Genomic DNA, 55,583 nt, shown 5'->3' with positions numbered 1-55,583 from the left:
GCACCAGGAACATCACGACCTCGGCGATGGTGAGCAGCAGCAGGCCGGCGACGGTCAGCAGCCGCCACTCCCGCGGGTTCGGCCCCGCCGCGTCCAGGACCCGCTTCGAGCCGACCAGCCGCTTCCCGAGCGGGATCGCCAGCAGCAGCGCGAAGAAGTGCACGAGGTCGGCCAGCGTGCCGACGTAGACGATCGCGACCCCGGCGTACACGCAGAGCCCGGCCCGCAGCCGCAGCGCCCACGGCGGCCGCAGCGTCGCGCTGGCGACCGCGACCGCGGCGAGCGCACCGCCGGAGAACCCGACGTCCAGACTGCCCGCCATGCGCTCCGCCCACAGCCAGCCGGAGTTGCGGCACAGCGCGAGGAACTGCGTCGCGACGAGCACCGAGACGAACTGGCCGCCGATGGTCACGGCCATCGCGCGCCGCGTCCCGAGCTGCCACTCGGCGAAGCCGGCGAAGAGCACGAAGCTGCCGACCATCGGGAGGTAGTACCAGGGGATGACGGCGAAGAACGGGCCGGTGAGCATGGTCCACCACCGGCCCGTCTCCAGCGACGGCAACCCGTAGGCGATGAACGGGAAGGCCGCGCGGTCTTCGGCGGCGTTCCAGAGCGCCCCGGTCGCGACGGCCAGCACGAGCATCGCGAGCGTGACGCCGCTGGTGAACGGCAGCCGTTGCCTCAACACCGCGACCGTGTTCCGGATGCGGCCCCCTCCGGCGGGCTCGGCCGCCGCCCCTGCGTCAGTCATGGGGATGAGTCTGTCGAGTTCCCGCCACCGCGGACATCGGGCATGGGAACGAGATTTCCCCTAGGGGAGTCGTCCTTTCGGCTGAGGGATGTCCCCCTCCGAGGAGGACGTCAGCCGAGGACGGCGCGCCGGACCGCGTCGGTGTCGGTCAGGTCGGGCAGCACGGTGTGCGCGCCCTCGGCCAGCAGTTCCTCGGCGGAGAAGTGCCCGGTGGCCACGGCGACGGAGATCGCGCCGTTGTCCACAGCGGCCCGGACGTCGTTCGGCGTGTCGCCGATGACGACCACCGCGCCGTCGCCGAACTCGGTGCCGTGCTTGGCCGCCGCCAGCGCCACCGCGTGCGGGACCAGGTCCGGGCGGTGCACCGAGAGCGTGCCGTAGCCGCCGATCTCGAGGTCGAGGTGCTCGTCCAGGCCGAACGGGACGAGCTTGTGCCGCGAGATCTCCGGCAGGTTGCCGGTGACGAGCGTCTGCACGACGTCACCGCCGGCGGCGAACGCGGTCAGCGCCTCGGCCGCGCCCGGCAGCGCGCGAGCCGTCTCCGCGAAGGTGTGCCGGTGGCGTTCCGACTCCGCCACCAGGGCCTTGAACAGCGCCTGGATCGTCTCCTCGGCGGCCTCGAAGCCGTTCGCGGTGAGCAGGTCGGTCGTCGTCGCCCGTTCCGTGCGGCCGCCGAACACCGGGTGCACGCGCAGGGTCGCCCCGGTCGCGGCGGTGAACGCGGTCCCGTACCAGGCCGCGCCCAGCTCGGAGAAGTCCACGAGCGTGTGGTCGATGTCCCAGAGCACCAGCCGCTTCTTCGTCACGAGTTCGAGGTTACCGGCGGCACTATTCAACGCGCGTTGACTTCCGGGGGACGGCGTCGTACCTTGGGCACTAATTCAGCAAGCGATGAATAACTGGAGGTCGTCATGACCAGTCCTGTCCGGCGCCCCGCCGGGGCGCTCGCCCTGGTCGCCGCCGTGGCCGGTGCGCTGGTGGCCGTGGTGCTCGGGTTCCTCACCTTCGGCGCGCAGGCCACCGTCGCGCCGGACCACGTCCCGGTCGCCGTCGCCGCACCCCCGGAGATCGCGCAGCGCATCGCCGCGCACGGCGGCGGCCAGCTCGCGTGGACCGTCACCGACGCCGCCGGCGCGCGGAAGCTCCTGGAGGACAAGAAGGTCTACGGCGTGCTCGAACTCGCGCCGGGCCCGGCCGCGACCGTCGTGACGTCGGGGGCGGTCAACCCGGCCGGCACCCAGGTCGCCCAGCAGGCCCTGACCGGCGCGGCGACCGCGCTGGCGGGCGCACCGAAGCAGGAGGTGCTGCACCCGGTGAGCGTCGCCGGCCGGACCGCGCCCCTGGCCGCGAGCGCGCTGGCCTGGATCGGCGCGCTCGTCGCGGGGCTCGCGCTGACGCAGCTGGCCCGCCGCACCGGCCGCACGGTCGGCGCCGGCGCCCGGTTCCTGCAGGTCGTCGGGGCCGGGGTGCTGGTCACGGCGGCCGTCGCCGGGTTCTTCGCGCTGTGGGACTCCGCGCTGCCGCTGACCGCCGGCGTCCTCGGCTTCGTCTTCCTCGCGGCGACGGCGTTCGCGGCGGTCCAGGCGGGCCTGCTGCGGCTGCTGGGCCTGCGCGCGATGGCCGTGCTCGGCCCGCTGTACCTGGTCGCGCCCGCGGTCGCCGGGCAGGTGCCGGAGCTGCTGAACCCGGCCTACCGGACGCTGCTGTGGTCGTGGACGCCGTTCCGGTTCTCCGCGGAAGGCCTGCGCAGCCTCCTGCAGGGCGTGCCGGGCGCGCCCGACGTCGCGACCGGGGTCTGGGTGCTCGGCGCCCTGCTGGCCGCGGGCCTGCTGGTCGTGCTGTGGCCGGGCCGGTCAGCCCGCGAGGAGGCTGAACCGCACCTTGCGGACCGGGTTGTCGAGGTTGGTGTCCACTAGGCAGATCGACTGCCAGGTGCCCAGCGCCAGGACGCCGCCGAGCACCGGGATCGTCGCGTACGGCGGCACCAGCGCCGGGAGCACGTGGTCACGGCCGTGACCCGGGCTCCCGTGCCGGTGCCGCCAGCGGCCGTCACGGGGGAGCAGCTCGTCGAGCGCGGTCAGCAGGTCCTCGTCGCTGCCGGCCCCGGTCTCCAGGATCGCCAGCCCGGCGGTGGCGTGCGGGACCCAGACGTGCAGCAGGCCGTCGGCCGCGTCGGCGTCGCGCAGGAACGCCTCGGCCTCGTGGGTGAGGTCGTGGACGACGGCTTCGGAGCCGGTGCGGACCTCGATCTCGGTGGAGTACATGCGTCCCAGCCTAGGGAGCCGCGGGCTCCTTCGCGGGTTCGCCGGTCATGGTGAACGCGAACGCGGCCAGGGCCACGAGGAGCACCGCGCCGGCGAGGTAGGGGACGACGGGAGCGATCTCGTACAGGCCGGTGCCCAGCAACGGCCCGCCCATGAACGCCAGCGCGCTGCCCGACCCCATGAGCCCGGCGACGGCGCCCTGTTCCTCCCGGGTGGCGAGCAGCGTCGGCGCGGACATGAAGCCCGGCGTCGCGAACCCCATCCCCGCGCCGAGGACGGCCACCCCGGCACCGAGCAGGAACCCGTCGGAGCCGACGGCCACCGCGAGCATCCCGCCGGTCATGACGACCGCGCCCACCCGGACCAGCCGCAGCGGCGTCCAGTCCAGCCGCGGGACGGCGACGACCTGGACGAGGATGATCATCCCGGCGCCGGCCAGCATGACCAGGCTGGTGACGCGGCCGGTGTCCTGGGCGGTCAGGTGCAGCCGGTCCTGCACGAGGAAGCCGATGGTCATGAGGACGATCGCCAAGGCGAGGTACAGGCCGAAACCGATGGTCAGGAACGGCCACAGACGCTTGTCGAACGGGCTGACCCGCACCGTCGCCGGCCGGGCCGCGCGCTTCGGGGGCTTCGGCAGCGCGAACGTGATCACGACGGCGATCCCGGCCAGGACGACCGGGGCGGCGTAGACCGGGACGAGCAGGTTCCCGGTCAGGCTCAGCACGCCGCCCAGCGCGGGGCCGACGGCGAGCGCGAGGCCCTGCGCCGCGCCGAACACCGCCATGCCCCGCACCCGCTCGGCGGGGCCGTCGGTCACGTCGGCGATGTAGGACTGCGCGGTCACGGGCGTCGCGGCCCAGGCGAGGCCGAAGAGGACGCCGCGGGTGAGCAGGACCGCGGCGAACAACACCGGCACGGCCAGAGCCTTCGCCAGGCCGAGCTGGGCGACGAAGGCGAACCCGAGCAGGCTCGTCATGGCGCCGAGCAGCGAGACCAGCAGCACCGGCCGGTGTCCCCGGTGCGCGGCCCGGCGGCCCCAGAACGGGCTGGCCAGCACGACACCCGCGCCGCCGACGGCCCACACGGCCCCCAGCGCGAACTCGCTGAACCCGAACTCCCGGGCCAGCGGCGGCAGGATCGGGTTGAGCATCTGCTGGCCGGCCATCAGGCCGAAGACCGCCAGGCACACCACCAGGATGGGCCGTCTTCCCGTGTTCATGATCCGTCCCCAGTTCTGTCCGTCGACTTTTCGAACATGTTCCGAAAGTAGCACGGCGGGCATGATGGGGGAATGCCACGACCCGCCGGCCGCATGGGACGGCCGCCGACGACGTCCCGCGCGCGGATCCTCGACGCCGCCCGGGTGATCCTCGACCGCGACGGCTGGGAGAAGCTGACGGTCCGGCGGCTGGCCGCGGAGCTCGGCGTCGGCGCGACGACGCTGTACCACCACGTGCGCGACAAGGACGACCTGCTGGTCCAGCTGCTGGAGCACTACGCCGACGGGCTGCCGCGGCCGGAGCTGCCGGCGGACCCGCGGGACCGCATCGTCGCCGCGGCGACCGTGATGCACGACTCGCTGGCCGCCTGGCCGCAGGCCGTGGAGGTCCTGACGGCCGACGACCTGCTCGGCGAGTCGGCGCTGTGGATGGTCGAAGCCATCGTCGGCGGCGCGCTCGCGTGCGGCTGCACGCCGGAGCGGGCCGTCGAGCTGTACCGGAACGTCTGGTACTACACGGTGGGCGAGATCCTCGTCCGCGCCCGTGCCGGCCGGCGCGCTTCGGAGGACCGGCCCCGGTACCGCGACTCCGTTTTCGCGGCCCTGGACGAGTCCCGGTTCCCCAGCCTGGCCGCGGTCGGCGACCGCTGGCCGGAGCTGGCCGCCCGCGACACCTACCGGGCGGGGCTACGCGCCTTCGTCGACGGGCTCCTGGCTCAGGAGTCGAGGTAGCGCAGCACCGCGAGCACGCGGCGATTGTCCCCTTCGGACGGTGGCAGGCCCAGCTTGCCGAAGATCGACGTCACGTACTTTTCGACGGATCCCGCCGACAGGAACAGTTTCGCCGCGATCGCGGAGTTCGACCGGCCCTCCGCCATCAGGCCGAGGACTTCCCGCTCCCGCGGGGTCAGCCCGCTGAGCGCGTCGGTCTGGCGCGTCGCCGAGAACAGCTGGCTGACGACTTCCGGGTCGAGCACCGTTTCGCCGTCCGAGACCCGGCGCAGCGCGTCCAGGAAGTCCGACACCTCGGCGACGCGGTCCTTCAGCAGGTAGCCGACGCCGCCCGCGCGGTCGGCCAGGAGCTGGGCCGCGTACTTCGTCTCGACGTACTGGGAGAACAGCAGGATCGCGCAGCCCGGGACCTCGCGCCGCAGCGCGATCGCCGCGCGCAGGCCCTCGTCGGTGTGCGTCGGCGGCATCCGGATGTCCACAATGGACACGTCGGGGGTGTGGCTCCCGACGGCGGCTCGCAGCGCTTCGGCGTCCTTGACCGCGGCGACGACCTCGTGGCCGCGGAAGGTCAGCAGCTCGACGAGACCCTGGCGCAGGATGGTGGAGTCCTCCGCGATGACGATCCGCATGCCGCGACCCTAGCGGGGCAGCGGCACCCGCGCGGTGACTTCGGTCGGACCGCCCCGCGGGCTCACGACGGTCAGCTCGCCGTCGACCGTCCGCAGCCGTTCGGCGACCCCGGCCAGGCCGCCGCCCGGCACGACCCGGGCCCCGCCCCGGCCGTCGTCGCGCACCCGCAGCAGCAGGACGTCGCTCTCTTCGGCGACATCGACCAGCGTCGTCCCGCCGTGTTTCGCGGCGTTCGTGAGCAGCTCGGCGGCGCTGAAGTAGACGATCGTCTCCAGCGGCGGCCGCGGGCGGCGCGGCAGGTCGACGGTGACCCGCGCGTCGATCCCGGACGTCGCGACCAGGGTGGCGAGGGCGACGTCGAGGCCCGCGTCCAGGGCGGCCGGGTGGATGCCGCGGGCGAGGTCGCGCAGCTCGGTCAGCGCCTGCTTCGCGTTGGCGTGGGCCGCGGTGACCAGCTCCTTGATCTGGGGCAGGTCGTGCTCCGCCAGCTCGTCCTTGGCCAGCCCGAGCTTCATCGCCAGGGCGACGAGCTGGGCCTGGGCGCCGTCGTGGAGGTCGCGCTCGATGCGCCGGAGCCGGAGGGCGGCGTCCTCGACCGCCGTCGCGCGGCTCGCCTCCAGGTCGCGGACGCGTTCGGACAGCACGCGCTCGCCGAGCAGCCCGACGACCAGCAGCCGGTCGAGCGCGACGAAGGCGTGGGTCACCCACGGGAGCGCCACCAGCACCAGCAACCCGGACGCCGACCAGGCCAGCGCGCCGAACCAGTGCGCGGCCTGGATGTCGAAGACGGGCAGGCGCTGCTCGCCGAGCGGGAACCAGAAGACGGCGAAGGGGGTCGCGGCCAGGGCGAAGAGCGTCGCGACGACGATGGTGAACAGGCCGGCGAAGGTCAGCGGGAGCCGCAGCAGCAGGTAGCCGGCGGTCCGCCAGCCCGCCGGATCGCCGACGCGGGCCTTCACCCAGCTCCACAGCCCGGGCTTCAGCTCGGGACGGCGCGGGGTGGGCACGCTCACGCCGAGCAGCGCCTTGGCGAGACCGCGGTGGGCGGCGCCGAGGCCGCGGGCGTAGAGCAGGGCGCCGGCGAGCACGAGGAACCCGAGCAGCACGGGCGTCAGCCAGATGCCGACCACGAGGACGACGAGGAAGCTCGCCAGGGAGAACAGGCTCAGCGGGCCGGAGAGCACCAGCCAGGCGTACTCGGCCCGGAAGTCCCGGGCGGCGAGCGGGCCGAAGACCCGGCGCAGCAGGTGGGGGCGGGGGAGGTCGAGGCTGGTCACGCTGCCAGTGTCGCGGGTGAGGGGAGGACTGCCCATCCGGTTTTCCCCCGGCTGTTACCCCGGAAACCACACCCGGCGCTCGGGGGCGCCCCCGTTTTCCACGCTACCGGACGGCACCGACAGTTCCGGGGCGCGAAAGCCGTGAAGGCCACCTCGGGAGTGCTCCGAGGTGGCCTTCACGGACCGTGCTGTGGGAGTTCGGCGAGGCGGGGTTCGCGAGCCGCGAGGGGCCGGCGAGGTGGGGTTCACGAGCCCGCTTCGGGAGTCTCGTGAGTGGCGTTCGCGAACCGCGCCGCGGGAGTCCCGCGAGGTGAGGGTCACGAACCGCGCCGCGTCCGCGAGCGCGCCGCGGGAGCCGCGCGAGGTGGTGTTCACGAGCCCGCGCCGCGGGAGCCCCGCGAGGTGGGTTCACGAACCTGCGCGCCGAGGGTTCCGCGCGGTGGCGTTCACGAACCCGCCGCGAGGTGACCCGCACAAACCCTGCCTCAGGGCGCGTCCGGGTCGTCCTCCCGGGCCCGCTGCGCGGCTTCCCGCATCTCGACGACGTCCGTGAGCCAGTCACCCGTCTCGCGGGCGATGTCGCGGATCGCCCCGGTGATGATGCTCGCGATGTTGCCGACGTGCGTCGCGGCTGATTCGGTGATCACCTGCAGGGTGTCCTTCTCCCGTTCGAACTGACCCACCATGTCACCCTCACGCTGCTCGGAGCTGCCGGTCGGGTTCCACGGTAGCCGTCGACGGCGAACCCTGCGGGAGGGCCAGCTTCACGATCTTCTTCGCCACCGACCAGAGCTGCTTGCGCAGCGGTCCCGTGTGGTACGGCAGCCCGTACTTCTCGCAGATCGCGCGCACCTCGCCGGCGATCTCCGGGTACCGCCGCGCCGGGATGTCCGGGAACAGGTGGTGCTCGATCTGGTGCGAAAGGTTGCCGCTCAGGATGTGGAACAGCGGGCCGCCGCTGATGTTCGCCGAACCCAGGATCTGCCGCAGGTACCACTGGCCGCGCGACTCCGAAGCGGTCTCCTCCTCGGTGAAGCTCTCGACTTCCGCCGGGAAGTGGCCGCAGAAGATGATCGCGAACGCCCACAGGTTGCGGGTCAGGTTCGCCGTCGCGTTGCCGAGGAACGTCAGCGGCGCCAGCGGGCCGGTCAGCAGCGGGAACAGGAGGTAGTCCTTGCCCACCTGCCGCGAAGCCTTCCGCACGATCTTCTTCAGCACCGGCACGTTGTCGGCCCACGACCGCTCGCCCTTGACGACGTTCTCCACCTCGAGGTCGTGCAGCATCACGCCCCACTGGAAGAAGATCGCCAGCAGCGTCGCGTACACCGGGTTGCCCAGGTAGTAGGGATGCCACTTCTGGGCGGTGTCCATCCGCAGGATCCCGTAGCCGACGTCGCGGTCCTTGTCGACGATGTTCGTGTACGTGTGGTGGATGTAGTTGTGCGAGTGCCGCCAGTTCTCCGCCGGCGCCACGGTGTCCCACTCGAACCGCTGCGAGCTCAGCGCCGGGTCGCGCGTCCAGTCGTACTGGCCGTGCATGACGTTGTGGCCGATCTCCATGTTGTCGAGGATCTTGGCCAGCGACAGCGCGCCGACGCCGGCGAGCCACGCGGGCGGGAAGAACCCGGCGAACAGCAGCGCCCGCCCGGCGACCTCCAGCCCGCGCTGCGTCTTGATGATGTTGTGGATGTAGTCGACGTCCTCCTGGCCCAGGCTGTCGACGATCCGCTGGCGCAGCCCGTCGAGCTCGCGGCCGAACTCCTCGACCTGTTCCGGGGTCAGGCGGTCCTGCAGACCGGTCATGGCAGTCTCCTTAAGCGTCGATCTCGACGTCCCCGACGGGGACGGAGATGCAGAGCTGGATTTCTTCGTCTTCGTCGCCGGAAACCTCGCCGGTGCGCGCGTTGCGGACGCGCCCGGCGGTCTTGAGCTGGGTGCACGAGAAGCAGATGCCCATCCGGCAGCCGTGCTCCGGCGACAGCCCGGCCTCCTCGGCCTGCTCCAGCAACGGCTTCCCGGAGTTCGCGCATTCACGCCCGCTGCGCTTGAAGCGCACCTGGCCCTCGGCGTTCCCCGTGTCGAAGGTCAACGCCGGCGGCGTGAACTCTTCGGTGTGCACTCGTTCACCCAACTGCTCACGTACCGCGTCCATCAGCGGCTTCGGGCCGCAGACGAACGCCTCCGCGTCGCGGAACCAAGGCGCGACGCGCTCGAGGTGCTCCGGCGAGAAGAACCCGTTCAGGTCGCCGCCCCGGGAATGGGTGTACGCGTGCACCACCCGCAGCCCGGGGTGCCGGGCGGCGAGCTCGGCCAGTTCGGTGCGGTAGAGCGCGTCGGCCGGGCCGTTCGAGTACTGGACGAACACGATCTCGCCGGCGTGGCCTTCGTCGACCAGGGTGCGCGCCATGGCGAGCACCGGCGTGATGCCGCTGCCGCCGGCGATCAGCAGCACGCGGTCCGGCCGGGTGGCCGGGAGCGTGAACGTGCCGTCCGGAGTGGACAGACCGACCACCGCCCCGACGCCGAGCGCGCGGTTCAGGTGCCCGGAAACGAGGCCCTGCTCCTTGACCGTGAACTCCAGTTCGCCGTCGTACTGCGAACCGCACGGCGAATAGCAGCGCGTGCGCCGGACGCCGTCGATCTCCACCTGCAGGCGGACGTACTGGCCGGCGCTGAAGCCGGGCCACGCGCGGCTGGGCTTCACGGTGAGGGTGACGCTGTCCGGCGTCTGCTTGCGCACCGCCGTGACCAGCCCGCGGATCTCGCGGCGGACCAGCATCGGGTCGACGAGCTCCAGGTAGCGGTCCATCCCGTGCGGCGTCAGCAGCGCCTCGGCCAGCGAGGCGAGGCCGCGCACGCGCCGGGGGATGAGCGCTGTCATCTCCGAACCTCCTCGGTTACAGTGAACGACTGTACACTGAACAGTGCACTGCAGGAGTGGACCGCCTGTCAACGCGAGACGCGGAGGATGTGACGTGAGCAACGCGGTGGACGCTGTGTACAGCGGGGCTCCGCCCCGGCCCCCGGCAGGGGGCAGGCCCCCCGCACCCCCAAAAGATGTCCGTACGCTGGAGGCCGTGTCCGAACCACTGACGCCGGTGAGCCGCCAGGAGCGCAAACTGCGCACCCGCCAGGCGTTGCTGGACACCGCACTGGACCTCCTGGCCGACCGCCCGTTCGCGAGCCTGTCGCTGCGCGAAGTCGCGAAAGGCGCCGGCCTGGTGCCGACGGCGTTCTACCGGCACTTCGCCTCGATGGAGGAACTCGGCGTCGCGCTCGTCGAAGAGGCGACGCGCACGCTGCGCGGCATGATGCGGTCGGCGCGCACCGACCCGGACACCTACCAGGGGATGATCAGCGCCTCGGTGGCCACGGTGCACCAATTCGTCCGGGCGAACGAGGACCATTTCCGGTTCCTGACGCGCGAGCGCTACGGCGGCGGGCCGCTCGCCCGCGCCATCGGCGTCGAGCTGCGCATGTTCTCCGGCGACCTCGCGATCGACCTCGCACGGTTCGCGCCGCTGCGGTCGTGGAGCACCGAAGACCTGCACATGCTCGCCGACTTGATCGTTTCCGTGATGCTGACGACCATTGTCGAACTGCTGGAAGCCCGCCCTGGTGAAGACCCGAAAATCACCGGAACGGCGGAAAAACGGCTGCGCCTGATCCTGCTCGGCGTCCCGCACTGGAAAACCCGCTGAACGTTTCCTTTCCGGCACTCGTATCTTCTGGCACAAACCCGGAGACTTGCGACTCACGTCACTGGGGACTGTCGGTCCGGCGTGGTACAACCCTCGGATCGTGCCTCGCCGATGAGGAGGTCGTGTGGCGGACAGCGAACAGCTTCAGCAGCTCACCGTGGGTGTGGTGACCGAGTCACGCCCCGGGGAGCGCCGGGTGGCCATGGTGCCCAAACTGGTCGGCAGGCTCGTGCAGCGCGGGCTGCGCGTCGTCGTCGAACCGGGCGCCGGGGCCAAGGCCCACCTGAGCGACGACGCGTACACCCAGGCGGGCGCCGAACTCGGCGACGCGTGGGGCGCACCGATCGTCGTGAAGGTGAACCCGCCCGCGCCCGGGGAGGTCGCGAAACTGAGCCGGGGCGCCGTGCTCATCGGCTTCCTCGACCCGCGGGGCAACCCGGAAGGACTCGCGAAGCTCGAAGAAGCGGGCCTGCGCGCGTTCGCGATGGAGGCGGTCCCGCGGATCTCCCGGGCCCAGGCGATGGACGCGCTGTCGTCGCAGGCCAGCATCGGCGGCTACCGCGCCGTGCTGCTCGCGGCGCAGAAGCTCCCGCGGTTCTTCCCGATGCTCACCACCGCGGCCGGCACCGTCCCGCCGGCCAAGGTGCTGGTGCTCGGCGCCGGCGTCGCCGGGCTGCAGGCGCTGGCCACCGCGAAACGGCTCGGCGCGCAGACCACCGGCTACGACGTCCGGCCCGAGGTCGGCGAGCAGGTCAAGTCACTCGGCGCGCAGTTCCTGGACCTCGGCATCGAGGCGGTCGGCGAAGGCGGGTACGCCCGCGAGCTGACCGCCGAGGAGCGCGAAGAGCAGCAGCGCCGGCTCACCGAAGCCATCACGAAGTTCGACGTCGTGATCACCACGGCCCTGGTGCCGGGCCGCAAGGCGCCGACGCTGGTCACCGCGGACGCCGTCAAGGGCATGCCCGCCGGGTCGGTTGTCGTCGACCTCGCCGGCGAGACCGGCGGCAACTGCGAGCTGACCAAGCCGGGCGAGGACGTCGTGGAGCACGACGTCACCATCTCCGCCCCGCTCAACCTGCCCGCCGAAATGCCTTCGCACGCCAGCGAGCTCTACGCCCGCAACGTCACCGAGCTGCTGGAGCTGCTGGTGACGAAGGAGGGCGAGCTGAAGCTGGACTTCGAAGACGAGATCGTCGCCGGTGCCTGCGTGGCCGGGCGCGAAGGGAGTGCGTCGTGAGTCCGCTCGTGCAGAACCTGGCGGTGCTCGTGCTCGCCGGGTTCGTCGGCTTCGCCGTCATCTCCAAGGTGCCCAACACCCTGCACACGCCGCTGATGTCCGGCACCAACGCGATCCACGGCATCGTGCTGCTGGGCGGGCTGGTCGTGCTCGGCCTCGGCGTCGACGGCGTCTTCAACAAGATCCTGCTGGTGATCGCGATCGCCTTCGGCACGATCAACGTCGTCGGCGGCTTCCTGGTCACCGACCGGATGCTGTCGATGTTCAAGGCCAAGAAACCCGTCGCCGGTGAGGAGGACGAGAAGTGACCGACTTCATCGCGATCCTCTACATCATCGCGTTCGCCCTCTTCATCTACGGCCTGATGGGCCTGACCGGCCCGCGCACCGCAGTCCGCGGCAACTGGATCGCCGCGGTCGGCATGGGCATCGCCGTCGTCGCGACCCTGCTCACCCCGGGCATGGGCAACTGGCTGCTGATCGTCCTCGGCGTCGGGATCGGCGTGCTCGTCGGCGTCCCGTCGGCGCGCAAGGTCAAGATGACCGCGATGCCGCAGATGGTGGCCCTGTTCAACGGCGTCGGCGGCGGCGCGGTCGCGCTGATCGCCTGGGTCGAGTTCCGCTCCACCGCCGGCTACGCGCACGAGCCGGTGTACATCGCGATCGCCTCGCTCTTCGCGGCGATCATCGGGTCGATCTCGTTCTGGGGCTCGAACGTCGCGTTCGGCAAGCTCCAGGAACTGATCAGCGGCCGCCCGATCACCATGGGCAAGCTGCAGCAGCCGGTGAACGCGCTGCTCCTGCTGGTCGCGCTCGCCTGTGCCGTGATCATCGTCGCCGGCGGCGACAACGGGTGGCTGATGATCGGGCTGCTCGTCGCGGCGGGCGTCCTCGGCCTCACCGTGGTCCTGCCGATCGGCGGCGCGGACATGCCGGTGGTGATTTCGCTGCTCAACGCGTTCACCGGGCTGTCGGCCGCGGCGATGGGCCTGGCGCTGGACAACACGGCGCTGATCGTGGCCGGCATGATCGTCGGCGCTTCCGGCTCGATCCTGACCAACCTGATGGCCAAGGCGATGAACCGGTCCATCCCGGCGATCGTCGCGGGCGGCTTCGGCGGCGGCCCGGCGATTTCGGCCGGCAGCGGGACGAAGGAAGCCCGTCCGGTGCGCTCCACCAGCGCGGCCGACACCGCGATCCAGATGGCGTACGCCAGCAAGGTTGTCGTCGTGCCGGGGTACGGCATGGCCGTGGCGCAGGCCCAGCACACCGTCCGGGAGATGGCGAAGCTGCTGGAGAAGAAGGGGATCACGGTTGCCTACGCGATCCACCCGGTGGCCGGCCGGATGCCCGGGCACATGAACGTCCTGCTCGCCGAGGCCGACGTGCCGTACGAGCAGCTGAAGGAGATGGACGAGATCAACTCCGAGTTCGCCCAGACCGACGTCGCGCTGGTGATCGGCGCGAACGACGTCACGAACCCGGCCGCGCAGACCGACCCGAGCTCGCCGATCTACGGGATGCCGATCCTCAAGGTCAACGAGAGCCGGTCCGTGATCGTCTTGAAACGCGGGATGGCCTCCGGCTTCGCCGGGATCGACAACGACCTGTTCTACGATCCGAAGACCAGCATGCTCTTCGGGGACGCCAAGTCGTCGGTGGGCGAGATCGTGGAGGAACTCAAGGCGTTATGACGAGCGGGTCGGATGTGCGTGCGGCGTTCACGGACCCGGCCGAAAACCTCGCGTTCGACGAAGCGCTCCTCCGGGTTGCGCCCGAGTCACCGGTGCTGTGGCTCTGGCGCAACCCGGTTTGCGTTGTGGTCGGGCGCGGTCAGCGGATCGCGCGCGAAGTGCGCGTTTCGGAATGCGAGCGCGACGGCGTCCCGGTGCTGCGGCGGGCCAGCGGCGGCGGCACGGTGTTCCACGACCCGGGCAACCTGAACGTGACGTTGGTCCTGCCCGGCCCGGCCGACCGGCCCCTGGAGGCGCTCGGCCAGGTGATGAGCGCCGCTGTCGACCAGCTCGGGCTGGTGCCGCGGATCGGCGACCGCGGCCTGTTCGTCGGCGACGCGAAGCTCTGCGGGTTCGCCGTGTTCCGCACCAAGACCGGGCTGCTGGCGCACTCGACGCTGCTGGTCGAGACGTCCGCCGGGCTCGTCGGCCGCTACCTGACGAGCGCACCGGCGGACCCGCGCCCGCTCGACTCCCACCGCAGCCCGGTGGCGTCCCTGGCCGAGCACGGCCTCCGGCCCGGCTTCCCGGCGGTCGAGGCGGCGGTGCGGGCGGCGGCGTCGCAGCTGCTCGGAACGCTCGTGCCGCGCCCGCCGTCCGCGGCCGAACTGGCGCGGCAGCGGACGCTGCTGCACACCCGCTACCACTATCCGTCCTGGCACGCGGACGGCGCTCAGCGGGCGGCGTAGGCCGGCCAGGAGGACGGCAGCCACGGGCGCCTGCCCGCCGGTTGGCGGCCACCGGCTGTGTCGCTTGTGGACGGTCAGCCGGTGGCCGGGCCGGTCGTCGGCCAGGGCTACGGCCTCCCGGAGGCCCGGATGATCGCGAGCATCTCAGCCGCCGAGCTGATCGGCCGGCGGGATCAGGCCTGCGCCGCCGAGAAGGTGACCGTGGGCACCTGGCGGGCGGGCGTCTTCGGCTCCGCCGCCTTCCGGGCACGGGTGGTCTTCGCGGGCTCGGCCTTGGCCGTGGTGGCCTTGGCGGGCGCCTTCGCGCGCGTGGCGGTGGTCTTCGCCGCGGCCTTCGGCGCGGCGGCCTTCGTGGCGGCGGCCTTGGGCGCTGCCTTGGTGGCGGCGGTCTTGGGTGTCGCCTTGGTGGCGGCAGTCTCGGAGGCGGCGGCCTTGGCCGGTGCGCCCTTGGTGGCCGCCTTGGTGGCGACGGTCTTGGCCAGTGCGCCCTTGCTGGCGGCAGGCTGGGTGGCGGTCTTGGCCGGTGCGGCCTTGGTGGCGGCAGCCTTGGTGGCGGTCTTGGCCGGTGCGGCCTTGGTGGCCGTGGCCTTGGCGGTTGCTGCCTTCGCCGGTGCTGCTTTGGCCGGGGCTGCCTTGGCGGCGGTGGCCGTGCGGCGGCCCGCAACCGCCGTCTTCGGCGTGGCCTTCGCCCGTGGCTTCTTCGCTCCGGGGACGATCCGCGGCCGCTGCTTGCGGCCGCCGGTGCGGCGTCCGGCGTCGGCGTACCGCTGCAGGAGCTCGCGCAGCGCCTCGGCGTTGGCGAAGGAGAGGTCGATGTCGTAGTCGATGCCGTCCAGCGCGAACCCGACGGTTTCCGCGGCGGGCTCCCCGGTCAGATCATCCAGCAACCGCACAGCCGTGTTTCTGGCCACGACAGACCTCCCGTGCTCGAACGTGTGATTCTCGCGTGCACCGGGTCCGGCGACACCCCGGTGCCGCCGACAACTTGCAGCTTCTCCGCACGAGGATAGCCGTTGGCTTGCGCGATCCCGCGCGGTGGTGTGCGCTGAACCCATGGCTGGACAGACTTTTGACGTAGTGGTGATCGGTGCGGGTCCGGTGGGGGAGGTGGCCGCCGAACGGGCGGCTCGCGGAGGCCTCAAGGTCGCCCTCGTCGAGCACGAACGCTTCGGCGGCGAGTGCTCCTACTGGGCCTGCATCCCGAGCAAGGCGTTGCTGCGGCCGGGAAACGTCCTCGCCGCGGCGAAGCGCGTGCCCGGGGTGCCGGTCGGCGACCGGCTCGACCCCGCCGCGGTGTTCGCCCGCCGTGACTGGTTCACCGGCAAGGGCGACGATTCGGGACAGGTCGACTGGGCCCGTGGCGCGGGCATCGAACCGGTCCGCGGGCACGGGGTGATCACCGGTGAGCGGGAGGTGACCGTCGGCGGCGACCGCGTGCTGACCGCGCGGCACGCGGTGATCGTCTGCACCGGGAGCGTGCCGAGCAAGCCGCCGATCCCGGGGCTCGACACGATCCGGCCGTGGGGTTCGCGGGAAGCGACGTCGGCCTCGGCGGTGCCGGCCCGGCTCGGCGTCCTCGGTGGCGGCGTCGTCGGCGTCGAGATGGCGCAGGCGTGGGCGCGGCTCGGCTCGGAGGTCCACCTGGTGATCACCGGCGAGCGCCCGCTGCCGCGCAACGCGGCGTTCGCCGGCGACCTGGTGCTGGCGGGGCTGCGGGAGGACGGGGTGACCGTGCACACGGGGTCCGGCGTCGAGCGGGTTGCCGCGGGAGCGGACGGCACCGAGCTGACGCTGAAGGACGGCTCGACGCTCGTCGTCGACGAATTCCTGGTGGCGACCGGGCGCCGGCCCGCGACCGCCGGGCTGGGCCTGGAGACCCTGGGCCTGGACACCGGCGCCGCGCTGACCGTCGACGACACCGGCCGGGTGTCCGCAGTGGACGGTGGCTGGCTGTTCGCGGCCGGCGACGTCACCGGCCGGGCCCCGCTGACCCACCAGGGCAAGTACGGCGCCCGCGCGGCGGGTGACACGGTGGCCGCGCTGGCGGCGGGTTCGCCGGTGACGACTGAGCCCTGGAGCCGGTTCACGGCCACGGCCGACCACCACGCGGTGCCGCAGGTGGTGTTCACCGACCCGGAGGTCGCGGCCGTCGGCCTGGCGGACGCGCGTCCGGGTTCGGCGGACCGGGTTGTCGACATCGACATCGCGGTGGCGGGCTCGTCGCTGCACGCGGACGGCTACACCGGCAAGGCGCGGATGGTCGTCGACACCGAGCGGAACGTGCTGCTCGGGGTGACGTTCGTCGGCCAGGACGTCTCGGAGCTGGTGCACTCGGCGACGGTCGCGATCGTCGGGGAGGTGCCGCTCGACCGGCTGTGGCACGCGGTGCCGTCGTTCCCGACGATCAGCGAGGTGTGGCTGCGGCTGCTCGAGGCCTACGGGCTCTGAGTCACTGGGCGGGCAGGTCCAGGGCTGCTTTCGCGGCCCTGGCGAGGCCGGGATCGTCCGCAGTGGACGGTCCCGGCGCCCACACCGCCTGCACCAGCCGCACCGAGGAGCTCTCGAGCTTGGAGGCGTAGGCGGCGTTCTCGAACCGCGGCGGCGGGGTGGCGCCCCACTTGCCGGTCTCGGCGGCGAGGTCGAGGATGCCCCCGCCGCCCGGGGTGTCGACGACGGCCTTGAAGGCGGCCGCCTGCGCGGTGTCGGGGAACGCGACGATGCCGATGGTGACGGCCGCCGAGCGCCCGTCGACGGTGGCGGCGTAGCTGGCCCGCCGCACGCCTGAGCAGCTGGTCTGCTGCAGGCTGGCCTGGGCGTCCCCGAAGGCGTGGGAGGCGCAGCGCTGATCGCCGTCCGCGGCGCGCAGGGCGAACTGCAGGCTCTCGACCGGAGCGGCGGCGCTGGAGCTGACGGGCGGCGGCTGGGTCGCCGGAGTGGGCGGCCCGCTGGGCGCGGCGGCGGTGTCGTCCCCGGTGGTGGCCACGGCAATGGCGGCCACGACGAGGGCGACGAGCAACCCGATGGCCCCGAGCGGAAGCCACCGAACGGTCCGCGAAGCCGGACGGCTCGGAGTCTTCGGCTGGGAGGACGGCGGCGGGGGAGGGACTCGGGCGGTGAGCCGGTCGGGTGTGGTGGGCGGGACAGCGGGCCGCCCGGCCGGGGCGGAGGGGAAGGCGGGGTGCCCGGAGGCGGCGGGCTGGGGGTTGGCGGGTCCGGTTTCGGCGGGCGCCGCGGTGGGGTTGCCGGAGTTGGTGGGCTGCGGGTTGGCCGGTCCGGGTTCGGCGGGCGCCGCGGTGGGGCTGCCGGAGCTGGCAGGCTGCGAGTCGGCTTGCCCGGGCTCGGCGGGCGGCGCGGTGGTGGGGTGGCCGGGGCTGGCCGGCCCCGGGTTGGCGGGCTGCGGTTTCGCCGGCCCGTCTTCGGTCGGGAAGCCGAAATTCTCGGTGCGCTCGGTGTCCGGCGCGGGAAAGGCGAGGGTTTCGGTCCGCTCGGTGTCCGCGACCGGAGGTTCGGCGCCGGGGAACAGCGGCAGCACCACGGCTTCGGCGGGGCGTTCCGGCTCGGTCTCCTCCGGGACGGGAGCCGGGAGAACTTCGGTACTTTCGGCTTCCGCGACCGCGGGAAGGTCCGCTTCCGGCTCGGGTTCGGTGACGGGTTCCGTGCTCTCGGCGACACTCGGCTCGGCGGGCAGTGGTGTTTCGGTTCGCCAACCAGCCTCGGTCGCCGCCGCAGCGGAGGCCGCCGAAGTCGCGTCGGCCGTACCCCCGCCTGCCGTCTGCGGCGGGAGCTCCGGTGCCGCGTCCCAAAGGGACTCCGGGGGCGCGTCATCCGTGAAACGGCTGAAGCCTTCGCCCAGCAGGACCTCGTCCGAAAACTCCGGGGCCTCCGGGGCCAGCCCCCGGATCAACGCCCGGACCTGGTCCACCGATCGCGGACGGTGGGCCGTGGCCAGGGAGACCGTGGCCGCCAGCATCGTTGTCGGGGTGGGGTGGAGCACGCGGACCGGGCCCGCCAGGTCGCCCGCCGGCTGGTCGACCGTCTCCACGTACGGTCCTACCGCGACGATCGTCCCCACCGGGCTCGTGCCCGGGACCAGGGACGCGATCCGCTGCTCGCACGCCTGGGAGATGTCCAGGGCTTCGGTGGCCGGGTTGATCGCGTCGTCGTCGGCGACCAGGGGCCAGCCGTCGGCTTTCCACGGTGCTCCCAGCGGGGCTTCCAGCCGCAGCGCCGGGTCGGGGAGGTCGACGCCGATGACGATGATCACGCCGTGCGGCAGCAGGACCACCGCTTCGATCGGGCGCTCGGTGACCGAACCGACCCCGACCAGGGCGATGCCGCCGATGACGGTGCTGCCGCGGCCCAGGGACGCCAGTGCCGCCCGGACGTCGTCGGCGACCCGGGACTGCTGCCGCTCCAGGCGCACCAGTCGCACCGAAAACCCCTCCCTGCTCGTCGTTCCGGGTCATCACGCTAGCGCGCCCGGCCCAGCGAACCGTGCGACACGGGGAAGACGCGGCCGCGTGCCCTCCGAAAGTGGTGCCGCGGGTGACTTGTGGTGTTCATGTGGCCAAACAGCACGGTTGGGGTGCAGAATGTGCTACAACGCATCGGAGGCGGCATTCGGGAGCCGCACTGAGGCCGCGCTGCAGCTCGGAGTAGGGCGTAGGGGAAGACGTCCCTCGTCGAGCAACAAGCGGAGGTAGCAGTGAGCACCCGTGGCAGCACCCGAGGTGTGGTGTACGTCCACTCGTCGCCGTCTGCGGTGTGTCCGCACGTCGAGTGGGCCATTTCGGGCACCCTGGGTGCCCGCGTTGACCTGAAGTGGACGGCGCAGCCGGCCAGTCCGGGTCAGCTTCGCGCCGAGTGCGGCTGGCGCGCGCCCGCGGGCACCGGCGCCAGACTGGCGTCCGCCCTCAAGGCGTGGCCGATGATTCGGTTCGAGGTCACCGAAGAGCCCAGCGCGGGCGTCGACGGCGAACGGTTCTGCTTCGCGCCCGGCCTCGGCCTCTGGCACGGGCGGACCAGCGCCAACGGCGACATCGTGGTGGGCGAAGACCAGCTGCGCGCCCTCGTGGCCATGACCCGCGGGGGTGAGTCCCTCGCGCACAAGCTCGACGAACTCCTCGCCGCGAGCTGGGACGAGGCGCTCGAGCCCTACCGCCACGCCGGCGACGGCGCTCCGGTGACCTGGCTGCACCAGGTGGGCTGACCACCCGGACGGCCGGCCCGCGCGAAGCGGACCGGCCGGACCCGGCTGCACCCGGGCCGTGTGCCGGGGCCGGTACGCTCTCCGGCGTGACCGCCCCCGCCCCCAGCTCCCGCCAGCGCTGGCTGGTGCCCGTCGTGGTCGTGGTGCTCTCCGTGACCGTGGGCGGCGGCCTGCTCGCGCGCGAGCTCTACCGCCGTCCCGACCAGCCCGCCGACGACACCTCCGTCTCGGTGTCGACGCCGTCCTCGGCCACCGGCGGTGAGCCGGGCGCGGCGGACGCCGTCCGGATGACCGACGACGCGCGGGCGCACCCGCAGGCCGATGCCGTCCGCAAGGTCCTGCAGACGTACTTCGCGGCCATCAACAACAAGCAGTACCAGCAGTGGACGACCGTCGTCACGGCGGAGCGGGTGGCGGCCCAGCCGCTCCCCGACTGGCGGAAGGGCGTCCGGACCACAGTGGACAGTGACGCCCTCGTCTACCGGATCGAGCGCGCCTCCGGGACGTCCCTGCGGGTCCTGGTGGGGTTCACGAGCAAGCAGGAGATCGAGGACGCCCCGCCGTACTTCCGGGAGCCCTGCATCAAGTGGCGGCTCGTCCTGCCGATGGTCGTCGAGAAGACCACCTTGAAGATCGCCGCCATCGACGGCGGGCCACTGCCCGAACACGAGAAGTGCTGAACGCGGGAAGGGCCCGGCCGGAGCCGGGCCCTTCTCACGTTTGAAACCTTGCTCAGGCGACCGTGAACAGCAGCGCGGTGTTGTGCCCGCCGAAGCCGAACGAGTTGCTGATCGCCGCGGTCAGCTGCTCGACCTTGCGCGGCTCGCCCGAGACGACGTCCAGCTGCACCCGCGGGTCCAGGTCGGTCAGGTTCCGGGTGGCCGGCACGATGCCGTGGTAGAGCGACAGGATCGTGATGATCCCCTCGACCGCGCCGGCGCCGCCGACGAGGTGGCCGAGCGAACCCTTCGGCGCCGTCACGACCGGGTGTTCCCCGACCGCGTTGCGGATCGCCGCCGCCTCGCCGATGTCACCGACCACAGTGGACGTCGCGTGGGCGTTCACGTGCCCGATGTCCGCGGCGGTGACGCCGGCCATCTTCATCGCCGCGCGCATCGCGGCGATCTGGCCGATGCCCTCGGGGTGGTTGCCCGTGATGTGGTAGGCGTCCGAGGTGATGCCGTGCCCGGCGAGCGTCGCGTAGATGCGCGCCCCGCGGGCCTTCGCCAGGTCCGCGCGCTCCAGGATGACCACGCCGGCGCCCTCGCCGAGGACGAAGCCGTCACGGCTCGCGTCGAACGGCCGCGACGCGCTCGCCGGGTCGTCGTTGCGCGTGGACACGGTGCGGGCCTGGGCGAACCCGGCCAGCGTGATCGGGTGGATGCACGCTTCGGCGCCCCCCGCGATCACGACGTCCGCGCGGCCGGAGCGGATCATCTCCACCCCGCTGGCGATGCCCTCGGCACCGGAAGCGCAGGCCGAGGCCGGGGAGTGCACCCCGGCCCGCGCCTTCAGGTCGATGCCCACGTGCGCGGCCGGGCCGTTCGGCATCAGCATCGGCACGGTCAGCGGCGACACCTTGCGGAGACCCTGCTGGTGCAACAGGTCGTTCTGGGTGAGCAGGGTGACCGGGCCGCCGATGCCGGTGCCGATCGAAACCCCGAGGCGATCGGGGTCCACGTCGGTGTGCTCGTCGGTCGGCTCGGTGTACCCGGCGTCGGCCCACGCCTGGCGGGCGGCGATCAGCGCGACCTGCTCGCAGCGGTCCATCCGGCGGGCCTGCACCCGCGGCAGGACCTCGGTCGGCTCGACGGCCAGCTGACCGCCGATCTTGACCGGCAGCTGCAGCTCCTCGACCCAGTCCGCCTCGATCGCGCGGACCCCGCTCGCCCCGGCCAGCAGACCGTCCCAGGTGGACGTCACGTCCCCGCCGAGCGGTGTGGTGGCGCCGAGACCGGTGATCACGACGTCGATGTTGCTCATGGGAGTCTCCTCAAGGAGGGAAGAGGACTTACTTCGAGTTGGCCGACACGTAGTTCACGGCGTCGCCCACGGTCTTGAGGTTGGCGAGCTCGTCGTCCGGGATCTTGACGCCGAACTTGTCCTCGGCCTGCACGGCGATCTCGACCATCGACAGCGAGTCGATGTCCAGGTCGTCCACGAACGACTTCTCGGCGGTGACGTCGTCCTGAGCCACACCGGCCACCTCTTCGACGATCTCGGCGAGGCCGGCGAGGATCTCAGCGTTGTCAGCCATGGGGTAGTTCCCTTCTCGGTGTTTCCTGGGTCTCTGGTCCGCGGGCGAATCGCCCGCGGGGAGCGTAACGGTGATCAGGGGCAGACGAACGCCTGCCCGGCGTAGGACAGGCCCGCGCCGAACCCGACCGCCAGCACCACGTCGCCGGGCTTCGCCGTCCCGGCCTTGCGCATGTGGTCCAGCGCGAGGGGGATGGACGCCGACGAGGTGTTGCCGGAGTACTTGATGTCGTCGGCGACGACCATGTCGTCGCGGGCGCCGTTGGCCCGCAGCTTCTTCGCGATCGCTTCGACGATGCGCAGGTTCGCCTGGTGCGGGATCAGCACGTCCACATCGGACGGCTTGAGCCCGGCGGCCTCCAGCGCCTGCATCGCGATCGGCGCGATCTTCGTCGTCGCCCACCGGAAGACCGATTGGCCCTCCTGGTAGATGTACTTGTCGTCGCGCATGTAGATCAGGTCGACCAGGTCGCCCGCGCTGCCCCAGGTGACCGGCCCGATGCCCGGTTCGTCGGACGCGCCGACCACCGCGGCGCCCGCGCCGTCGGCGAAGATGATCGCGTTGGCCCGGTCGACCGGGTCGACCGAGTCGGTGAGCTTCTCCGCGCCGATGACCAGGACCTTCTTCGCCGAGCCGGCCCGGACCAGGTCGGAGGCGAGGCCGAGGCCGTAGCAGAACCCGGCGCACGCGGCGTTGAGGTCGAACGCGCCGGGGCTGGGGATGCCGATCCGCGCCGCGACCTGGGCGGCGGCGTTCGGGATCAGCGTCGGCATGGTGCAGTTCGGCAGGATCACCGTGTCCACTTCGGACGGGTCGACGCCGGCGTCGGCCAGCGCGGCGGTGCCGGCGGCGACGGCCATGTCGGTGAGCAGCTCGTCCTTCTCGGCGAACCGGCGCTCGACGATCCCGACGCGCGTCTGGATCCACTCGTCGTTGGTGTCCATGACCTGCGACAGGTCGTCGTTGGTGACGATCTTCGCGGGCTGGTAGCTGCCGACGCCCAGCACACGGCTGCCGCGGGACCCCGGGTTGAGGCTCAGGGCGGGTCGGTCGGTCACGAGGCGTCCTCCTGGCGCAGCGCCGCCAGTTCGGCCGGCGTCTTCAGCGCGGTGGTAGTGGTGACGACGCCCTTGAGCTGCCGCTTGACCAGGCCGGTCAGGGTGCCCGCGGGCGCGAGTTCGACGGTGCGGGTGACGCCGAGCGAGACCAGGCCGTCCATCGTCAGGTCCCAGCGGACCGACCGGGTGACCTGGGCGACCAGCCGCTCCAGGTACTCGGCCCCGCTGGTGACGACGGCGCCGTCCGCGTTCGACAGCAGCGGGCGGGTGGGGTCGGCCGGGGTCAGGTCGGCGGCGTGGGCGCGCAACGCCTCTTCGGCGGGCGCCATGTACTGCGTGTGGAACGCGCCGGCGACCTTGAGGGCACGGATCTTCGTGCCTTCCAGGGGTTCGGCGACGATCTTCGCGATGGCGTCGGCCGCCCCGGAGGCGACGATCTGCCCCGCTCCGTTGCGGTTCGCCGCGGTCAGGCCGTGTTCGCCCAGCCACGCGACGACCTGCTCGGGATCGCCGAGCATCACCGCGGCCATCGACGTCGGTTCGATGGCGCAGGCCTTCGCCATCTCGGCGCCGCGGACGGCGGCGAGCGCGACGGCGTCTTCGGGCTTCAGCACCCCGGCGATCGCGGCGGCGGCGAGCTCGCCGACGGAGTGCCCGGCGACGGGCGCGTCCGCGGGCACCGGCGCGGTGGCCTGGAGGTGCTCGAAGGTGAGCAGCGACAGCGCGACGATCAGCGGCTGCGCGATCGCGGTGTCCTGGATCTCGTCGGCGTCCGCCTCGGTCCCGAGGTGGAGCAGATCGAGCCCGGCGCGCTCGGACCACTGGGCCACGCGCTCGCGCGCGCCGTCGAGGTCGAGCCAGGGCGTGAACATACCGGGGGCCTGGGCCCCCTGACCGGGAGCGAGCACTGCTGCTGTCACCCTTCAAGACAACACGGGAAGGGGTGTTGCCCGGGATGCCGACGCTGACAGTGTCTGCGCGGCGTCTTTGTCGGAACCCTCCAAAGATGCGCCGGAGAAGCTCGCGCGTAACCCGGATGCCTTGTCGGGTTCAATCACCTTTCGCTGTTAAGTCCATCACGTGACCGGGGTTACCAGAGGCCGCGGGAGCGGGCCAGCCTGCCCACCGTCAGCGCGATCCGCAGGACCAGCGCGTCCCGGGGATCGGTCGCCTGGCAGCCCGTCAGGTCCGCGGCCTTCCGCAGCCGGTAGCGGACCGTGTTCGGGTGGACGAACAGCGTCTTCGCGCACGTCTCCAGCACCCCGCCCGTCTCGAGGTAGGCCTCCACCGTGCGCTGCAGCGTCGGGCCCGCCTCCTCCAGCGGCCGGGCGATCGTGTCCACCAGCAGGCGTTCCGCCTCGGCGTCCCCCGACAGCGCGCGCTCGGGCAGCAGGTCCGTCGAGCGGACCGGCCGGGGCGCGCCCGGCCAGCCGACCACCGCGCGCAGCCCGGACAACGCCTCCGTCGCGCTGTGGTGCGCCTCGGCCAGCGTCGGCACCGTCGGGCCGGCGACGACCGGGCCCTCGGCGAACGCCACCGACATGCGGGTGAGGATTTCGCGCTCCTTGGCCCCGCCGTCGGTCGGGCCGCCGACCACGACGACCAGCCGGGAGCCCTGGACCGACAGCAGCACCGGGCGGCCGACGCGGGCCGCGCGGCTGCGGACCTCGAACACCACCGTCGGCGGGTCCTCCGACGGCGGGTTGCCGACCAGTACGGTCGCCGCCGCGGTCGGGTCCCAGCCCAGCGCTGTCGCGCGCGACAGCACCGACTCCTCGGCGTCGCCGCGGACGATGCCGTCGACGACCAGCGCCTCCAGCCGGGCGTCCCACGCCCCGCGCGCCTCCGCCGCGGCCGCGTACGAGTTCGCCGCCGCGAACGCGATTTCCCGGCCGTAGCGCAGGATTCCCTCGATCAGCGCCGCCCGCTCGGCTTCGTTCGCCGCGAACTCGGGCAGCTGCTCCTCGAACACCTCGATGGCGAGCCGCACCATGCCGACCGCCTGGCGCAGGCTGACCCAGCGGGACAGCTCGGCCGGCGCGTCGCGGAACGCCTCGGTCGTCAGCTTCAAGGCTTCCTTCGAATCCCGCAGCCAGCCGACGAAGCCCGCGGCCCCCGCCTGGGTGATCAGCAGCACGCTCGCGCGCTGGTCGGCGGGCAGCCGGGCGAACCACGGCAGCCGCCGCTCCATCACCGCGATGCTCGCGCTCGCCAGGCTGCCGGACGCGCGCTCCAGCCGCCGGAGCGTCTTCGCGGACAGTCCGTGGTGCTTCGGCACCGGGCGCGGGGTGGTCGTCTCAGCCATGGCGACGCGATCCTACGTGCCCGCAACTTTCGTAGCCCCCGGCGGCAACGCCCGGCGGTAGGCCGCGCGTGTACGTACTGCCTACGATCGGGGAACACGGAATGGGGGAACCGGAATGACCGGTTTAGAGATCGACGCGGTCTCCAAACGCTACGGCGACGTGGTCGCGTTGCGCGAAATGACGTTCGACGTCCGGCCGGGCGAGCTGTTCGGGTTCGTCGGCAGCAACGGCGCCGGCAAGACCACGACCATGCGGATCGCGCTCGGCGTCCTGTCCGCCGACGCCGGTGAAGTGCGCTACGCCGGCGAGCCGGTGACGCACGAAACGCGCCGCCACATCGGGTACATGCCCGAGGAACGCGGCCTGTACCCGAAGATGAAGGTGGCCGAGCAGCTGACCTACCTCGCCCGGCTGCACGGCATGTCGGCGGCCGACGCGCGGACGTCGGCGGAGAAGTGGACCGAACGGCTCGGCGTCGCCGGCCGCCGCGACGACGAGGTGCAGAAGCTCAGCCTCGGCAACCAGCAGCGCGTCCAGCTGGCCGCCGCGCTGGTGCACGAGCCGCGGATCCTGGTGCTCGACGAGCCGTTCTCCGGCCTCGACCCGGTCGCGGTCGACGTGATGAGCCAGGTGCTCCGGGAGAAGGCCGCCGAGGGCGTGCCGGTCGTGTTCTCCAGCCACCAGCTCGACCTGGTCGAGCGGCTCTGCGACCGGGTCGGGATCGTCCGGAGTGGACAGATGGTGGTCGTCGGCAAGGTCGGCGAGCTGCGGGCGGGCGGGGCCGTGCGGCTGCGGGTCGACGTGCCCGAAGCCGCCGACGGGTGGGCCGACGGCCTGCCCGGGGTGAAGGTGGTCGGCCGGACGGGCTCGGTGACCGAGCTCGAGCTCGGCGAGGGCGCCGACGACCAGGCGGTGCTCAAAGCCGCGCTCGCCACCGGGCCCGTGCGCGAGTTCGCGCGCGACCAGCCGTCCCTGACCGAGCTGTTCCGGTCCGTCGTCACGACCGAGGAGGTTCCCGCATGAGTGAGCCTGCGAACGGATCATTCACCACTGCGCCGGCCGCTCAGGCCGCATCGGGCGTCGGCGAGGTGTGCGCATGAGCACCCCGGTCCCGGACGTCCGGATGAGCCCGGCGGCGGCGGTGGGCCTGGTCGCCTCCCGCGAAATCGGCACCCGGGTGAAGTCGAAGGCCTTCCGCGTCAGCACCGTCGTCATGCTGCTGCTGATCATCGTCGGCATCGTGGTGATCAAGCTGGTTTCGGGCGGGAGCGGCGCCGACTCGACCGTCGGCTACACCCCGGCGACCGCGGGGCTCGCCGCGCCGCTGAAGGCCGGCGGGCAGGCGGTCGACGAGACCATCGACGTCACCCAGGTCGCCGACGAGGCCGCCGGGCGCGCGAAGCTGGCCGACGGCTCGATCGACGCGCTGCTCACCGGTGACGGCAAGAGCGTGCACGTCCAGGTGAAGAAGGACCTCGACGGCAATCTCGCGAACGTCCTGCAGCTGCTGGCCCGCCAGGTCGCGATCGACCAGCAGATCACCGCGCTGGGCGGGGACCCGGCCCGGTTCCAGGCCGCCGTCGCGAGCGCGAAGTTCGCCGAGGACCCGCCGCTGGAGGAGCCGTACGACTACAACGGCCAGCAGCTCGTGCTCGGCATCATCGCCGGCGTGCTCATCTACCTCTCGCTGATGATCAACGGCCAGAGCGTCGCGCAGGGCGTCGTCGAGGAGAAGACCTCGCGGGTGGTCGAACTGCTGCTGTCGACGATCAAGCCGTGGCAGCTGATGGCCGGGAAGGTGCTCGGCATCGGCGTGGTCGGGCTGATCCAGATGGTCGTGATCGGCGTCGGCGGCGTGGTCGCCGGGCTGGCCACGGACGTGCTCACCATTTCCGTTTCGGCGGCCGTGGGCACGGTCGTCTGGCTGATCGTGTGGTACCTGCTCGGGTTCTTCCTGTACTCGATCGTGTTCGCCGCGCTCGGGGCGCTGGTTTCGCGCCAGGAAGACGTCGGCGGCGCGACGATGCCCGCGTTGATGTTCGTGATCGCCGGGTACGTGATCGGCATTTCCGTGCTGCCGTCGGATCCGGGCAACACGTTCGTCGAAGTGCTTTCGGTGATTCCGGTGTTTTCGCCGACGCTGATGCCGATGCGGCTCGCGATGGGCGGCGTGCCCGTTTGGGAAGCGGTGGTGTCGGTGGGGCTGGTGGTGCTGTTGATTCCGGGGTTGATCTGGCTGGCCGCGCGGATCTACCGGAATGCGGTCATGCGCACCGGCGCGAAGGTGAAACTGCGCGACGCGCTGCGTGCCGCCTGAAGTTCGCCGATCGTTCACCGGCCCTCGGACACCGCGTGTCCGGGGGCCGGTTTCGTCGTGCCCGGTAAATGCTCGAGGCCGCCCGGCGCTCGCGGTTTACGCTGCGCCGGACGGCCTCGTCTCCCCGGTCCCCACCGGTAGAACCAGTATGGCCGCGGGTGATCTTCGCGCGCCAGTCGTCTCACTCGATCGTGGGGCGCACGAGTTGCCGCCGCTGGGTACCTGATCAACGATCCGGTGCACGACAGCGGCACCACCCCGAATCGGCGGGTGGCGATTCGGGCGCAAAAACCCGTGGAGGGAGTCGGTATGGGCCAGCAACTGAAGGACGGGCTCGGGCAGGCGTGGACCATGGTGGCCACGTTCGTCCCGAAACTCGTCGGATTCCTGATCATCCTGCTGATCGGCTGGCTGATCGCGAAAGCCGTCTCGAAAGCGCTGGGGCTCGTCCTCGCGAAAGTCGGGTTCGGCAAACTCGTCGAGAAGACCGGCCTGAGCGGAAAGATCGGCCAGCAGAAGATCGACGCGACCGGAATCCTGGTGAAACTGGTCTACTACTTCATCCTGCTGATCGCGCTGCAGCTGGCGTTCGGCGTGTTCGGGCCGACCAACCCGGTGAGCCAGCTGCTCAACGACATCATCGCGTTCCTGCCGCGGATCGTGGTGGCGCTGGTGCTCGTCGTGGTCGCCGCGGCCATCGCGAAGGTGGTGCGCGACGTCGTTTCGTCCGCGATGTCCGGCCGCCCGGCCGCCCGCCCGCTGTCCCTCGGGGCCTACTGGCTGATCATGGCGTTCGGCATCATCGCGGCGCTCGGCCAGATCAACGTCGCGACGATGATCACCGGCCCGGTGCTGATCGCCGTCCTCGCGACCATCGGCGGGGTGATCGTGGTCGGCTTCGGCGGCGGCCTGATCAAGCCGGCGCAGGACCGCTGGCGCGGCTGGATCGCGAACATGGAGCACCAGCTGGAGACGCCGAAGCAGCGGACCGGCGAGATGGGCACGAGCGCGCCCCCGCGGGCCTCGGTGGGAGCGGACAGCACGCCGACCCCGCCGGTCGGCACCCCGCGCCCGCAGGTCTGAGCGACCCGGGGCGGGTCCGGCGGACGAGGAAGCCGCCGGACCCGCCCCGTCCCACGTCCCGGGATGTTCCGCCGCTCACAGTCTCTGGGGAATGCGCCCTTCCCGGAGCATGTTGGGAGCGGTAGGACGAAAGGGGCGTCACGTGGACTTCCTGCTGCACCACGGAATCACGGTGCTCGGTCAGTGGATCTCGATCGCGGAGCTCGCCGGGCAGGTGTTCGCGCTGGCCGTCGTGTTCCTGGCGCAGCGTCGCACCCTGTGGACGTGGCCCGTGCAGGTCGGGGCCACCGTGCTGCTCTTCGCCGTCTACGTCTCCGCGCACCTCGGCGGCCTCGCCGCCCGGCAGGTCGCCATCCTCGCCATCTCCGTCTACGGCTGGTGGGCCTGGACGCGCCGCCAGGACCCGGTGTTCGGCGTCGTCGTGCGCCAGGGCCGGCTCGCCGAACGGCTGGCCATGCTCGGCGCGTTCGTCGTCGGCACCACCGTGATGGCGTTGGTCCTGGACGCGCTCCACGCGTCCTGGGCGCCCTGGCCGGACGCCGCGATCTTCGTCGGGACCCTCGTCGCCTTCGGGGCGCAGGGGGCCGGGCTCGTCGAGTTCTGGCTGGTCTGGCTGGTCGTCGACGCGATCGGCGTGCCGCTGCAGATCTCGTCCGGCCTGTACTTCTCGGCCGCTGTCTACATCGTGTTCGCCGGCCTCGTCGTGCACGGCTGGTGGAGCTGGAACCGGTCGGCCAAGCGCGTCGCGGACCGCGGGGTCATGGCAGCATCCAGCTGAGCACCGGCGTGCTCTGACCCCACACGATCAGGCACATCACGAGCAGCAGCCCGATGCTCCACGGGAGCACCTTCCGCAGCAGCTTCCCCTCTTCGCCGGGCAGGTTGGCCGCCACGCAGGCGATCGTGAGGTTCTGCGGCGAAACCATCTTGCCGAGGACGCCACCGGAGCTGTTGGCCGCGGCGAGCAGGTCCGCCGGCAGGCCGGTCTTGTTCGCCGCCGTCACCTGCAGCGCGCCGAACAGGGCGTTGGCCGAGGTGTCGGACCCCGAGACGGCGACGCCGAACCAGCCCAGCACCGGCGACAGGAACGCCAGGCCGGCGCCGGCGGCCGCGATGAACGTGCCGATCGTGCTCGTCTGGCCGGACAGGTTCATCACGTAGGCCAGCGCGAGCACCCCGGTGACGGTGAGGATCGCGAACCTCAGTTCCTTGACCGTGGCCAGCCACTCGCTCGCGGCCCCGCTCGCCGAGATGGCCAGCAGCGCCGCCGTCAGGACGCCGGCCAGCAGCACCAGCGTGCCGCCGGTGTTGAGGAACGGCAGCGAAAACGTGTTGCCCGACACCGGTTTCCCGTTCGGCGCGGCGACGTTCAGCCCCGGCCAGTGGAACTTCCAGGTCGCCTTGTCCAGCAGCCTCTTGACCGGCGGCAGCACGGCGACGGAGAAGATCACGATGATCAGCGCGTACGGCAGGTAGGCCTTCACGACGTCGTTGCGCGAGTCCTCCGGCGGCGCTTCGGCGGTCGCCGTCCCGCCGCTGCCGATCCGGACGCCTTCCGGCACCGGGCGGCGGGTCTGGGGGAGCGCCACCAGCGCGGCCGCGCCGGCGAGCGCGGCGCCGATGTCGGCCAGCTGCGGTGACACGAAGTTCGACGCGAGGAACTGCACGAGCCCGAACGCGACGCCGCAGACCAGCGCGGGCAGCCAGGTGTCCTTGAGGCCGCGCTTGCCGTCGACGATGATCACCAGCAGCAGCGGCACGACGAGGGCGAGCAGCGGCGTCTGGCGCCCGACGATCGAGGACACCTCCTGCAGCGGCAGCCCGGTGACCTGGGCGAGGGTGACGACCGGGGTGCCCATCGCGCCGAACGCCACCGGCGCGGTGTTGGCGACCAGCGCGACGATCGCGGCCTTCACCGGGTGGAAGCCGACGGCCACCAGCATCACGGCGCTGATCGCGACGGGCGCGCCGAAGCCGGCCAGCGCCTCCATCAGCGCCCCGAAGCAGAACGCGATGATCAGGGCCTGGATCCGCGGGTTGTCGGAGATCCGGCCGAACGAGCGGCGCAGGACGTCGAAGTGGCCGGTCCGCACGGTGAGCCGGTAGATCCACAGCGCGTTGACGACGATCCACATGATCGGCCACAGCCCGAACGCGGCACCCTGCAGCGCCCCGGAGACGGCCTGGACGACCGGCATCCCGAACGCGGCGATCCCGACGACCAGCGCGACGAGCAGCCCGAGCAGCGCGGCGTGGTGCGCCCGCATCCGGACGGCCCCGAGCAGCACGAGCACGGTGGCCAGCGGCAGCACGGCGACGAGCGCGGACAGGCCCAGGGAGCCGAGGGGAGTCAGATCCTGCACGAACACGGGCGACCTCCGTTTTCCACGATGCGAAAACGGCCTTTCGGCGAGTGCCCGAGATCTTCGTCACAAACCCGTCGGTTCGTCAAGAACTTGAGACCGGTTGGCCCAACGGGTCAGGACTTGACCGCCCGCGGCAGCACGGCGAGCGCGGTTTCGGCGATCGCGCGGAGTTCGTCCGGCTCGACGCCGCCCTTGCCCAGTGCTTCGAGGCCGCGCAGGACCGCCAGCACCAGCCCGGCGAGGTGGGCGGGGTCCGCGCCGGCGTCGATGTCGCCCGCGCGCTGGGCGCCCGCGATGCACGTCGTCAGGTGCTCCTGCAGGTCGCGGAACAGCTGCCGGCTGCGGGCCGCGACCGCCTCGTCGTGCTCCGCGCATTCGGCCGTGCTCTTCGCGATCAGGCACCCCCGCCGCGCCCGGTCGGCGGCGACCGACTCGGCGATCGCCCGCACGTGCTCGCCGAGCCGCTGGTACGCCGTGTCGTCGGGGCCTTCGAGCTGGTGCCGCAGGCCCTTGGTGGCTTCGGTGCAGTAGTGGTCGAAGACGCGCAGGAAAAGCGCGTGCTTGTCGCCGAAGGCGCCGTAGAGGCTGCCCTTGCCGAGGCCGGTCGCGGCGGCGATGTCGTCGACCTTCGTGCCCGCGTAACCGGTCTCCCAGAACCGGTCCCTGGCCGCGCGCAGGACCGCTGCCTCGTCGAAGCCCCGGGGTCTCGCCATGGCTCCAGCGTACCCGTTCTTGACTATCCGGTCCAGAACGACGTACGTTCTGGACGAAGCAGTCAAGAACTGGAGGAGCAGCGTGAACCTGGAGAACAAGACCGCCGTCGTGACCGGTGGCAGCACCGGCATCGGGCTGGCCATCGCGAAGCGCTTCGCGGCCGAAGGCGCGCACGTGTTCATCACGGGCCGTCGCAAGGAGGCCCTCGACGACGCGGTCGCCGAGATCGGCGCCGGGGTGACGGCGGTCCGGGCGGATTCGGCGAACCTGGCCGACCTCGACGAGCTCTACCGCGCGGTGGCCGAGCGCGGCCGCGGGCTGGACGTCGTCGTGGCCAACTCCGGCGGCGGGAGCTTCGCCCCGCTCGGCGAAATCACCGAGGAGCAGTTCGACGCGACGTTCGGCACCAACGTCAAGGGCGTGCTCTTCGCCGTGCAGAAGGCACTCCCGCTGCTGAACGCGAACGCGTCGATCATCCTCACGGGCTCGACGACGTCGACGCGGGTCGGCCCGGCCTTCAGCGTCTACGCGGCGACGAAGGCGGCGGTCCGCAACTTCGCCCGCAGCTGGGCGCTCGACCTGAAGGGGACGGGCACGCGGGTCAACGTCCTGAGCCCGGGACCGACGCGCACCCCGGGTCTGCTGGGCCTGGTGCCCGACGACGCGCAGCAGGGCCTGGTCGACGGCCTCGTGGCGGAGGTCCCGCTGGGCCGCCTCGGCGACCCCTCGGAGATCGCGGCCGCGGCGCTGTTCCTGGCCTCCGAGGAGGCGAGCTTCGTCAACGGCGTCGAATTCTTCGTCGACGGCGGCCAGGCGCAGGTCTAACGCGGGTCTAGCGCAGGGTGGCGTGGCTCGGCGTCAGGTCCTTCAGCGTCCGGACGCCGAGCAGCTGCATCGTGCGGACCATCTCCGTGCGGAGGATGTCCACGCAGCGCTGGACGCCGCGCTCGCCGCCGGCCATCAGGCCGTACAGGAACGCGCGGCCGATCAGCACCGCGTCCGCGCCGCGGGCGATCGCCGCCACGATGTCGCCGCCCGAGAGGATGCCCGTGTCGATCCAGACCTCGGCGCCGCCCTGGAGCTCGTCCAGCACCGCGGGCAGCAGCTCCAGCGGCGTCGGGGCGCGGTCGAGCTGGCGGCCGCCGTGGTTGGACAGCAGGACCGCGTCGGCGCCGTGCTTGACGACGTCGCGCGCGTCCTCGACGTTCTGCACGCCCTTGACCACGAGCTTGCCCGGCCAGGTGCGGCGGACCCAGTCGAGGTCGTCGTAGTTCAGCGTCGGGTCGAACAGCTTGTTCAGCAGCTCGGCGACGGTGCCGTCGAAGTGGTTGAGCGACGCGAACGTCAGCGGCTCGGTGGTGAGCAGGTTGAACCACCACGCCGGGTGCAGCGCGCCGTCGAGGAACGTCTTGAGCGTCAGCGCCGGCGGGATGGTCAGCCCGTTGCGGACGTCCCGCAGGCGCGCGCCGCCGACCGGGGTGTCCACGGTCAGCATGAGCGTGTCGTAGCCGTGCTCCCACGCACGATTCATCAGATCTTCGCCCGCGCCGTGGTCGCGCCAGACGTAGAGCTGGAACCACTTGCGCGCCTCGGGCGCCGCCGCGGCGAGGTCCTCGATCGACGTCGTCGCCATCGTGGACAGGCCCATCGGGATGCCGTTGCGCTGGGCCACCCGGCCGACGGCGGCCTCGCCCTCGTGGTTCATCATCCGGGTGAACCCGGTGGGGGCGAAGGCGAACGGCAGCGCCGACGTCTTGCCGAGGATCTCGCGGGTGGTGTCCACATCGGACACCCCGCGCAGCACGTTCGGGTGGAACTCGATGCGCCGGTAGGCCTGCCGGGCGCGACGCAGGCTGTCTTCGAGCTCGGCTGCGCCGTCGGTGTAGTCGAACGCCGCCCGCGGGGTCCGCTTGCGCGCGATCATCCGCAGGTCGGCGATGGTGTGCGCGTTCGCCAGCCGCCGGTCGGTGGGGTTGAGCACGATCGGCTTCGGCCGGAGGATCTGCTTCAGCTCGTCCGGCTTCGGCAGGCGGCGCTTCGTCACCTTCATCAACTCCCTGAACGGACTGGACGGCCAGCGGGACCCGGCAGACATCGGATGTCTGCCGGGTCCCTTTCTAGCACCAGGTCACGCGTTGCCGGCATCCGACGTCTGCGGCCCGGCGGCCGAGATGTCGTCGAGCCGGTACTTCGTGGCCGCCTCGAGGACCTTCGCGTGGTCGACCTCGCCGCGCTTGGCCAGGATCGACAGCGCGCCGACCGTGATCGACTCGGCGTCGACCAGGAACTTCCGCCGCGCCGCCGGGCGGGTGTCGGAGAAGCCGAACCCGTCCGTGCCGAGGGTCAGCATGTCTGTCGGCACGTACGGGCGGATCAGGTCCGGCACCGCGCGCATCCAGTCCGACACCGCCACGACCGGCCCGTTGCTGCCGGAAAGCGCCTCGGTGACGTACGGCACGCGCGGCTCGCTGCCCGGGTAGAGCAGGTTGTCGTGGTCGATCTCGACGGCTTCGCGCCGCAGCTCGGTCCACGACGTCGCCGACCACACGGCCGCCCGGACGCCCCAGTCCTCGGCCAGCATCTTCTGCGCCTTGAGCGCGTCCGGCATCGTGACGCCCGAGACGAGGATCTGCACCTCCGGGCCGTCGCCCTCAGGGGCGTCGGCGTACTTGTACAGACCCTTGAGCAGGCCGTCGACGTCGAGGTTCTCCGGCTCGGCGGGCTGCTGGTACGGCTCGTTGTAGATCGTCATGTAGTAGAAGACGTTCTCGCCGTTGCCGTCCGGGCCGGTCTCGCCGTACATCCGGCGCAGGCCGTCCTTGACGATGTGCGCGATCTCGAACGACCACGCCGGGTCGTAGGCCACCGCGGCCGGGTTCGTCGCCGCCAGCAGCAGCGAGTGCCCGTCCGCGTGCTGCAGGCCCTCACCCGTCAGGGTGGTGCGGCCGGCGGTGGCGCCGAGGACGAACCCGCGGGCCATCTGGTCGGCGGCGGCGTACAGGCCGTCACCGGTCCGCTGGAACCCGAACATCGAATAGAAGATGTAGATCGGGATCATCGGCTCGCCGTGCGTGGCGTACGAGGTGCCGACGGCGGTGAACGACGCGGTCGAGCCCGCCTCGTTGATGCCCTCGTGCAGCAGCTGGCCCTTCTCGGACTCCTTGTAGGCCAGCATCAGGCTCGCGTCGACCGACGTGTACGTCTGGCCGTGCGGGTTGTAGATCTTGGCCGTCGGGAACATCGAGTCGAGGCCGAAGGTGCGGGCCTCGTCCGGGATGATCGGGACGACGCGCTTGCCGATCTCGGAGTCCTTCGCCAGCTCGCGGACCAGCCGGACGAACGCCATCGTCGTGGCGACCTCCTGCTTGCCGGAGCCCTTCCGGATGCCCTCGTAGACCTTGTCGCCCGGCAGGACCAGCGCCTTCGCGGCCTTCGGGCGCCGTTCCGGCAGGAAGCCGCCGAGCGCCTTGCGGCGGCCGATCATGTACTCGATCTCGGGCGAGTTCGCGCCCGGGTGGTAGTACGGCGGCAGCTTCGGGTCGCGCTCGAGCTCCTCGTCGCTGATCGGGATCCGCTGCGAGTCGCGGAACAGCTTCAGGTCGTCGAGGGTGAGCTTCTTCATCTGATGCGTGGCGTTGCGGCCCTCGAACGCCGGGCCCAGGCCGTAGCCCTTGATGGTGTGGGCCAGGATCACCGTCGGCTGGCCGTGGTGCTCCAGCGCCGACTTGTACGCCGCGTACACCTTGCGGTAGTCGTGGCCGCCGCGCTTGAGGTTCCAGATGTCGGCGTCGGAGAGGTCCTTGACCAGGTCCTTCGTCCGCGGGTCGCGGCCGAAGAAGTGCTCCCGGACGAAGGCGCCGTCGTTGGCCTTGTACGTCTGGTAGTCACCGTCCGGGGTGACGTTCATCAGGTTGACCAGGGCGCCGTCGCGGTCGGCGTGCAGCAGCGAGTCCCACTCGCGGCCCCAGATGACCTTGATGACGTTCCAGCCGGCGCCGCGGAAGTACGACTCCAGCTCCTGGATGATCTTGCCGTTGCCGCGCACCGGGCCGTCGAGCCGCTGCAGGTTGCAGTTGATCACGAAGGTCAGGTTGTCGAGGCCTTCGCCGGCCGCGACGTGGATCAGGCCGCGCGACTCCGCCTCGTCCATCTCGCCGTCGCCGAGGAACGCCCAGACGTGCTGGTCGTCGGTGTTCTTGATGCCGCGGTCGCGCAGGTAGCGGTTGAACCGCGCCTGGTAGATGGCGTTCATCGGGCCGAGGCCCATCGACACCGTCGGGTTCTCCCAGAAGTCCGGCATCAGCCGCGGGTGCGGGTACGACGGCAGGCCGCCGCCCTCACCCGCGTGGCTGTACTCCTGGCGGAAGCCGTCGAGCTGCGACTCGCTCAGCCGGCCTTCGAGGAAGGCGCGGGCGTAGATGCCGGGGGAGGCGTGACCCTGGATGTAGATCTGGTCGCCCCCGCCGGAGTGGTCCTTGCCGCGGAAGAAGTGGTTGAAGCCCACCTCGTACAGCGCGGCCGAGGAGGCGTAGGTCGAGATGTGCCCGCCGACGCCGACGCCGGGGCGCTGCGCCCGGTGCACCATGATCGCCGCGTTCCAGCGGATCCAGGCGCGGTAGCGGCGCTCGATGTCCTCGTCGCCGGGGAACCAGGGCTCGTTCTCGGTGGGGATGGTGTTGACGTAGTCCGTCGAGGTCAGGGCGGGGACGCCGACGTTCCGCTCCCGGGCCCGCTCGAGGATGCGCAGCATCAGGTAACGGGCCCGCTGCTGACCGCCCCTCGCGAGAGCTTCGTCGAAGGAGTCCAGCCACTCGGCGGTCTCCTCCGGGTCGATGTCGGGCAGGTGCGCCGCCAATCCGTCACGGATGACGCGTACGCGTGCCGGGGTCTCCTTGCCGGAGGCGCCGTCGTTCTGCGGGGCCAAGGGGTCTCCTTGCGAAAAGTTGTAGCCGGTGGTGCTCGTGCGCGGGGGTGTACGACTCTCCATCGTCGTCCTCCGTCCCGGCTTCCGCACCGCTACTTGGCGGTAACATCGGCCGACCCGGTCGAGTCACTCCCGGCGCGCGGTGTATCGCGCGCGCGGTTTCTTCCTCCCCACCCTAGGGGACGCCCCCCGACCGGGTGGCAGAGCGGTCTCGCGAGGTACCCGAAACGCCGTCGCGGGAGGTCCCCCGCGGGCCGTATCCTGCGACACGAGTTGTCACAGATCCGGTGTGGACGGTTGCGCGCAGAGCCGCACCAGTGTTCGCTATCGGCAACCGGGTAGCCGAGTGTGGCGAAGCCGTACCCTCGAGAAGGGTGTGGAACGCCACGCTCCGTCGTAGTTGGAGGAGTGAAAACAGTGGTCGCCGCGGGAGACGCTGATCAGACCAGCGTCGCCGAGAGGCTCGGCATCAAGCCCGAGATGGTGGTCCAGGAGATCGGCTGGGACGAGGACGTCGACGACGACGTCCGCGCGGCGATCGAGGAGCAGATCGGCGGGGACATCCTCGACGAGGACGCCGACGAGGTCATCGACGTGGTGCTGCTCTGGTGGCGCGAGGACGACGGCGACCTGGGCGACGCGCTCATCGACGCCAGGGGCCCCCTGGAGGAGACCGGCGTCATCTGGGTGCTCACCCCGAAGAACGGGCAGCCCGGGCACGTCGAGCCGAGCGAGATCGCCGAAGCCGTGCCGGCCGTGGGCCTGGCCCAGACCGCCAACATGAGCGTCGGGGCCAACTGGATCGGCACGAGGCTGGTGTCCCCGAAGTCGAAGTCGAAGCAGCGCTGAGCCGGTCTCGCCGGGCGGACACGATAGGGTTGTCGTCGCAGGCACGTGTCCGTTCGGGAGAGGAAACGCGGTATGACCGTCGAGGTCGGTTCTGAGGCCCCTGACTTCACGCTCAACGACTACAACAAGCAGCCGGTCCAGCTGTCGTCGTTCCGGGGTGACAAGCCGGTTCTGCTGGTCTTCTACCCGTTCGCGTTCAGCGGCATCTGCACCGGCGAGCTGTGCCAGCTCCGCGACGAGTTCGCGGACTACGACAACAAGGGTGTCCAGGTCCTGGGCGTCTCGGTCGACACGCCGTTTTCGCTGAAGGCGTGGGCCGAGAAGGAGGGCTACCAGTTCCCGCTGCTGTCCGACTTCTGGCCGCACGGCGAGGTGGCGCGCGCGTACGGCGTGTTCAACGAGCAGGCGGGCCTGGCGGTCCGCGGCACGTTCCTGATCGACACGTCCGGCGTGGTCAGGTTCGCCGAGGTCAACGCCCCGGGCGAGGCCCGCGACCAGCAGGGCTGGAAGAAGGCCGTGGCCGAACTGGCTTGAGTTTCCCTCGCGACGGCTCCAGCGCGGAGCCGTCGCGACCGGGCGCATAGCTCAGCGGAAGAGCACTCGGTTTACACCCGAGCGGTCGCAGGTTCGAACCCTGCTGCGCCCACCACGCTTCCCGGTGAATCATCGCCGGTCCTTCGCCCTTCAGGATGTCCCTGGCGTCTCCGGATGCTTTTGCCCGTCGAAGTCGGTCGGGCGGCCTCTGCGCCCGTGTCGGCGGCTGGGTGTCGGCGACGTTCACGCGCGTGAGCCGTTGAGCGGGACCGTCGACCCGTCCGTCACCGGAGGCGCCGCTCAGTGGCAGCCATAGCGGACTGGTCGCTCCGGATTTCCCGGGTTAAGCCGTTCGGGTGAGTTACCTCACCTCTCGGTTTCCGCCGGATCGAGCGGCCAGGGTGCATCCTCGATGACCGAGCTGGTCCGAACGAGTGCTTGCCTCGGAGTGCCGTAACAGCTCGGCCATGTCTGCAGACCCTGCGTTTCGCAACCCCGTTGGCAGGGACTGGAGGAGCGCGAGTGTCGTACTTCGAAGAGGAGCTGGACAAAGCGGTCCGGGATCGGGCGATGGCAGCTGACGCAGCTGCGGAAGGTCTGGCGGCCGGCGAATACGTTTTCCGCAAGAACGCTGATGCGCGGGTCGAGGCGGAAAGACGATTGAAGCGACTCGGCGGCTACGCTCGTGACTTCCTGGTGAAGAACGACATTCAGCCCGTCCAGCTGTTGGCTGGAGTCGAGTCAAGTACCGGATCAAACCCGGGGAGATTTATGCCGGCAGATTCGACGACCCGGCGAGCGCCGTCCGCGCTTACCTGCCCGGCGTCGGCGGTGCGATGTTCGTCGACTCGGCTCAGTTGCCGGGGTTCCGTTCGGTAGCCGAATTCAATCGGTTTTACTACGGCCACTTGTACCGGCCGCTGGCGGATCTGCCGACTGTGCACGAGGCGCTGTTCCTGCCCAGCGACGAATCAATGCTGTACCTTGCCTGCTTGGACACGGTGGACCGCTACTACGGTGTGACCGCGATCCACGCGCAACTGCAAGCAGACGTGTTGACCCTGCTCGACCGAAGATGACGGACTCGGTCGGTCTCGCTCCAGCTCCGCATGCCCGGGCTCGCCGAACTGAACGCTTGAACCCCGGCTCGGGTCCATTGGCCCTGGTGCGCGATCCTCTCCTCCTCTCACCCTGGTTACCTGGGAACGTACGCAACGCAAAGGGCGGAGGAGACATGAGCGGGATCAGCCTGGGCGCCATGGCCGTCGATCGTGACACGACACCGGGCGGTGAGCCGGTCACCTCGGCCGGGAAAGCCCTCGTCGCAGCGATACCCAGCGAGGCTCTGACCGTGTACACCGCCTTCGTCGGTGTCCTGGTCGCCGCGAATGTCGACCGCCAGTACGGCCCGCTGCGCTGGGGCAGCTACGCGGTCTTCGTGATCCTGGCGATCGCCATCCCCCTGGTGACCTACCGGCAGGCGAAAGTCGAGATGAGCACCTCGCGCTCCACCGGCGTTCCGTTGCTCGAATGCTTCACCGCGGCGGTCGCCGCCGCAGCGTGGGGATTGGTCATGCCCGGGACTCCCCTCGGCATCGGGCTCGCCGGGAACTCCCTGATCTTCGCCACCACGGCGATCACCCTCGGCTCGTCGGCCCTGCTCTTCCTCCTGGCCGGTTCGCTTCGGACGGCCAACGACCTCCAGCCGAAAGCCGCCCCCGACGAGCCGCCGGGGGCAGCGGGTAAGGACGCCATCGTCCTGGCCGCCGCCCCGGAGCCGAGGACGGACACCGAGGACACACAGCCCCTGACTACGCCAAAGTCCTGACGACCGGGCTCGTCACTCGGCCATCGCCGGCTGCGCGGCAGCCCCGGTGCGGCGCATCGTCGTCACCAGCAGAGCCAAGCCCGCGAACAGCGCCGCCGCGATCAGGCCTGTCACGTTCAACGCTGCCGTGAACGCTTCCTTCGCCTGGTTTGCCGCCTCTGGGTGGGTGACGTCAGCCGCCAGGGTGGTGCCTGCCGGGAACATCCCGTGGTAGATCGCTGCCGCTGTCAGGCCGATCAGGGCCATGCCGAGGGAGCCGCCGAGGTAGTTGCCCGTGTCCGCCATTGCCGCGGCCGAGCCGGCGCGCTCCGGGGGCACCGATCCGACCACCAGGCCGATGCCGAGCGCGAACAGCGGGCCCGTCCCCAGCGTCAGCACCGCGATGCCCACCATGACCGGCGCGAGGCCGTCGGTGAAGGCCAGGAGCAGGCCTCCCGCCGCGGAGACTGCCAGGCCGCTCGCGATCGCCGTCGCCGGGGACGTCCAGCGGGTCAGCGACGGCGCCAACATCGTGCCCGCCGCGACGCCCAGGCCCATCGGCGCGAACAGCACCGCCGAGGCGAGCGGCGAGTAGCCGAGGACGCTCTGCAGGTACTGCGTGACGAGCAGGCCCACCCCGGCCATCGCGACCCCGGCGAACACCAGCGCGACCAGCACCGCCGTGAACGGACGGTTCCGGAACAGTCGCAGATCCAGCAGCGGCGACGACGTCGTCAGCTGACGGCGGGCGAAGACGAGGCCCAGCACCGTCCCGGCCGCGATCGCCCCGAGCGGCACCACCAGCTCGCCGGCGGCCAGCTGCTTGAGGCCGAACACGACCAGCAGCACGGCGGACAGGGAGAGCGCGACACCGGCGAAGTCCAGCCGCCCGGACGCGGGGGCGCGGAACTCGGGCAGCAGGAACGGGCCGGCGACGAGCAGCACGCCCATCGCCGGCACGGCGACCAGGAACACCGAGCCCCACGGGAAGTGCTGGAGCAGGAACCCGGCGAGCACCGGGCCGGCCGCGCCACCCGCGAACTGGCAGGTCGCCCAGATCGAAATCGCCTTCCCGCGCTGCCGTCCGTCGGCGAACATGTTCGTGATCAGCGCGAGCGTCGACGGCATCAGCGTCGCTCCGGCGACGCCGAGTCCTCCGCGGGCCACGATCAGCATCTCGGGGCTGGTCGAGAACGCGGCGACGACGGAGAGCGCCGCGAAGGCGCCCCCGCCGGTGAGCAGCAGCCGCCGTCGCCCGATCCGGTCGCCGAGGGTGCCCATGGTGATGACGAACCCGGCGACGACGAAGCCGTAGCTGTCGGTGATCCACAGCTGGTCGGTGGCGCTCGCCCCCAGGTCGGCGCTGAGCTGCGGCAGCGCGAGGAACAGCGAGGTCATGTCCATCGCGACGAGCAGGGTGGGCAGCACGAGCACCGTCAGCCCCAGCCACTCCCGCCGTCCGGCCGGCTTGTCCATTTCGACTCCTTCTCAGTGGTGCGATCACCGAGGGGTCGGAGCCGTGGGGGAGGACCGGACACGGGGTCGGAAACATTTCCGCGCCGGTCACGGCCGTCCCGGCGAACCCGCCGGGACGGCCGTGACAGTGGTCAGCCGCAGTGCCAGCGCACCGGCGCCTTGGTGCGCTCCGGCATGTACACCGTGGCGCTGCCGAGCACGTCGCCGCTCTCGGTGACGTCGCTCACCTGGACGTCCTGGCCGCCCAGGACGACGACCTGCGTGGGACCGCCGTCGGCGGGAGCGAGCACCGTCTCCCCGTAGGGCCCGGAACCGACGACGTCACCGGCGGCGTTCATCGCGTCCGGGGACCGCAGACCGGGCAGCGCCCGCTCGACCGAACCGTCGCGCCGCCACAGGTACGCGGCCCCGCCATCACCGGCGTACCCGGCGACGTGGTCGGCGTTGACGGCCGTCGGAACGACGTCGCCGGCGGAAACCGGCGACGTGAGGCTGACGGGATCGCCGGTCTCCGGCAGCAGGTAGCCGGCCAGGCCGCCGCCGGTGGACCAGAAGGCGAAGGCCGCCGCGATGGTGCCCTCGTCGTCGATGTCCCCCGCGACCTCGTACTCCTGGCTCGGCACCGGCACCAGTTCCACCGTGCCCGGCGCCGCCGCGGGCCACCGGACCAGCCGGTGCACCCCGTTGGCCGCGGTTTCGCCCACGAAGCCCACGACGTCGCCGCGGGCGTTGACCCGCCACGCCATGCTGTTGGTGTAGCCCGGCGGTTCGGGCAGCCGCTCGAAGCGACCGCCGGTATACCGCACGGCGTGGTTCAGGGGGAATTCCCCGAACTCCCGCGGATCCATGTAAGAGCCGACGGCCACCCCGGCCGCGTTCACGTCGACCAGTTCGGTGTCCAGGCCGAACGCCGTGCCGAGCACCTGGACGCCGTCCGCCCGCCACACCGCGCCCACGCGCGGCTCGCCGTGCGTGGTCGGCCACAAGGTGCCGGCGACCGCACCCGCTCCGTCTCCCTTTTCGAGGCGGTCCAGTCTGTAGCCGTCCGGCACCGGCAAGGTGGCCTGCCGCCACTGGCAGCCCTCCGCCGCTGCCGCCGTGGCCGGCGCCCCGGCCAGTACCGCCCCCGCGAGCACCGCCACCGCGATGTACGTCCCCCTGTTGCGCAAACGTCCTCCTCGGACCTCGGACCAACCCCCGACCGAACACCCCTGATTCTACCGGCGGGCACCGACAAAAACCGGCTTCCTGTTGTGGTGCAAGGGTTTTCGGTCCGAGAAGAATCCGGTTGCCGGAGCCGCTAGCGTCGAAGGCATGAAGATCATCGTCCTCGGCGCCACCGGGCTCGTCGGCCGTGCCGTCGTCACCGCACTCCGCCCCCGCCACGAAGTCGTGCCGGTTTCGCGGACCTCGCCGGTGAAGGCGGACCTGACGGAGCCCGCGTCCCTCGACGCGCTGTTCGCAAGAGGAGCCGACGCCGTCGTCTGCTGCGCCGCCAACGTCCCGCTCCGGCCCCTGGCAGAGCTGACCGACGCTCAGGTCCTCGACGACCTGCGCGGCAAGCTGCTCGGCCAGGTCGCCCTCGCCCACCGCGCCGCGCGGCACCTGACCGACGGCGGCTCGATCACGCTCACCGGCGGGACGTTCGACGATCCCGTCCCCGGTAGCGGCCTCGGCGCGCTCGTCAACGCCGGGCTCGAAGGGTTCGTCCGGTCCGCCGCCGCCGAGTTGCCGCGCGGGCTGCGGATCAACGTCGTCAGCCCGGGCTGGATCAGCGAAACCCTGGCGGCGATGGGAAAGGACGGCGGGACGCCGGTGGCCGTGGTCGCCGGCGCCTACCGCGCCCTGGTCGAAGGCGACGCCACCGGCACCACCGTCGTTCCGGGTAACTCTGGTGGAATCTAGTTCCGGCCCTTCACGGTACTGGCGGACCGGTGACATTCGGCAATGCCGTCCGATCGCCTTTGTGGGCCGATCGGGTGAGATTGTTCCGAACTGTCCAGGATTTGTCCGGTCATGCCGTTGGCACGGCCCGATCAATGTTCGAGCGGAACCCGATTACGGCCGTTGCCGCGAGTTACAGTGGCGGAGATTGGAGCTATGCACCGCCAGGGAGGGCCGCCGAGTGATCGAAAAGCTGATCGGTGTGCTCGACGGTTACGTCGCAGAGCACGGTTACGCTCGTTTGGGTGGGGCTGTGATGACTGTCCTGGGCGTAGGTGGTGTGCTCAGCACTCTCTTCGGCACCACCTGGTTTCGTCTGGTCAGCGTGACCGTGGTCGCTGTCGCAGCGCTCTTGGTGCTGCTGCTGGGAATCGCCGAACGCAGGCGGCTCTACGCCCGGATCGAGCGCGACGCGAACATGATCAACCGGTACGTGAACCTCGTGTCCTTCGAAAACCCCTTCCATGTGAAGAAGTGGCGCCAGACGGTCGAAATCTCGGCCAATGGCGACTGTGTGATCCGCATCGAGCAGACGATCTCTCCGGTCGACGATGCGGAGCCGCACTTCGTCAAGCTGAATTCGATCTACTACGGGTCGATGCCGCTCACTGAACGCGCGAAACGCCGCGTCAAGCAGTACGCCTATTTTCGGAACGGCGGCGGCAAGAGCCGGGATGTTCGGGCATATTCGACCTACTCGTGGGTGCAGTCCACCGATGGGAAGCCCAAGCACAACGTCGTCGTCCACTTGACGAGCCGGGTGCAGAGCGGCGACGTGGTCACAGTCGAGTGGCGGTGGCCGAAATTCTCGGCGGACTTGCGGAGCGCGCGTTCGGCCGAGTTGTTCGATGTGCTCTTCACCAATCAGGTGATCGACTTCCGCTACGAGATCCGGCTCAAAGACGTCGGCGGTGTGCAGCCCGCGATCACTCGGCGCCGCTTGCGTGCGATCGACGAGCGCTGGGACGGTGATGACTACCTGGTCGCGTTTTCTGCCAGGAACCCGGCTCCCGGTACGCGGATCGGGGTCGAGCTCGACATGCAGCCGCGCACAAAAAAGCAGGCTGTCTAGCTCCCGCCAAACAGCCTGCTCGAAGAGCAACTACTTTCAGGGTTGAAAGAGGCGGAAACCGCCTCCACCCTCCGTTCCGCCTGTCATGTGATCTCCATTGTTTATGGCGCGTAAGCGCTTCTTCTTGCCGAGTCGGTCAGCAGGGTTGCGACGTTACACCGGAGCGCTTTGCTCGACAACAGGGTGTCGCCGGACGGTGTGGACTTCCGGATATCACCCGTGCGAGTCGCGGGTGCGCGTCCGTGGACTGGTTATGATCCAAGGTTTCCCTGACGGGTGAATGGAGTGTTGCTCAAGGTCTTGATTCTTGCGGCGACTTCATGGCCGAGATTTTCACACCGACGCCGACGATGCGTGCCAGGCGTGGTCGGCGAAGGCGTCGTCCAGCGGGGCCCGGACCAGCCGGTTCGCGTACGTCGACAGCGTGTACGTCCCGATGCCCAGCACCACCTCCAAGGCGTTCCGCGGGGTGTAGCCGGCGCCGACGAAGGTCTGCAGATCCTCCGGCGGGACCTCGCCCGTCGTGTCCATCACCGTGTGCACGAACGTGCGCAACGCCTCCAGCCGCGGGGAGGGCAGTGCTGACTGCGCCCGCAGGGCCGAAACCAGTTCCGGCGAAGCGGACAGGCGTTCCAGGGTCGCCGTGTGCATCGCGACGCAGATGTGGCAGCCGTTGCGGGCGGCCACCGTCATCACCAGCACCTCGCGGTCCAGGGCGGGCAGGGTCGTCGCGTCGAAGATCGCCGTCAGCTTCAGGAAGCCGTTCAGCAGTTCGGGTGATGTGGCCAGGCGGGCGACGGCGGCCGGGACGTGGCCGCCGAACTTCTTGGCGGTGGCCGCCATCGTCGGGCGGGCGGCCGGGGGTGCAGACTCCGGGGTGTGATCGGGGAACAAGACGTCTCCAGACGTAGGATCGACAACGTGGTTGTCGAAACAGTAAACCTGGTTGTCGAGTTTGGCAAGAGCTCATGACCGACACCCCCGGCTACGAGCTGCCCTTCCTGCTCTTCGGCGGCTTCCGCACGCTCATCGACCGCCTGCACGCCGAGCTCGCGGACCGCGGCCACCCCCACGTGCGGCCTTCGTACGGCTTCGCGATGCAGGCCATCGGCGTCCAGGGCGCGACGGCGTCGGAGATCGGCCGGCGCCTCGGCGTCTCCAAGCAGGCGGCGGGCAAGACCGTCGAGCGGCTCGAAGCGCTCGGGTACGCCGAGCGCGCCGACGACCCGGACGACGCGCGCCGCAAGATCGTGCGGCTCACCGCGCACGGCGTCGACGCGCTGGCGAAATCCGCGGAGATCTTCGACGACCTGCGAAGAGACTGGGCCCGCGTGGTCGGTGCCGAACGGATCAGCGCGCTCGAGGCCGACCTGCGCAAGGTCGTCGGCCCCGCGGCCTACCGGCTGGACGCCGCGGGGTGGTTCTCCGGCTAGAAGCCGCAGCCCGGGTCCGGCGCGTCCTCCGACAGCGGGCTGCCCGCCGGGAGCACGTACAGGACCTCCAGCACGAGCGGCGTCGACCCGAGGTTGCGGCCGATGTGCACCTGGTCGGGCTGCTCGGTGAACGCGCGCCCGGTGCCGAAGACGCCGTCGACGCTGCAGTCGGCCAGGTTGTGCGTGAGCGTCCCGGCTTTCACGTACGCGTAGAGGGTGCCGTCGTGGAAGTGCCAGCCGGTGTAGCCGCCGGGCTGGACGGTGATCTCCCGCAGCGTGTAGTCGGTGTGCCCGATGGTCTTCTGGGCCAGGATCGTGCCGGTGACGCCGCTGCCGGGCGTCGCGGACGCGGTCGAGGGCACCGCCAGGATCGCGGCGGAAGCGGCCAGGACGGCGATGAGCGGTCTGCGCATCGGCCCAAGCTACCGCGTCCGGCCGTGCCCGTGGGGGCAGCGATCCGGGTAGCGTGCCCGCATGGACGCGGAGCTTTTCGGGCAGGTTCTCGGCGCGGTGCGGGAGTTCGTGCGCAAGGAGGTCGTGCCGCGCGAGGCGGAGATCGACGAGCGCGACGAGATCCCCGCCGAGATCCGCGAGAAGGCCGCCGAGCTGGGGCTGTTCGGCTGGGCGCTGCCGGAGGAGTACGGCGGGCTCGGCCTCGGCATGGCCGAGGACGTCCGGCTCGCCATCGAGCTCGGCCACACCACGCCCGCGTTCCGCTCCCTGTTCGGCACCAACAACGGCATCGCCGGCCAGGCGATCGTGCACTACGGGACGCCGGACCAGCGCACCCGCTGGCTGCCGCGGCTGGCGGCCGGGCAGGCGATCGCGTCGTTCGCCCTGACCGAGGCCGAGGCCGGTTCGGACCCGGGCGGGCTGACCAGCCGCGCGGTCCGCGACGGCGACCGCTACCGCCTGTCGGGTACCAAGCGGTTCATCACGAACGCCCCGCTCGCCGAGGTCTTCGTCGCGTTCGCGCGCACCGACCTCGACAGCACCGGCAGCCGCGGCATCTCCGCGTTCCTGGTGCCCGCCGGGGCGGAAGGCGTCACCGTCGGCCCGCACGACGCCAAGATGGGCCAGGCCGGCGCGTGGACGTCGGAGGTGGTCTTCGACGACGTCGAGCTGTCCGCCGACGCGCTGGTCGGCGAGGAGGGCAAGGGCTTCGGCATCGCGATGGCGTCGCTGGCGCGCGGCCGGCTGCACATCGCGGCGCTGTGCGTCGGCATGGCGGAACGCGCGCTCGCCGAAGCCGTCGAGTACGCGCGGACGGCGCGCCAGGGCGGCCGGGTGATCGGGGAGTACCAGCTCGTGCAGGCGCTGCTCGCGGAGTCGCACGCCGAGCTCGCGGCCGGCCGCGCGATGGTCCACGAAGCCGCCGCGAAGTACGACTCGGGCGAGGACCGCAAGCTCGGGCCGTCGTCGGCGAAGCTGTTCTGCACCGAGATGCTCGGCCGGGTCGCCGATCGCGCGGTGCAGGTGCACGGCGGCATGGGGTACGTCCGCGGCGTCACGGTCGAGCGGATCTACCGCGACGCCCGGCTGTTCCGGATCTACGAGGGCACCAGCGAGATCCAGAAGCTCGTGATCGCGCGGCAGCTGCTCAAGGACTGAACTTGCGCTGGAGTCCGCTCCAGGACATAGCGTCGGGAGATGACCACCGCACAGCACAAGATCGGCTCGGGCTTCGGGTCCGGGACCACCGCGGCCGAGGTCGTCGCCGGCCTCGACCTGACCGGCAAGCTCGCCGTCGTCACCGGCGGCTACTCGGGCATCGGCCTGGAGACGACGCGGGCGCTGACCGCCGCGGGCGCGCACGTCGTCGTCCCGGCCCGCCGCCGCGCCACGGCCGAAGAAGCGTTGCAGGGATTCGAAAACGTCGAGGTCGACGAGCTCGACCTGGCCGACCTCGACAGCGTCCGCGCCTTCGCCGAGCGGTTCCTCGCCACCGGGCGCGGGATCGACGTCTTCATCGGCAGCGCCGGGATCATGGCGCTGCCGGAGACCCGCGTCGGACCGGGCTGGGAGGCGCAGTTCGCGACCAACCACCTCGGCCACTTCGCCCTGCTGAACCGGCTCTGGCCCGCGTTCAACGCCGGTTCCCGCGTGGTTTCGGTGTCCTCGCGCGGCCACCACTACGGCCCGGTCCGCTTCGACGACCTCGAATTCCGGCAGGGCTACGACAAGTGGCTCGCCTACGGCCAGGCGAAGACGGCGAACGTCCTCTTCGCCGTCCACCTCGACCGGCTGGCACGCGCCCACGGCGTCCGCGCCTTCGCGCTGCACCCGGGCCGGATCCTCACCGACCTCGTGCGCTACCTCGACCGCCAGGAACTCGTCGACGCCGGCATGGTCGACGCGGAAGGTCAGGTCACCGGCGGCGCGAAGACGCCGGAGCAGGGCGCCGCGACTCAGGTCTGGGCCGCGACCTCGCCGCAGCTGGACGGCCTCGGCGGCGTCTACCTGGAGGACTGCGACATCGCCGAGCCCGCGCCGGCGGACGGGACGCGCACCGGCGTCAAGGACTACGCGATCGACCCGGTACTGGCCGAACGCCTCTGGACGGTGTCGGCGGAGCTCACCGGTGTGAACGCCTTCTAAACGCTTTGGGGGTCCGGGTGGCGGAGCCCCCGGCCCGGGGCGAAGCCCCGGATGTCACAGCTTGCGCACCAGCAGATCGATCTCGTCCTCGGTGTTGTAGTAGTGCACCGACGCCCGGACCATGTCCGGCAGACCGCGCGCGGTGAAGTCGAACTGGGCCGAGGTGCGCGTCGACAGGGACGTGTTGATGTTCGCCTCGGCGAGCCGCGCCTTGACCTCCGCGGCCGGGGTGCCGTCGAGGCTGAAGGTGACGATGCCGCACTTGCGGGCGCCGACGTCGTGCACCCGCGCCCCGGCTTCGGCGAGCCGTTCGCGCAGCGTCGCGGCCAGCGAGGCGACGCGCTCCTCGATGGCCGGCAACCCCCAGTCGAGCGCGTAGTCGATGGCGGCGCCGAGGCCGGCCACCGCGGCGAAGTCCCGCTCCCACACCTCGAAGCGCTTGGCGGTCGGGTCGACGACGTACTCGTCCGGGGCCTCCCAGCTCGCCGAGTGCAGGTCGAGCATCGCCGGCTCCAGCCGCTCCCGCAGCCGCGGGTGCACGTAGAGGAACCCGGTGCCGCGCGGGCCGCGCAGGTACTTGCGGCCCGTCGCCGAAAGCGCGTCGCACTTCAGGCGCGTGACGTCGAGGTCGACCTGGCCCGCCGACTGGCAGGCGTCGAGCAGGAACGGGATCCCGGCCGCCTGGGCGACCGCGCCGATCTCCTCGGCCGGGTTGACCAGCCCGCCCTGGGTGGGCACGTGGCTGACGGCGATCAGCTTGACGTCGCCGTCTACGCGCCGCCGCAGCTCCTCGACGTCCAGCTGCCCCGACTCGTCGTCGCCGATGACCTCGACAACCGCGCCGGTGCGCTTGGCGACCTGCAGGAACGCGATGGCGTTGCTGGCGTATTCGGCGCGGGAGGTGAAGATCCGGTCCCCGGCGCGGAACGGCAGTGCGTAGAACACCGCCTGCCAGGACCGCGTCGCGTTGTCGGTGAGCGCGATGTCGTCGGGTTCGGCGCCGAGCAGCCGCGCCGCGGACGCGTACACCGCGGCCATCCGGTCCGCCGCTTCCGCGGCCGCTTCGTACCCGCCGACCAGCGCCTCGTGGCGCAGGTACTCGACGACGGTGTCGGTCACGACGGCCGGGGGCAGCGCGGCGCCCGCGTTGTTGAAGTGGACCACCTCGGCGCAGCCGGGGGTTTCACGGCGGGCGCGTTCGACGTCGAAGGTCATACGAACTGAATACAGTAGGTCGGTACTGTATGCAATACTGCGGCCATGGCCCGGACCCCGCTGCGCAGCGACCTCATCGAGGAGATCACCACCCGCGTGCTGGACGGGCGGCTCGCCGCCGGCGCCCGCGTCAACGAGGTGCACCTGGCCCGCGAGCTGGGCGTCAGCCGGACGCCGCTGCGGGAGGCGCTGATCGGGCTCGCCGACCGCGGCCTGCTCGTCTCCGCCCCCGGCCGCGGGTTCCTGGTCCCGCCGTTCGACCCGGACGAGGCGCGCCGGCTCTACCCGCTGGTGGCCGAGCTCGAGGCCCTCGCCCTGCGCTGGACGTCGCCGCTGGAGCTGGCCGGGCTGCCGGACGCGCTCGACGCCGTCGCCGACGAGATGACCGCGGCGCTCGCGGACGGCGCCGACCTGTCCGAAGTGGACGACCGGTGGCACGCGCTGCTGCTGTCCCGCTGCCCGAACCCGCACCTGCTGCGGCTGATCGGGCAGACCAAACCGCTGCTCAAGCGGTACGAATCGTGCTACTTCGGCGGGGCGGGACGCGCCGGGGAGAGCATCGGCGAGCACCGCCGCATCGCCGCGGCCCTGCGCGACGGCGACCTGGCCACCGCGTCCGCGGTGCTCGTCCGCAACTGGGTGAAAGCGCTGGCCTACCTGGGGAAGGACGAAAGATGATCATCGCGCACCTCAGCGACCTGCACCTCGACGGCGAACCGCGGGCCGAAGACCGCGTCGCGGCCGTGATGGCCTACCTCGGTGGCCTGGCGAAGCCGATCGACGCCGTCGTCGTCACCGGCGACATCGCCGACCACGGCCTGGCCGAAGAGTACGAGCGCGCCGCCGAACTGCTGAAACACCCGGCGCCGGTGCTGGTCTGCCCGGGCAACCACGACGTCCGCGCCGCCTTCCGCGCCGGGCTGCTCGGCCTGCCCGGCTCCGACGACCCGGTCAACGTCGCCACCGAGGTCGGCGGCGTGCTGTTCGCGATGGGCGACTCGACGATCCCCGGCCGTGGCGCGGGTTTCCTCGCCGACGAAACGCTCGAGTGGCTCGACGGCGTCCTCGCCGATGGCGACGGGCCGGCGTTCGTCGCGTTCCACCACCCGCCGGTCGAGGTCGGCGTCCCGCTCGTCGACGCGATCCGCCAGACGGGGGAGGAGCGGCTGGCGGCGGTGCTGGCCCGTCACCCGCGCGTGGTCGCGCTCCTGGCCGGGCACGTGCACACCGGCGCGTCGACGACGTTCGCCGGCGTGCCGCTGCGCATCGCACCCGGCGTCGTCTCGCAGTCCCTGCTGCCGGTCGAGCCCGGTGCGGACCGCGGCTGGGACGACGGCGGGCCGCTGGACCACGAGCGGCCGCCGTCGCTGCTGCTGCACGTCCTGCACGACGACGGCCGGGTGACCAGCCACCACCGGGTGGTCAGCGGCTGAAGACCGGCAGCGTGATCCGGGACGGCCGGGCCGCGTCGTGGAAGACCTCGAACCGGTTCGGCTTCCCCTCCACCGCTTCGGTGATCGGCTGGCCCGTACCGTGGTTGCGGGCGAAGCGGGGGAACGCGCCGCCGGCCACCTGGACCCGCAGCCGGTGGCCGCGGCGGAAGCGGTAGGCCGTCGGGTCGAGGGTGACCTCCGCGGTGACGACGCCGTCCGCGTCGGCCGCCGGGAAGCCCGGCCGCAGCCGCAGGATCCCGTCGGTGACGTTGCGGGAAACCCCGCCGGAGTCGACGTCGCAGAGCCGGACGTAGACGTCGGCGTGCCCGAGCTCGGTGCGCACGTGCACGGTCGCCGACACCTCGCCGATGACGTCGAGGTCCGACGGCAGCGGCTCGCCGGTGAACACGAGCACGTCCGGCCGCGCCTCGACCTCCTGGTTGTCGCGCTGCTTCCACTCGCCGGTCAGCAGCGGCCCGCCGACCGCGGGAGTCGGGTCCGCCGGGTCGTAGGTGAACGTCGTCGGCCGCGCCTCCTGGCCGGCGACCTCGCCGAGCCCGCCGATCGGCCGCAGGTGGGACGCGGTCGCGGTCGACGGCGGCGGCCAGGACTCGAAGTCCAGCCAGGTGCCGGCGCCCTGGAGGAAGAGCCGGACCGGCGCCCGCTGCAGGAACGTGCGGTCGCCGAGCAGGTGCGCGCGCAGGAACCCGAGCTGGTCCCGGATCATCGGGCCCATGCTCGCCGGTTCGCCGTGCGCCCACGGCCCGATCGTGATCCGCGGCGCCTTGCCCGCTTCGGCGAGGATCCGGAAGTCGCGCAGCTGGGAGCCGATGAACAGGTCGTACCAGCCGGTCACCATCGAGACCGGGACGTCGAGCTTCGCGACTTCCGCGCTGTGGTCGGACATCGCCCAGTAGTCGTCTTCGGGGACGAAGTGCTCGGTGATGTCCTGGAGGAACTGCACCGGCTTCCCGATCGCGGCGACGTCGGCGCGGCTCAGCGGCAGGAACGACATCGCCTTCCGCGTCCTGCGCTTCTGCAGCGGGTTCGGCAGCGCGGCGAACCGCTCTTCCTGACGGCCGATCATCGCCGACCACGACACCATGTTGTCCGCCGCGAGCACGCCGCCCGGGTAGAACGTCGAGGTGAACTCCGACGCCGTGACCCCGAGGCACATCGCGGCCAGCGGCGGGTCGAGGTACGGGCCGACCGCCCACTGCGTGTGCCCGAGGTAGCTGGCGCCCGCCATGGCGACGGCGCCGTCGCACCACGGCTGGTCGCGCAGCCACCCGGCGGTCGCGACGCCGTCTTCGCGTTCGAGGTGGAAGGGCCGGAACTCGCCGCCGGAGCCGAACGAGCCGCGGGTGCTCTGGATGACCGTCTGCAGCCCGTGCCGGGCGAACGTGTCCCCGAACAGCTTCGAAAGCAGGCCCGTGCGCCCGTACGGCGTGCGGATCAGCACCACGGGCGCCGACGTCGTCCCGGCCGGGGCGTACCGGTCGGCCAGCAGCGTGACGCCGTCGGGCATCGGCACGGCGAGGTCGCGCGTCACGACCGGCTTGGGGCCTTCGGCACGGGGGAGTCCGAGCAACTTGTCGACAAGTCGGTCCAGCACGGGTGCCCGCCTTCCGAAGTGGAGTAGATCCTTCCGGATCCGACGGTACCTCAGTTAGCCCGCGCGAGGGTCTCCGGTCGCAGCAGCTTCGCCAGCTCCTCGGCCGGGATGAGGCCCTTTTCGACGACGAGCTCGGCCACGCCCCGGCCGGTTTCGAGGGCCTCCTTGGCGATCTCCGTCGCGGCCGCGTAGCCGATGCTCGGGTTCAGCGCCGTCACCAGGCCGATCGAGTTCTCGACGTAGGAGCGCAGCACGTCGACGTTCGCGGTGATCCCTTCGACGCACTTCGTCGCCAGCGTCCGGCAGGCGGCGCCGAGGTGGGTGATGCTCTCCGAAAGCGAGTGCAGGATGATCGGCTCGAACGCGTTGAGCTGCAGCTGCCCGGCCTCGGCGGCCATCGTCACGGTGACGTCGTTGCCGATCACCTCGAACGCGACCTGGTTGACCACCTCCGGGATCACCGGGTTGATCTTGCCGGGCATGATCGACGAGCCGGCCTGCACCGGCGGCAGGTTGATCTCGTTCAGCCCGGCGCGCGGCCCGGACGACAGCAGGCGCAGGTCGTTGCAGCTCTTCGAGAGCTTGACCGCGATCCGCTTGAGCACGCCGGAAAGGTGCACGAAGGCACCGCAGTCCTGGGTCGCCTCGACGAGGTCGGCGGCGGTCTGCACGGGCAGCCCGGTGATCTCGCGCAGGTGGCGGCACGCGGCTTCGGCGTAGCCCGGCGCGGCGTTGAGCCCGGTGCCGATCGCGGTCGCGCCGAGGTTGATCTCGTGCAGCAGCGCCGCCGCCTCGGTCAGCCGCAGCCGGTCCTCGCCGAGCATCACCGCGTACGTGCCGAACTCCTGGCCGAGCGTCATCGGCACCGCGTCCTGCAGCTGCGTGCGGCCCATCTTCAGGACGTCGTGGAACTCGACGGCCTTGGCCGCGAAGGCCTTTTCGAGCACGACCATCGCTTCGGACAGCTCGTGGACGGCGAGGATCGTCGCGACGTTCACCGCCGTCGGGTACGCGTCGTTGGTCGACTGCCCGAGGTTGACGTGCTCGTTGGGGTGGACGACGTGGTAGTCGCCCTTGGCGTGCCCGAGCAGCTCGAGGGCGCGGTTGGCGATGACCTCGTTGGCGTTCATGTTGGTCGAGGTCCCGGCGCCGCCCTGGATGACGTCGACGGCGAACTCGCCGTGCAGCGCGCCTTCGCGGATCTCCCGGCAGGCGGCGCAGATGGCGTCGGCGATCCCGGGGTCGAGCAGGCCCAGTTCGGCGTTGGCGCGCGCCGCGGCCTCCTTCACCGCGGCCAGCGCCTCGATCAGGTGCGGGTAGACGGCGATCGTGGTGCCGGTGATGGGGAAGTTCTCCCGGGCCCGCGCGGTGTGCACGCCCCAGTACGCGTCGGCGGGGACGTCCTTGTCGCCCAGCAGGTCGTGTTCGCGGCGGGTGGTCATACGGTGCTCCCCACAGACAGATTTCCGGCGAAACGCAGGTTTTCCGGGCCGGGCGGGACGGCCACCCCGCACAGGTCCAGCAGCGCGGCCAGCACCGGGTACCGCGCCCGGTCGCCGCCGTCGGCGATCTTGAACGCGATCGCCGTGCCGTCCGGCAGGGCGGCGACCTGGACGGCCTCGAAGCCGTCCTTCGCGATCAGCCCCGGCACCGCGCGCATGACGGCGGTGACGTCGCGGCGGCTGCCGCCGACCAGCTCCGGGTGCCGCCGGATCCCGGCGGCGACCAGGTGGTCCGGCGTGCCGGGCGCGGCGGTGGCGATCTTCGACACGGCCGTCGCGAGCCCGCGCAGCGTCGTCGCGAAGAGCGGCGCGCCGCAGCCGTCCACCGCCACCCTCGCGATGGCCTGGCCGGTCAGGTCCTCGACGGTCGCGGCGATCGCGCGCTGCAGCGGGTGGGCCGGATCGAGGTAGCCGTCGGTGCTCCAGCCGTTCAGGTCGCACGTCGCGAGCATCGCCGCGTGCTTGCCGGAGCAGTTGTGCGCCAGCCGGCTCGGGGGCCGGCCGTCGGCGAGCCAGCGGTCCCGCTCGACCGGGTCGAACGGGAAGTCCGCCGGGTTGCCGAGCGCGTCGGGGGAGCGCCCGTCGAGGACGTCGAGAGCGGCGTCGAGGTGCCCCGGCTCGCCGGAGTGGCTGGCCGCCGCGATCGCGAACCCGGCGGGGGACAGGCGCAGCCCGAGCCGGGCCATCGCCGTGGCCTGCAGCGGCTTCGCCGTCGACCGCGGGTACATCGCGGCGTCGGGGTCGCCGGCGGCGAAGAGCGTCGAGCCGTCCGGGGCGAGCACCACGAGCGAACCGTGGTGGACGCCCTCGACCATCCCGTCGCGGACCAGCTCGGCCAGGGGTTCGTGGTTCACACGCCCTCCTCGTCGAACTCGCGCATGTCGATCCGCTTGCGCACCGCGAACCAGCCCACGACCAGCGCGACGACGATCGCGGGCAGGGCCAGCAGGGTGATCCGGCCGGTCTCGTCGAAGCCCATCAGCACGACGACGGCGGCGAGGAACACCAGTGTCGCGATCTCCGTGTACGGCGAGAACGGCAGCCGGAACGCCGGCCGCTCGAGGCCGTCGCGCCGGGCCCGGCGGACGAACAACAGGTGGCAGAGCACGATGATGGCCCAGGTGGCGAGGATGCCGATCGCGGCGAAGTTCAGCACGATGTCGAAGGCGTCCTTCGGCACCAGGTAGTTGAGCCCGACGCCGAGCACGCAGACGGCCGCGGTGAGCAGGATCCCGCCGTAGGGCACGTGGTTGCGGTTCATCACGCCGGTGAACTTCGGCGCCGACCCGGCCATCGCCATCGAGCGCAGGATGCGGCCGGTGGAGTACAGCCCGGAGTTCAGGCTGGACAGCGCCGCGGTGAGCACGACCAGGTTCATCACGCTGTCCGCGGCGGGCACGCCCAGGTGGGCGAGCACGGTGACGAACGGGCTCTGCTCCTTCGCGTAGGAGCTCCACGGCAGGAGCATCGCCAGCAGCACCACCGAGCCGACGTAGAACACCGCGATGCGCCACATGATGGAGTTGATCGCCTTCGGCATGATCTTTTCCGGGTTCTCCGTCTCGCCGGCGGCGACGCCGACCAGCTCGACCGAGGCGTAGGCGAACACGACGCCCTGCACGATGAGGACCATCGG

55 protein-coding genes and 1 tRNA gene (2 of these 56 only partly in view) are annotated in these 55,583 nt (G+C 71.4%); 27 read left to right on the top strand and 29 right to left on the bottom strand.

What is annotated here, in order from left to right; genetic code table 11:
• Both ACH54P_RS18465 and ACH54P_RS18460 read right to left on the bottom strand, forming a co-directional pair.
• Positions 1-688: the start of a bifunctional lysylphosphatidylglycerol flippase/synthetase MprF gene (locus ACH54P_RS18465; protein WP_489916504.1), read on the bottom strand. Its footprint begins 1,376 nt before the window's first position; the window shows 688 of its 2,064 coding nt (coding positions 1-688); the start codon lies at positions 686-688; the stop codon falls past the left edge of the window.
• A 173-nt stretch (positions 689-861) separates the two neighbouring features.
• The gene (locus ACH54P_RS18460; protein WP_489914340.1) at positions 862-1,557 is read right to left on the bottom strand and encodes an HAD family hydrolase; all 696 of its coding nucleotides are present in this window, start codon (positions 1,555-1,557) and stop codon (positions 862-864) included.
• Positions 1,558-1,662: 105 nt separating this feature from the next.
• On the opposite strand from ACH54P_RS18460, the gene ACH54P_RS18455 reads away from it, so the two are divergent.
• Positions 1,663-2,667, top strand: a complete 1,005-nt coding sequence (locus tag ACH54P_RS18455; protein WP_489914338.1) for a YhgE/Pip domain-containing protein — start codon at positions 1,663-1,665, stop codon at positions 2,665-2,667.
• Here the strand turns inward: ACH54P_RS18455 and ACH54P_RS18450 are convergent.
• Both ACH54P_RS18450 and ACH54P_RS18445 read right to left on the bottom strand, forming a co-directional pair.
• The gene (locus tag ACH54P_RS18450; protein ID WP_072480861.1) at positions 2,605-3,015 is read right to left on the bottom strand and encodes a secondary thiamine-phosphate synthase enzyme YjbQ; all 411 of its coding nucleotides are present in this window, start codon (positions 3,013-3,015) and stop codon (positions 2,605-2,607) included. The two genes, ACH54P_RS18455 and ACH54P_RS18450, sit on opposite strands and share 63 nt — an antisense overlap.
• A 10-nt stretch (positions 3,016-3,025) precedes the next feature.
• Positions 3,026-4,237, bottom strand: coding sequence for an MFS transporter (locus tag ACH54P_RS18445; protein ID WP_489914336.1), 1,212 nt, complete (start codon positions 4,235-4,237; stop codon positions 3,026-3,028).
• Between the two features lie 72 nt (positions 4,238-4,309).
• Between ACH54P_RS18445 and ACH54P_RS18440 the strand changes: the two genes are divergently transcribed.
• The gene (locus tag ACH54P_RS18440) at positions 4,310-4,969 is read left to right on the top strand and encodes a TetR family transcriptional regulator (RefSeq protein ID WP_489914334.1); all 660 of its coding nucleotides are present in this window, start codon (positions 4,310-4,312) and stop codon (positions 4,967-4,969) included.
• Here the strand turns inward: ACH54P_RS18440 and ACH54P_RS18435 are convergent.
• From ACH54P_RS18435 to ACH54P_RS18415, 5 genes are all read right to left on the bottom strand, one after another.
• Positions 4,954-5,598 carry a response regulator gene (locus tag ACH54P_RS18435; protein ID WP_489914332.1) on the bottom strand — a complete coding sequence of 215 codons (645 nt, stop codon included), beginning with the start codon at positions 5,596-5,598 and terminating at the stop codon, positions 4,954-4,956. The genes ACH54P_RS18440 and ACH54P_RS18435 overlap by 16 nt on opposite strands.
• A gap of 9 nt (positions 5,599-5,607) precedes the next feature.
• Positions 5,608-6,912 carry a sensor histidine kinase gene (locus ACH54P_RS18430; RefSeq protein ID WP_489914330.1) on the bottom strand — a complete coding sequence of 435 codons (1,305 nt, stop codon included), beginning with the start codon at positions 6,910-6,912 and terminating at the stop codon, positions 5,608-5,610.
• A gap of 449 nt (positions 6,913-7,361) precedes the next feature.
• Positions 7,362-7,562: a hypothetical protein gene (locus tag ACH54P_RS18425; protein ID WP_489914328.1), complete on the bottom strand. Its 201-nt coding sequence runs from the start codon at positions 7,560-7,562 to the stop codon at positions 7,362-7,364.
• Positions 7,563-7,569: 7 nt separating this feature from the next.
• Positions 7,570-8,679, bottom strand: a complete 1,110-nt coding sequence (locus tag ACH54P_RS18420) for a fatty acid desaturase family protein (protein ID WP_489914326.1) — start codon at positions 8,677-8,679, stop codon at positions 7,570-7,572.
• Between the two features lie 10 nt (positions 8,680-8,689).
• Entirely contained in the window at positions 8,690-9,757 is a 1,068-nt protein-coding gene (locus ACH54P_RS18415; RefSeq protein ID WP_489914324.1) for a ferredoxin reductase, read from the bottom strand.
• A 196-nt stretch (positions 9,758-9,953) separates the two neighbouring features.
• On the opposite strand from ACH54P_RS18415, the gene ACH54P_RS18410 reads away from it, so the two are divergent.
• The 5 genes from ACH54P_RS18410 (at position 9,954) to ACH54P_RS18390 (ending at position 14,235) form a co-directional block, all read left to right on the top strand.
• On the top strand, positions 9,954-10,577 hold the full coding sequence (locus tag ACH54P_RS18410) for a TetR family transcriptional regulator (protein WP_489914322.1): 624 nt from the start codon (positions 9,954-9,956) through the stop codon (positions 10,575-10,577).
• 124 nt (positions 10,578-10,701) lie between these two features.
• Positions 10,702-11,814: a Re/Si-specific NAD(P)(+) transhydrogenase subunit alpha gene (locus ACH54P_RS18405; RefSeq protein ID WP_489914319.1), complete on the top strand. Its 1,113-nt coding sequence runs from the start codon at positions 10,702-10,704 to the stop codon at positions 11,812-11,814.
• Positions 11,811-12,122, top strand: a complete 312-nt coding sequence (locus ACH54P_RS18400) for an NAD(P) transhydrogenase subunit alpha part 2 (protein WP_285989380.1) — start codon at positions 11,811-11,813, stop codon at positions 12,120-12,122. The genes ACH54P_RS18405 and ACH54P_RS18400 overlap by 4 nt, the downstream gene beginning before the upstream one ends.
• Positions 12,119-13,507, top strand: coding sequence for an NAD(P)(+) transhydrogenase (Re/Si-specific) subunit beta (locus ACH54P_RS18395; RefSeq protein WP_489914316.1), 1,389 nt, complete (start codon positions 12,119-12,121; stop codon positions 13,505-13,507). Before ACH54P_RS18400 ends, ACH54P_RS18395 begins: the two co-directional genes overlap by 4 nt.
• Positions 13,504-14,235, top strand: a complete 732-nt coding sequence (locus ACH54P_RS18390; protein ID WP_489914314.1) for a lipoate--protein ligase family protein — start codon at positions 13,504-13,506, stop codon at positions 14,233-14,235. Before ACH54P_RS18395 ends, ACH54P_RS18390 begins: the two co-directional genes overlap by 4 nt.
• Before the next feature lie 173 nt (positions 14,236-14,408).
• On the opposite strand, the gene ACH54P_RS18385 is transcribed toward ACH54P_RS18390, so the two are convergent.
• Positions 14,409-15,146 carry an Lsr2 dimerization domain-containing protein gene (locus ACH54P_RS18385; protein ID WP_489914312.1) on the bottom strand — a complete coding sequence of 246 codons (738 nt, stop codon included), beginning with the start codon at positions 15,144-15,146 and terminating at the stop codon, positions 14,409-14,411.
• A gap of 142 nt (positions 15,147-15,288) precedes the next feature.
• Here ACH54P_RS18385 and ACH54P_RS18380 point away from each other — a divergent pair, with 142 nt between their 5' ends.
• Positions 15,289-16,683, top strand: a complete 1,395-nt coding sequence (locus ACH54P_RS18380; RefSeq protein ID WP_489914310.1) for a dihydrolipoyl dehydrogenase family protein — start codon at positions 15,289-15,291, stop codon at positions 16,681-16,683.
• A gap of 1 nt (position 16,684) precedes the next feature.
• Here the strand turns inward: ACH54P_RS18380 and ACH54P_RS18375 are convergent, their stop codons facing one another.
• Positions 16,685-18,667: a hypothetical protein gene (locus tag ACH54P_RS18375; RefSeq protein ID WP_489914308.1), complete on the bottom strand. Its 1,983-nt coding sequence runs from the start codon at positions 18,665-18,667 to the stop codon at positions 16,685-16,687.
• Between the two features lie 273 nt (positions 18,668-18,940).
• Between ACH54P_RS18375 and ACH54P_RS18370 the strand changes: the two genes are divergently transcribed.
• Together ACH54P_RS18370 and ACH54P_RS18365 are read left to right on the top strand one after the other, a co-directional pair.
• Positions 18,941-19,444 carry a DUF3145 domain-containing protein gene (locus ACH54P_RS18370; RefSeq protein ID WP_489914306.1) on the top strand — a complete coding sequence of 168 codons (504 nt, stop codon included), beginning with the start codon at positions 18,941-18,943 and terminating at the stop codon, positions 19,442-19,444.
• A gap of 86 nt (positions 19,445-19,530) precedes the next feature.
• On the top strand, positions 19,531-20,124 hold the full coding sequence (locus tag ACH54P_RS18365) for a hypothetical protein (RefSeq protein ID WP_489914304.1): 594 nt from the start codon (positions 19,531-19,533) through the stop codon (positions 20,122-20,124).
• Positions 20,125-20,176: 52 nt separating this feature from the next.
• On the opposite strand, the gene ACH54P_RS18360 is transcribed toward ACH54P_RS18365, so the two are convergent.
• From ACH54P_RS18360 to ACH54P_RS18340, 5 genes are all read right to left on the bottom strand, one after another.
• Positions 20,177-21,427 carry a beta-ketoacyl-[acyl-carrier-protein] synthase family protein gene (locus ACH54P_RS18360; protein ID WP_489914302.1) on the bottom strand — a complete coding sequence of 417 codons (1,251 nt, stop codon included), beginning with the start codon at positions 21,425-21,427 and terminating at the stop codon, positions 20,177-20,179.
• A 28-nt stretch (positions 21,428-21,455) separates the two neighbouring features.
• On the bottom strand, positions 21,456-21,701 hold the full coding sequence (locus tag ACH54P_RS18355) for an acyl carrier protein (RefSeq protein WP_004559006.1): 246 nt from the start codon (positions 21,699-21,701) through the stop codon (positions 21,456-21,458).
• A 74-nt stretch (positions 21,702-21,775) separates the two neighbouring features.
• Positions 21,776-22,759 carry a beta-ketoacyl-ACP synthase III gene (locus ACH54P_RS18350; RefSeq protein WP_489914298.1) on the bottom strand — a complete coding sequence of 328 codons (984 nt, stop codon included), beginning with the start codon at positions 22,757-22,759 and terminating at the stop codon, positions 21,776-21,778.
• Positions 22,756-23,679 (bottom strand): ACP S-malonyltransferase, encoded by a 924-nt coding sequence (locus ACH54P_RS18345; RefSeq protein ID WP_489914296.1) that lies wholly within the window; start codon positions 23,677-23,679, stop codon positions 22,756-22,758. The genes ACH54P_RS18350 and ACH54P_RS18345 overlap by 4 nt, the downstream gene beginning before the upstream one ends.
• A gap of 170 nt (positions 23,680-23,849) precedes the next feature.
• Positions 23,850-25,064, bottom strand: a complete 1,215-nt coding sequence (locus ACH54P_RS18340; protein ID WP_489914294.1) for a PucR family transcriptional regulator — start codon at positions 25,062-25,064, stop codon at positions 23,850-23,852.
• Positions 25,065-25,179: 115 nt separating this feature from the next.
• Here ACH54P_RS18340 and ACH54P_RS18335 point away from each other — a divergent pair, with 115 nt between their 5' ends.
• The 4 genes from ACH54P_RS18335 (at position 25,180) to ACH54P_RS18320 (ending at position 29,243) form a co-directional block, all read left to right on the top strand.
• Complete coding sequence (locus ACH54P_RS18335; protein WP_489914292.1) at positions 25,180-26,088, top strand: ABC transporter ATP-binding protein; 909 nt, start codon at positions 25,180-25,182, stop codon at positions 26,086-26,088.
• 73 nt (positions 26,089-26,161) lie between these two features.
• A complete protein-coding gene (locus tag ACH54P_RS18330; RefSeq protein WP_489914290.1) occupies positions 26,162-27,382 on the top strand; it encodes an ABC transporter permease in 1,221 nt (406 codons plus the stop codon).
• 309 nt (positions 27,383-27,691) lie between these two features.
• Entirely contained in the window at positions 27,692-28,465 is a 774-nt protein-coding gene (locus ACH54P_RS18325) for a mechanosensitive ion channel family protein (protein WP_489914288.1), read from the top strand.
• Positions 28,466-28,607: 142 nt separating this feature from the next.
• Positions 28,608-29,243: a nicotinamide mononucleotide transporter family protein gene (locus ACH54P_RS18320; protein ID WP_489914286.1), complete on the top strand. Its 636-nt coding sequence runs from the start codon at positions 28,608-28,610 to the stop codon at positions 29,241-29,243.
• On the opposite strand, the gene ACH54P_RS18315 is transcribed toward ACH54P_RS18320, so the two are convergent.
• Together ACH54P_RS18315 and ACH54P_RS18310 are read right to left on the bottom strand one after the other, a co-directional pair.
• Positions 29,224-30,834 (bottom strand): L-lactate permease, encoded by a 1,611-nt coding sequence (locus ACH54P_RS18315; RefSeq protein ID WP_489914284.1) that lies wholly within the window; start codon positions 30,832-30,834, stop codon positions 29,224-29,226. The genes ACH54P_RS18320 and ACH54P_RS18315 overlap by 20 nt on opposite strands.
• A gap of 110 nt (positions 30,835-30,944) precedes the next feature.
• Positions 30,945-31,544, bottom strand: coding sequence for a TetR/AcrR family transcriptional regulator (locus ACH54P_RS18310; RefSeq protein ID WP_489914282.1), 600 nt, complete (start codon positions 31,542-31,544; stop codon positions 30,945-30,947).
• A gap of 82 nt (positions 31,545-31,626) precedes the next feature.
• Here ACH54P_RS18310 and ACH54P_RS18305 point away from each other — a divergent pair, with 82 nt between their 5' ends.
• Positions 31,627-32,370 carry an SDR family oxidoreductase gene (locus tag ACH54P_RS18305; protein WP_489914280.1) on the top strand — a complete coding sequence of 248 codons (744 nt, stop codon included), beginning with the start codon at positions 31,627-31,629 and terminating at the stop codon, positions 32,368-32,370.
• Between the two features lie 7 nt (positions 32,371-32,377).
• Here ACH54P_RS18305 and ACH54P_RS18300 read toward each other — a convergent pair whose 3' ends face one another.
• Both ACH54P_RS18300 and aceE read right to left on the bottom strand, forming a co-directional pair.
• Entirely contained in the window at positions 32,378-33,589 is a 1,212-nt protein-coding gene (locus ACH54P_RS18300) for an alpha-hydroxy acid oxidase (RefSeq protein ID WP_489916502.1), read from the bottom strand.
• Positions 33,590-33,673: 84 nt separating this feature from the next.
• Complete coding sequence (aceE, locus tag ACH54P_RS18295) at positions 33,674-36,469, bottom strand: pyruvate dehydrogenase (acetyl-transferring), homodimeric type (RefSeq protein ID WP_489914278.1); 2,796 nt, start codon at positions 36,467-36,469, stop codon at positions 33,674-33,676.
• A gap of 417 nt (positions 36,470-36,886) precedes the next feature.
• Between aceE and ACH54P_RS18290 the strand changes: the two genes are divergently transcribed.
• The 5 genes from ACH54P_RS18290 (at position 36,887) to ACH54P_RS18270 (ending at position 39,680) form a co-directional block, all read left to right on the top strand.
• Entirely contained in the window at positions 36,887-37,318 is a 432-nt protein-coding gene (locus tag ACH54P_RS18290) for a DUF3052 domain-containing protein (RefSeq protein WP_489914276.1), read from the top strand.
• Positions 37,319-37,390: 72 nt separating this feature from the next.
• Entirely contained in the window at positions 37,391-37,852 is a 462-nt protein-coding gene (locus ACH54P_RS18285) for a peroxiredoxin (RefSeq protein ID WP_489914274.1), read from the top strand.
• A gap of 40 nt (positions 37,853-37,892) precedes the next feature.
• Positions 37,893-37,967 (top strand) — tRNA-Val (locus tag ACH54P_RS18280).
• Positions 37,968-38,688: 721 nt separating this feature from the next.
• A complete protein-coding gene (locus ACH54P_RS18275; protein ID WP_489914271.1) occupies positions 38,689-38,931 on the top strand; it encodes a hypothetical protein in 243 nt (80 codons plus the stop codon).
• A gap of 155 nt (positions 38,932-39,086) precedes the next feature.
• Positions 39,087-39,680 (top strand): hypothetical protein, encoded by a 594-nt coding sequence (locus tag ACH54P_RS18270; protein WP_489914269.1) that lies wholly within the window; start codon positions 39,087-39,089, stop codon positions 39,678-39,680.
• Between the two features lie 12 nt (positions 39,681-39,692).
• Here the strand turns inward: ACH54P_RS18270 and ACH54P_RS18265 are convergent, their stop codons facing one another.
• Complete coding sequence (locus ACH54P_RS18265; protein ID WP_489914267.1) at positions 39,693-41,135, bottom strand: MFS transporter; 1,443 nt, start codon at positions 41,133-41,135, stop codon at positions 39,693-39,695.
• Positions 41,136-41,266: 131 nt separating this feature from the next.
• Entirely contained in the window at positions 41,267-42,304 is a 1,038-nt protein-coding gene (locus ACH54P_RS18260; protein WP_489914265.1) for a hypothetical protein, read from the bottom strand.
• Between the two features lie 82 nt (positions 42,305-42,386).
• On the opposite strand from ACH54P_RS18260, the gene ACH54P_RS18255 reads away from it, so the two are divergent.
• Both ACH54P_RS18255 and ACH54P_RS18250 read left to right on the top strand, forming a co-directional pair.
• Positions 42,387-43,040, top strand: coding sequence for a short chain dehydrogenase (locus ACH54P_RS18255; RefSeq protein ID WP_489914263.1), 654 nt, complete (start codon positions 42,387-42,389; stop codon positions 43,038-43,040).
• Positions 43,041-43,260: 220 nt separating this feature from the next.
• Positions 43,261-44,151, top strand: coding sequence for a hypothetical protein (locus ACH54P_RS18250; RefSeq protein WP_489914261.1), 891 nt, complete (start codon positions 43,261-43,263; stop codon positions 44,149-44,151).
• A 333-nt stretch (positions 44,152-44,484) separates the two neighbouring features.
• Here ACH54P_RS18250 and ACH54P_RS18245 read toward each other — a convergent pair whose 3' ends face one another.
• The gene (locus ACH54P_RS18245; RefSeq protein WP_489916500.1) at positions 44,485-44,994 is read right to left on the bottom strand and encodes a carboxymuconolactone decarboxylase family protein; all 510 of its coding nucleotides are present in this window, start codon (positions 44,992-44,994) and stop codon (positions 44,485-44,487) included.
• Between the two features lie 125 nt (positions 44,995-45,119).
• On the opposite strand from ACH54P_RS18245, the gene ACH54P_RS18240 reads away from it, so the two are divergent.
• Positions 45,120-45,584 carry a MarR family winged helix-turn-helix transcriptional regulator gene (locus tag ACH54P_RS18240; RefSeq protein ID WP_489914259.1) on the top strand — a complete coding sequence of 155 codons (465 nt, stop codon included), beginning with the start codon at positions 45,120-45,122 and terminating at the stop codon, positions 45,582-45,584.
• On the opposite strand, the gene ACH54P_RS18235 is transcribed toward ACH54P_RS18240, so the two are convergent.
• Positions 45,581-45,997, bottom strand: a complete 417-nt coding sequence (locus ACH54P_RS18235; RefSeq protein WP_489914257.1) for a cupin domain-containing protein — start codon at positions 45,995-45,997, stop codon at positions 45,581-45,583. The two genes, ACH54P_RS18240 and ACH54P_RS18235, sit on opposite strands and share 4 nt — an antisense overlap.
• Positions 45,998-46,058: 61 nt before the next feature.
• Between ACH54P_RS18235 and ACH54P_RS18230 the strand changes: the two genes are divergently transcribed.
• A complete protein-coding gene (locus tag ACH54P_RS18230; RefSeq protein ID WP_489914255.1) occupies positions 46,059-47,195 on the top strand; it encodes an acyl-CoA dehydrogenase family protein in 1,137 nt (378 codons plus the stop codon).
• Positions 47,196-47,234: 39 nt separating this feature from the next.
• Positions 47,235-48,182 (top strand): SDR family NAD(P)-dependent oxidoreductase, encoded by a 948-nt coding sequence (locus ACH54P_RS18225; RefSeq protein WP_489914253.1) that lies wholly within the window; start codon positions 47,235-47,237, stop codon positions 48,180-48,182.
• Between the two features lie 54 nt (positions 48,183-48,236).
• Here the strand turns inward: ACH54P_RS18225 and ACH54P_RS18220 are convergent, their stop codons facing one another.
• Positions 48,237-49,397, bottom strand: a complete 1,161-nt coding sequence (locus ACH54P_RS18220) for an aminotransferase class V-fold PLP-dependent enzyme (protein ID WP_489914251.1) — start codon at positions 49,395-49,397, stop codon at positions 48,237-48,239.
• 45 nt (positions 49,398-49,442) lie between these two features.
• Here ACH54P_RS18220 and ACH54P_RS18215 point away from each other — a divergent pair, with 45 nt between their 5' ends.
• Complete coding sequence (locus ACH54P_RS18215; protein ID WP_489914249.1) at positions 49,443-50,075, top strand: GntR family transcriptional regulator; 633 nt, start codon at positions 49,443-49,445, stop codon at positions 50,073-50,075.
• On the top strand, positions 50,072-50,830 hold the full coding sequence (locus ACH54P_RS18210; RefSeq protein ID WP_489914247.1) for a metallophosphoesterase: 759 nt from the start codon (positions 50,072-50,074) through the stop codon (positions 50,828-50,830). Before ACH54P_RS18215 ends, ACH54P_RS18210 begins: the two co-directional genes overlap by 4 nt.
• Here the strand turns inward: ACH54P_RS18210 and ACH54P_RS18205 are convergent.
• The 4 genes in view from ACH54P_RS18205 to ACH54P_RS18190 are tightly spaced (at most 50 nt apart) and all read right to left on the bottom strand, a layout consistent with a single transcriptional unit that may run on beyond the window.
• Positions 50,820-52,445, bottom strand: a complete 1,626-nt coding sequence (locus ACH54P_RS18205) for a CocE/NonD family hydrolase (protein ID WP_489914245.1) — start codon at positions 52,443-52,445, stop codon at positions 50,820-50,822. The two genes, ACH54P_RS18210 and ACH54P_RS18205, sit on opposite strands and share 11 nt — an antisense overlap.
• 50 nt (positions 52,446-52,495) lie before the next feature.
• A complete protein-coding gene (aspA, locus tag ACH54P_RS18200; protein ID WP_489914243.1) occupies positions 52,496-53,887 on the bottom strand; it encodes an aspartate ammonia-lyase in 1,392 nt (463 codons plus the stop codon).
• Positions 53,884-54,801 carry an asparaginase gene (locus ACH54P_RS18195; protein WP_489914241.1) on the bottom strand — a complete coding sequence of 306 codons (918 nt, stop codon included), beginning with the start codon at positions 54,799-54,801 and terminating at the stop codon, positions 53,884-53,886. Before ACH54P_RS18195 ends, aspA begins: the two co-directional genes overlap by 4 nt.
• Positions 54,798-55,583: the 3' portion of an amino acid permease gene (locus ACH54P_RS18190; protein WP_489914239.1), read on the bottom strand. Its footprint extends 633 nt past the window's final position; 786 of the gene's 1,419 nt are visible here — the last part of the coding sequence; its start codon lies beyond the right edge, outside the window; the stop codon is at positions 54,798-54,800. The genes ACH54P_RS18195 and ACH54P_RS18190 overlap by 4 nt, the downstream gene beginning before the upstream one ends.

The sequence above is a fragment of the Amycolatopsis sp. N2S4-7 genome (assembly GCF_058119595.1).
The sequence above is the reverse complement of the archived record's forward strand: the minus strand, read 5'-3'. Positions and strand labels throughout refer to the sequence as shown.

Bases quoted from the DNA above. Each gene is read 5' to 3' on its own strand.
- ACH54P_RS18235 (WP_489914257.1), bottom strand. From the start codon at position 45,997: ATGCGCAGACCGCTCATCGCCGTCCTGGCCGCTTCCGCCGCGATCCTG.
- ACH54P_RS18215 (WP_489914249.1), top strand. From the start codon at position 49,443: ATGGCCCGGACCCCGCTGCGCAGCGACCTCATCGAGGAGATCACCACC.
- ACH54P_RS18275 (WP_489914271.1), top strand. From the start codon at position 38,689: ATGTTCGTCGACTCGGCTCAGTTGCCGGGGTTCCGTTCGGTAGCCGAA.
- ACH54P_RS18455 (WP_489914338.1), top strand. From the start codon at position 1,663: ATGACCAGTCCTGTCCGGCGCCCCGCCGGGGCGCTCGCCCTGGTCGCC.
- ACH54P_RS18390 (WP_489914314.1), top strand. From the start codon at position 13,504: ATGACGAGCGGGTCGGATGTGCGTGCGGCGTTCACGGACCCGGCCGAA.
- ACH54P_RS18440 (WP_489914334.1), top strand. From the start codon at position 4,310: ATGCCACGACCCGCCGGCCGCATGGGACGGCCGCCGACGACGTCCCGC.
- ACH54P_RS18265 (WP_489914267.1), bottom strand. From the start codon at position 41,135: ATGGACAAGCCGGCCGGACGGCGGGAGTGGCTGGGGCTGACGGTGCTC.
- ACH54P_RS18355 (WP_004559006.1), bottom strand. From the start codon at position 21,701: ATGGCTGACAACGCTGAGATCCTCGCCGGCCTCGCCGAGATCGTCGAA.
- ACH54P_RS18220 (WP_489914251.1), bottom strand. From the start codon at position 49,397: ATGACCTTCGACGTCGAACGCGCCCGCCGTGAAACCCCCGGCTGCGCC.
- ACH54P_RS18435 (WP_489914332.1), bottom strand. From the start codon at position 5,598: ATGCGGATCGTCATCGCGGAGGACTCCACCATCCTGCGCCAGGGTCTC.
- ACH54P_RS18335 (WP_489914292.1), top strand. From the start codon at position 25,180: ATGACCGGTTTAGAGATCGACGCGGTCTCCAAACGCTACGGCGACGTG.
- ACH54P_RS18310 (WP_489914282.1), bottom strand. From the start codon at position 31,544: ATGGCGAGACCCCGGGGCTTCGACGAGGCAGCGGTCCTGCGCGCGGCC.
- ACH54P_RS18420 (WP_489914326.1), bottom strand. From the start codon at position 8,679: ATGACCGGTCTGCAGGACCGCCTGACCCCGGAACAGGTCGAGGAGTTC.
- ACH54P_RS18225 (WP_489914253.1), top strand. From the start codon at position 47,235: ATGACCACCGCACAGCACAAGATCGGCTCGGGCTTCGGGTCCGGGACC.
- ACH54P_RS18380 (WP_489914310.1), top strand. From the start codon at position 15,289: ATGGCTGGACAGACTTTTGACGTAGTGGTGATCGGTGCGGGTCCGGTG.
- ACH54P_RS18210 (WP_489914247.1), top strand. From the start codon at position 50,072: ATGATCATCGCGCACCTCAGCGACCTGCACCTCGACGGCGAACCGCGG.
- ACH54P_RS18330 (WP_489914290.1), top strand. From the start codon at position 26,162: ATGAGCACCCCGGTCCCGGACGTCCGGATGAGCCCGGCGGCGGCGGTG.
- ACH54P_RS18270 (WP_489914269.1), top strand. From the start codon at position 39,087: ATGAGCGGGATCAGCCTGGGCGCCATGGCCGTCGATCGTGACACGACA.
- ACH54P_RS18230 (WP_489914255.1), top strand. From the start codon at position 46,059: ATGGACGCGGAGCTTTTCGGGCAGGTTCTCGGCGCGGTGCGGGAGTTC.
- ACH54P_RS18450 (WP_072480861.1), bottom strand. From the start codon at position 3,015: ATGTACTCCACCGAGATCGAGGTCCGCACCGGCTCCGAAGCCGTCGTC.
- ACH54P_RS18445 (WP_489914336.1), bottom strand. From the start codon at position 4,237: ATGAACACGGGAAGACGGCCCATCCTGGTGGTGTGCCTGGCGGTCTTC.
- ACH54P_RS18360 (WP_489914302.1), bottom strand. From the start codon at position 21,427: ATGAGCAACATCGACGTCGTGATCACCGGTCTCGGCGCCACCACACCG.
- ACH54P_RS18425 (WP_489914328.1), bottom strand. From the start codon at position 7,562: ATGGTGGGTCAGTTCGAACGGGAGAAGGACACCCTGCAGGTGATCACC.
- ACH54P_RS18240 (WP_489914259.1), top strand. From the start codon at position 45,120: ATGACCGACACCCCCGGCTACGAGCTGCCCTTCCTGCTCTTCGGCGGC.
- ACH54P_RS18285 (WP_489914274.1), top strand. From the start codon at position 37,391: ATGACCGTCGAGGTCGGTTCTGAGGCCCCTGACTTCACGCTCAACGAC.
- ACH54P_RS18430 (WP_489914330.1), bottom strand. From the start codon at position 6,912: ATGGGCAGTCCTCCCCTCACCCGCGACACTGGCAGCGTGACCAGCCTC.
- ACH54P_RS18245 (WP_489916500.1), bottom strand. From the start codon at position 44,994: ATGGCGGCCACCGCCAAGAAGTTCGGCGGCCACGTCCCGGCCGCCGTC.
- ACH54P_RS18415 (WP_489914324.1), bottom strand. From the start codon at position 9,757: ATGACAGCGCTCATCCCCCGGCGCGTGCGCGGCCTCGCCTCGCTGGCC.
- aspA (WP_489914243.1), bottom strand. From the start codon at position 53,887: ATGACCACCCGCCGCGAACACGACCTGCTGGGCGACAAGGACGTCCCC.
- ACH54P_RS18340 (WP_489914294.1), bottom strand. From the start codon at position 25,064: ATGGCTGAGACGACCACCCCGCGCCCGGTGCCGAAGCACCACGGACTG.
- ACH54P_RS18325 (WP_489914288.1), top strand. From the start codon at position 27,692: ATGGGCCAGCAACTGAAGGACGGGCTCGGGCAGGCGTGGACCATGGTG.